47 protein-coding genes (2 of these 47 cut by a window edge) are annotated in these 57671 nt (G+C 39.7%); 14 read left to right on the top strand and 33 right to left on the bottom strand.

Annotation, left to right across the window (positions count from 1 at the left end; translation table 11 throughout):
- The 3 genes in view from WA338_RS07195 to WA338_RS07185 are tightly spaced (at most 46 nt apart) and all read left to right on the top strand, a layout consistent with a single transcriptional unit that may run on beyond the window.
- Window positions 1-420: the 3' end of a M28 family peptidase gene (locus WA338_RS07195; RefSeq protein WP_009780674.1), read on the top strand. The gene continues 930 nt to the left of window position 1, outside the view; 420 of the gene's 1350 nt are visible here — the last part of the coding sequence; its start codon lies beyond the left edge, outside the window; its stop codon occupies window positions 418-420.
- Between the two features lie 46 nt (window positions 421-466).
- Window positions 467-2092 carry a M1 family metallopeptidase gene (locus WA338_RS07190; protein ID WP_009780675.1) on the top strand — a complete coding sequence of 542 codons (1626 nt, stop codon included), beginning with the start codon at window positions 467-469 and terminating at the stop codon, window positions 2090-2092.
- A gap of 2 nt (window positions 2093-2094) precedes the next feature.
- Window positions 2095-2670 (top strand): YdeI/OmpD-associated family protein, encoded by a 576-nt coding sequence (locus tag WA338_RS07185; protein WP_336092783.1) that lies wholly within the window; start codon window positions 2095-2097, stop codon window positions 2668-2670.
- Window positions 2671-2736: 66 nt separating this feature from the next.
- Here WA338_RS07185 and WA338_RS07180 read toward each other — a convergent pair whose 3' ends face one another.
- The 14 genes from WA338_RS07180 to WA338_RS07115 all read right to left on the bottom strand — a co-directional run bounded on the left by WA338_RS07180 (window position 2737) and on the right by WA338_RS07115 (window position 27163).
- On the bottom strand, window positions 2737-3921 hold the full coding sequence (locus WA338_RS07180) for an aldose epimerase family protein (protein ID WP_336092782.1): 1185 nt from the start codon (window positions 3919-3921) through the stop codon (window positions 2737-2739).
- A 20-nt stretch (window positions 3922-3941) separates the two neighbouring features.
- The gene (gene araA / locus WA338_RS07175; protein ID WP_336092780.1) at window positions 3942-5453 is read right to left on the bottom strand and encodes an L-arabinose isomerase; all 1512 of its coding nucleotides are present in this window, start codon (window positions 5451-5453) and stop codon (window positions 3942-3944) included.
- Window positions 5454-5494: 41 nt separating this feature from the next.
- Window positions 5495-7144, bottom strand: coding sequence for a solute:sodium symporter family transporter (locus WA338_RS07170; protein WP_336092779.1), 1650 nt, complete (start codon window positions 7142-7144; stop codon window positions 5495-5497).
- Window positions 7145-7175: 31 nt separating this feature from the next.
- Entirely contained in the window at window positions 7176-7874 is a 699-nt protein-coding gene (locus tag WA338_RS07165) for an L-ribulose-5-phosphate 4-epimerase (RefSeq protein WP_009780680.1), read from the bottom strand.
- Complete coding sequence (locus tag WA338_RS07160; RefSeq protein WP_336092778.1) at window positions 7867-9564, bottom strand: ribulokinase; 1698 nt, start codon at window positions 9562-9564, stop codon at window positions 7867-7869. Before WA338_RS07160 ends, WA338_RS07165 begins: the two co-directional genes overlap by 8 nt.
- A 90-nt stretch (window positions 9565-9654) precedes the next feature.
- A complete protein-coding gene (locus WA338_RS07155) occupies window positions 9655-11649 on the bottom strand; it encodes an alpha-L-arabinofuranosidase C-terminal domain-containing protein (RefSeq protein WP_272985876.1) in 1995 nt (664 codons plus the stop codon).
- A 22-nt stretch (window positions 11650-11671) separates the two neighbouring features.
- A complete protein-coding gene (locus WA338_RS07150; RefSeq protein WP_272985878.1) occupies window positions 11672-14038 on the bottom strand; it encodes a glycoside hydrolase family 127 protein in 2367 nt (788 codons plus the stop codon).
- Between the two features lies 1 nt (window position 14039).
- Window positions 14040-15020 carry an arabinan endo-1,5-alpha-L-arabinosidase gene (locus WA338_RS07145; RefSeq protein WP_272985879.1) on the bottom strand — a complete coding sequence of 327 codons (981 nt, stop codon included), beginning with the start codon at window positions 15018-15020 and terminating at the stop codon, window positions 14040-14042.
- Window positions 15021-15023: 3 nt separating this feature from the next.
- On the bottom strand, window positions 15024-16037 hold the full coding sequence (locus WA338_RS07140) for a glycoside hydrolase family 43 protein (RefSeq protein ID WP_272985880.1): 1014 nt from the start codon (window positions 16035-16037) through the stop codon (window positions 15024-15026).
- A 1-nt stretch (window position 16038) separates the two neighbouring features.
- Window positions 16039-17580 (bottom strand): arabinan endo-1,5-alpha-L-arabinosidase, encoded by a 1542-nt coding sequence (locus WA338_RS07135; RefSeq protein ID WP_009780686.1) that lies wholly within the window; start codon window positions 17578-17580, stop codon window positions 16039-16041.
- A gap of 10 nt (window positions 17581-17590) precedes the next feature.
- On the bottom strand, window positions 17591-19141 hold the full coding sequence (locus WA338_RS07130; RefSeq protein ID WP_272985881.1) for an alpha-N-arabinofuranosidase: 1551 nt from the start codon (window positions 19139-19141) through the stop codon (window positions 17591-17593).
- A gap of 7 nt (window positions 19142-19148) precedes the next feature.
- Window positions 19149-22457, bottom strand: a complete 3309-nt coding sequence (locus WA338_RS07125) for a VCBS repeat-containing protein (RefSeq protein ID WP_272985882.1) — start codon at window positions 22455-22457, stop codon at window positions 19149-19151.
- Between the two features lie 11 nt (window positions 22458-22468).
- Window positions 22469-24019: a RagB/SusD family nutrient uptake outer membrane protein gene (locus WA338_RS07120; RefSeq protein WP_272985883.1), complete on the bottom strand. Its 1551-nt coding sequence runs from the start codon at window positions 24017-24019 to the stop codon at window positions 22469-22471.
- Window positions 24020-24031: 12 nt separating this feature from the next.
- Window positions 24032-27163, bottom strand: coding sequence for a SusC/RagA family TonB-linked outer membrane protein (locus tag WA338_RS07115; RefSeq protein WP_009780690.1), 3132 nt, complete (start codon window positions 27161-27163; stop codon window positions 24032-24034).
- A 222-nt stretch (window positions 27164-27385) separates the two neighbouring features.
- On the opposite strand from WA338_RS07115, the gene WA338_RS07110 reads away from it, so the two are divergent.
- The 6 genes from WA338_RS07110 to WA338_RS07085 all read left to right on the top strand — a co-directional run bounded on the left by WA338_RS07110 (window position 27386) and on the right by WA338_RS07085 (window position 32612).
- Window positions 27386-28084, top strand: coding sequence for an NUDIX hydrolase (locus WA338_RS07110; protein ID WP_009780692.1), 699 nt, complete (start codon window positions 27386-27388; stop codon window positions 28082-28084).
- Window positions 28085-28224: 140 nt separating this feature from the next.
- A complete protein-coding gene (locus WA338_RS07105; protein ID WP_009780693.1) occupies window positions 28225-29130 on the top strand; it encodes a MerR family transcriptional regulator in 906 nt (301 codons plus the stop codon).
- A 5-nt stretch (window positions 29131-29135) separates the two neighbouring features.
- Window positions 29136-30596, top strand: a complete 1461-nt coding sequence (locus tag WA338_RS07100) for a phytoene desaturase family protein (protein ID WP_009780694.1) — start codon at window positions 29136-29138, stop codon at window positions 30594-30596.
- A 9-nt stretch (window positions 30597-30605) separates the two neighbouring features.
- Window positions 30606-31445, top strand: coding sequence for a phytoene/squalene synthase family protein (locus tag WA338_RS07095; protein WP_009780695.1), 840 nt, complete (start codon window positions 30606-30608; stop codon window positions 31443-31445).
- Window position 31446: 1 nt separating this feature from the next.
- On the top strand, window positions 31447-31899 hold the full coding sequence (locus WA338_RS07090; RefSeq protein WP_009780696.1) for a sterol desaturase family protein: 453 nt from the start codon (window positions 31447-31449) through the stop codon (window positions 31897-31899).
- Window positions 31896-32612 (top strand): YqjF family protein, encoded by a 717-nt coding sequence (locus tag WA338_RS07085; RefSeq protein WP_009780697.1) that lies wholly within the window; start codon window positions 31896-31898, stop codon window positions 32610-32612. Before WA338_RS07090 ends, WA338_RS07085 begins: the two co-directional genes overlap by 4 nt.
- A gap of 2 nt (window positions 32613-32614) precedes the next feature.
- Here the strand turns inward: WA338_RS07085 and bshC are convergent, their stop codons facing one another.
- Complete coding sequence (gene bshC, locus WA338_RS07080) at window positions 32615-34219, bottom strand: bacillithiol biosynthesis cysteine-adding enzyme BshC (protein ID WP_009780698.1); 1605 nt, start codon at window positions 34217-34219, stop codon at window positions 32615-32617.
- A gap of 266 nt (window positions 34220-34485) precedes the next feature.
- On the opposite strand from bshC, the gene WA338_RS07075 reads away from it, so the two are divergent.
- The 4 genes from WA338_RS07075 (at window position 34486) to WA338_RS07060 (ending at window position 41476) form a co-directional block, all read left to right on the top strand.
- Window positions 34486-36957, top strand: a complete 2472-nt coding sequence (locus tag WA338_RS07075) for a M14 family metallopeptidase (protein ID WP_009780699.1) — start codon at window positions 34486-34488, stop codon at window positions 36955-36957.
- 1 nt (window position 36958) lies between these two features.
- Window positions 36959-37531, top strand: a complete 573-nt coding sequence (locus WA338_RS07070) for a mechanosensitive ion channel domain-containing protein (protein WP_009780700.1) — start codon at window positions 36959-36961, stop codon at window positions 37529-37531.
- Between the two features lie 3 nt (window positions 37532-37534).
- A complete protein-coding gene (locus tag WA338_RS07065) occupies window positions 37535-40396 on the top strand; it encodes a M16 family metallopeptidase (RefSeq protein WP_272985885.1) in 2862 nt (953 codons plus the stop codon).
- A 72-nt stretch (window positions 40397-40468) separates the two neighbouring features.
- A complete protein-coding gene (locus WA338_RS07060) occupies window positions 40469-41476 on the top strand; it encodes a carboxypeptidase-like regulatory domain-containing protein (protein ID WP_272985886.1) in 1008 nt (335 codons plus the stop codon).
- On the opposite strand, the gene WA338_RS07055 is transcribed toward WA338_RS07060, so the two are convergent.
- Together WA338_RS07055 and rimO are read right to left on the bottom strand one after the other, a co-directional pair.
- Entirely contained in the window at window positions 41439-41882 is a 444-nt protein-coding gene (locus WA338_RS07055; protein ID WP_272985887.1) for a hypothetical protein, read from the bottom strand. The two genes, WA338_RS07060 and WA338_RS07055, sit on opposite strands and share 38 nt — an antisense overlap.
- 33 nt (window positions 41883-41915) lie before the next feature.
- Window positions 41916-43223 carry a 30S ribosomal protein S12 methylthiotransferase RimO gene (rimO, locus tag WA338_RS07050; RefSeq protein ID WP_272985888.1) on the bottom strand — a complete coding sequence of 436 codons (1308 nt, stop codon included), beginning with the start codon at window positions 43221-43223 and terminating at the stop codon, window positions 41916-41918.
- Between the two features lie 83 nt (window positions 43224-43306).
- Between rimO and WA338_RS07045 the strand changes: the two genes are divergently transcribed.
- Complete coding sequence (locus tag WA338_RS07045) at window positions 43307-44383, top strand: serine hydrolase domain-containing protein (protein ID WP_272985889.1); 1077 nt, start codon at window positions 43307-43309, stop codon at window positions 44381-44383.
- On the opposite strand, the gene WA338_RS07040 is transcribed toward WA338_RS07045, so the two are convergent.
- The 16 genes from WA338_RS07040 to WA338_RS06965 form a co-directional block, all read right to left on the bottom strand.
- Window positions 44384-46027, bottom strand: a complete 1644-nt coding sequence (locus tag WA338_RS07040; RefSeq protein ID WP_272985890.1) for an amidase family protein — start codon at window positions 46025-46027, stop codon at window positions 44384-44386.
- 82 nt (window positions 46028-46109) lie between these two features.
- Window positions 46110-47063 (bottom strand): signal recognition particle-docking protein FtsY, encoded by a 954-nt coding sequence (gene ftsY / locus WA338_RS07035; RefSeq protein WP_009780707.1) that lies wholly within the window; start codon window positions 47061-47063, stop codon window positions 46110-46112.
- Window positions 47064-47196: 133 nt separating this feature from the next.
- Window positions 47197-47349, bottom strand: a complete 153-nt coding sequence (locus WA338_RS07030; protein WP_009780708.1) for a DUF4295 domain-containing protein — start codon at window positions 47347-47349, stop codon at window positions 47197-47199.
- A 3-nt stretch (window positions 47350-47352) separates the two neighbouring features.
- Complete coding sequence (gene rpmG, locus WA338_RS07025) at window positions 47353-47535, bottom strand: 50S ribosomal protein L33 (protein ID WP_009780709.1); 183 nt, start codon at window positions 47533-47535, stop codon at window positions 47353-47355.
- 23 nt (window positions 47536-47558) lie between these two features.
- Entirely contained in the window at window positions 47559-47798 is a 240-nt protein-coding gene (gene rpmB / locus WA338_RS07020) for a 50S ribosomal protein L28 (protein WP_009780710.1), read from the bottom strand.
- Between the two features lie 79 nt (window positions 47799-47877).
- The gene (locus tag WA338_RS07015; RefSeq protein ID WP_272985891.1) at window positions 47878-49125 is read right to left on the bottom strand and encodes a competence/damage-inducible protein A; all 1248 of its coding nucleotides are present in this window, start codon (window positions 49123-49125) and stop codon (window positions 47878-47880) included.
- Window positions 49125-49466, bottom strand: coding sequence for an Hpt domain-containing protein (locus WA338_RS07010; RefSeq protein WP_009780712.1), 342 nt, complete (start codon window positions 49464-49466; stop codon window positions 49125-49127). Before WA338_RS07010 ends, WA338_RS07015 begins: the two co-directional genes overlap by 1 nt.
- 21 nt (window positions 49467-49487) lie before the next feature.
- Window positions 49488-50102, bottom strand: coding sequence for a fumarylacetoacetate hydrolase family protein (locus WA338_RS07005; RefSeq protein ID WP_009780713.1), 615 nt, complete (start codon window positions 50100-50102; stop codon window positions 49488-49490).
- 3 nt (window positions 50103-50105) lie between these two features.
- Complete coding sequence (locus tag WA338_RS07000; protein ID WP_272985892.1) at window positions 50106-51050, bottom strand: carboxypeptidase-like regulatory domain-containing protein; 945 nt, start codon at window positions 51048-51050, stop codon at window positions 50106-50108.
- A gap of 6 nt (window positions 51051-51056) precedes the next feature.
- Window positions 51057-51830 (bottom strand): 3'-5' exonuclease, encoded by a 774-nt coding sequence (locus WA338_RS06995; protein WP_272985893.1) that lies wholly within the window; start codon window positions 51828-51830, stop codon window positions 51057-51059.
- A gap of 157 nt (window positions 51831-51987) precedes the next feature.
- Window positions 51988-53322: a dihydrolipoamide acetyltransferase family protein gene (locus WA338_RS06990; protein ID WP_272985894.1), complete on the bottom strand. Its 1335-nt coding sequence runs from the start codon at window positions 53320-53322 to the stop codon at window positions 51988-51990.
- 84 nt (window positions 53323-53406) lie between these two features.
- Complete coding sequence (locus WA338_RS06985) at window positions 53407-54525, bottom strand: glycosyltransferase family 2 protein (RefSeq protein WP_273016530.1); 1119 nt, start codon at window positions 54523-54525, stop codon at window positions 53407-53409.
- Window positions 54526-54528: 3 nt separating this feature from the next.
- On the bottom strand, window positions 54529-55146 hold the full coding sequence (gene recR, locus WA338_RS06980) for a recombination mediator RecR (protein WP_272985896.1): 618 nt from the start codon (window positions 55144-55146) through the stop codon (window positions 54529-54531).
- A gap of 65 nt (window positions 55147-55211) precedes the next feature.
- Complete coding sequence (gene wecB / locus WA338_RS06975; protein ID WP_273016529.1) at window positions 55212-56336, bottom strand: non-hydrolyzing UDP-N-acetylglucosamine 2-epimerase; 1125 nt, start codon at window positions 56334-56336, stop codon at window positions 55212-55214.
- Window positions 56323-57594 (bottom strand): nucleotide sugar dehydrogenase, encoded by a 1272-nt coding sequence (locus WA338_RS06970; protein WP_273016527.1) that lies wholly within the window; start codon window positions 57592-57594, stop codon window positions 56323-56325. Before WA338_RS06970 ends, wecB begins: the two co-directional genes overlap by 14 nt.
- Window positions 57594-57671 carry the 3' end of an SDR family oxidoreductase gene (locus tag WA338_RS06965; RefSeq protein WP_273016525.1) on the bottom strand. 927 nt of this gene lie beyond the right edge of the window, so the window shows 78 of its 1005 coding nt (coding positions 928-1005); its start codon lies beyond the right edge, outside the window; it ends in the stop codon at window positions 57594-57596. Before WA338_RS06965 ends, WA338_RS06970 begins: the two co-directional genes overlap by 1 nt.

Here is a 57671-nt window from a genome sequence, read left to right as displayed (position 1 = left end):
ATGGAAGCGCACGAAAATTACACCCAGCAGCACCAAGACATCCGTACTGAAGATGGTATCGCTTATGGAGATGTGGTAGAACACGTAAACTTCTCGTATGCAGCAAAACTTACAGCGGTAAACGCGATCAACCTTGCGAGCTTAGCTTGGGCTCCGCCGGCACCGGAGACGGTTAAAATTGGTGGAATTGTTGAAGCAGATGCTAAATTAGCTTGGTCAAAAGTAGACGGAGCATTTGGTTACAAAGTATACTGGAGAGACACCACTTCGCCTACCTGGGACCATAGCCGTTATGTGGGGGATGTTTCAGAAATTACTTTAGACGGAATTGTAATTGATAATTCATTCTTCGGAGTTTCAGCGGTTGGAGCTAACGGTCACGAGAGTCCGGTAGTTTTCCCTAATGCGATTATGCGTTAATCCATTTTTTGGAACGACATTTGAACTTCAGTCTTAAAACAAAAGCATGCATAAACTAATCACAGCGCTTTTAGGTATGATATGCCTAACTGCATTTGCTCAAGAAAAGCAATTTACACATCAGGATACACTCAAAGGCAGCATCACTCCTGAACGCGCTTGGTGGGATGTCACCCATTACGATCTGAAAGTTGACATAGATCCTGAGCAAGAATTCATTTCAGGAACTAACACGATCACCTACAAGGTGCTTGATCCGTATCAAACCCTGCAAGTAGATCTGCAAGAACCTATGAAACTCCTGAGCGCTACTCAGAATGGACAGAAACTAAAGATCAAAAAAGATGGCGCAGCCTATTTTATAGCACTTCAAGAGCAACAAGAAAAAGGTGCTGTAAACACAGTCGATGTAAAATTTGAAGGAAAACCTGTGGTTGGTGATCGCTTACCTTGGGACGGTGGCTGGACGTGGCAAGAAGACGCCAATGGTAACGTCTTCGCTGCAAACGCCAATCAAGGCATTGGTTCATCGATCTGGTGGCCAAACAAGGATATTCCTTACGACGAAGTAGAAAGCCTAGATTTCTTTATTACGGTTCCTAAAGGCTTGACAGCGGTAGGTAATGGGAAACTTATTAATTCAACTTCTACTCAGGACAAAACTACCTTTCATTGGGCTGTTGAGAATCCTATTAATAATTACGGAGTAAGCGCTGATATTGCAGATTACGCACATTTTTCTGATACTTTTAATGGTGAAAAAGGTGAACTCGACATAAACTTTTACGTGCTAAAAGAAAATCTTGAGAAAGCTAAAAAGCAGTTCAAGCAGGTGCCAAAAATGCTGGAAGCTTTTGAGCATTGGTTCGGCCCCTATCCATTTTATGAAGATGGCTATAAACTGGTTGAAGTCCCTTATCTGGGGATGGAGCACCAAAGCAACGTGACTTATGGCAATGCATACGGAAATGGCTATTTAGGTCGTGATCTTTCGGGAAGCGGCTGGGGAATGAAATTTGACTACATCATTATTCACGAAAGCGGTCACGAGTGGTTCGCCAATAATATCACCAATAAAGATGTGGCAGATATGTGGGTTCACGAGAGTTTCACCACCTATTCTGAAAATTTATTCATTGATTATTTCTACGGAAAAGAAGCGGCTTCAGACTATGTGGTCGGGATGCGCAGATCAATTCGTAATGATCGCCCGATCATCGGGACTTATGGTGTAGATCACGAAGGAAGCGGCGATATGTATTTTAAAGGAGCCAATATTCTACACACCGTACGCCAACTAGTTGAAGATGATGAAAAGTGGCGGCAAATTCTGCGCGGACTCAACAAAGAATTTTATCATCAAACAGTGACGACTGCTCAGGTTGAAAATTATATTAGCGAGCAAAGCGGAATTGACCTGACTCAATTTTGGGATCAATACCTGCGAACTACGATGATTCCGGAGTTGGAATACACGATTGATGGGAACACGTTAAAATTCCGATATACCGCTATTGTTGAAGGTTTTGATATGCCTATTCAGGTTCACGTAAATAATACAACTGAATGGATCTACCCTTCAGCAGCTTGGAAAACAAAGTCATTTGATGCGCCAATTACCGATTTTAAAGTTGATCGTAACTTCTATATTGAAGCGGAAGAAATCAAGTAAATATGACAAAAGGTAAGCGCCCACTACTCTATTTTAAAAATGCTGAAGAATGGCGCGCTTGGCTTCATGAAAATCATCATTTAGAGAGCGGTGTCGATCTAGTTTTTTACAAAGTAGCTGCCGAAGAACCTAGTATGCGTTGGGAAGAAGCCGTGCAAGTCGCCATTTGTTATGGTTGGATTGACAGCACTGTGAGAAAAATTGATGACGATAGACGCAAGCAATACTTCTGTAAGCGCAACGCAAAAAGCGTTTGGAGCGCAGTTAACAAAGCTTACATTGAACGATTAGAGAAGGAAGGCCTAATTCACGATAGTGGTTATAAATCCATTGAAATCGCAAAAGAAAACGGTTCGTGGAGTGCTTTAGACGATGTTGAAAACGGAATCATCCCGGAAGATCTACAAGCGGCGTTCAACAATAATCCTAAAGCTTTTGAGAACTATGAGAATTTTGCCCGAGGCTATCGCAAAAGTTATTTGTATTGGCTCAATCAAGCTAAAAGAGAAACAACGAGGCAGAAGCGTATTGAACAAATCGTCGCGCTCTGCGAACAAAATTTGAAGCAACGCTCGTAAACAACAAAAAGCCCAATGTAAATTACATTGGGCTTTTTCATCTAAACACAAATGCTCAACGCATTTTTATTTTACTGAAAATTTAAAACTTGTGGTTGTGCTATAGGTTTCTCCCGGTTTTAAAAGTGTCGACGGAAATTCAGACTGGTTAGGAGAATCTGGATAATGCTGTGTTTCTAAACAGAAACCGCTTCTTAAAGCATAAGTACCTTCTCCTCCTTTTTGAGGTAAAGTCCCGTCTAAGAAATTCCCGGTATAAAACTGAATCGCAGGCTCTGTAGTCATTACTTCTAAGAATCTTCCACTGCGTGGATCATAAGCTGTAGCGGCTAAATGCATCGCTCCGCTTTCATCATTTAAAACCCAGCAGTGATCATAACCCTGCCCTTTTTTAAGCTGATCGTTTTCAGCTTCAATTTCTGCTCCAATCGCTTTCGCTTCACGGAAATCAAAAGGAGTACCTTCAACAGCACGCAACTCCCCTGTTGGAATCAAGGTTTCATCAACCGGTAAATATTGATCTGCATTCAGCATTACTTCGGTATCTAAAATGGTGTTGTCAAAATCACCAGATAAATTGAAATACGAGTGCTGAGTAAGGTTTACAACCGTTGCCTTATCTGTGGTTGCCTCATAATCCACTTTAAGCGTATTATCTGCCTGAAGTGTATAAATCACTGTAGTTTCTAAATTACCGGGATAGCCTTGATCACCATCAGGACTAGTGTAAGTCAACTTTAAGCCTACGTTATCTCCGTCTTCAATTTCTTCAGCGGTCCAAACTACTTTATCAAAACCTTTTCCACCGTGCAGACTGTTTGGTCCATCGTTAGTTGGTAATTGATATTCTTCACCATCAATAGAAAATTTACCGTTAGCAATACGGTTTCCGTAACGCCCGATCAAAGCTCCAAAAAAAGTTGGATTTCCGGTCGTAGTATATTCCTCTAAGGTATCATAACCGAGTACCACATCTTGAAATGTGCTGTCTTGGCTAGGTGCTTTTAAGCTTGTAATAATACCACCATATGTGATGATATCCACTTCCATCCCATTTGCGTTAACAAGGCTGTATTTTTCAACAGCAATGCTATCTGGCGTCATTCCAAAGTCTGACTTGGTGATGGTTGCCTCAGGCATTTCTGCAACAACCGCAGTTTCTTCTTTCTTAGGCTCATTTTTACAATTTACCACTGAAAGGGCCATCCCTAGTACTACAGGAACAACTAAAAGATTTTTATTTAATTTCATAATTCTTCTGTTTTTAAAACTTACATACGGTGTTGAAAGATATGATAATAAGCTTCGTTAGCGTTTATCGTATCCTTAAAGTCACGCACTCGGGTTTGATCATCGATCACAAGTAATTCGATACCTGCGATGTCTGCAAAATCTTCCATAAATTCTGTAGTTACCGCTTGGCTATACACCGTATGGTGCGCTCCTCCAGCGTGAATCCAGCTTGTTGCTGCGATATCAAGATTTGGTTTACAATCCCAAAGTACACGCGCTACCGGTAAATGCGGAAGATCTGCTTCTGGCTTAACGGCTTCAACTTCGTTCACAATTAAACGGAAACGGTTACCCATATCTACTAAAGAAGCGTTGATCGCCGGACCTTCTGGTGAGTTGAACACCAAACGCGCCGGATCTTCTTTACCTCCAATTCCTAACGGATGTACTTCACATTTTGGTTTAGCATCTGCAATAGATGGACAAATCTCCAACATATGCGAACCTAATACGTAAGAACCTTGTGGTGTGAAGTGATAGGTGTAATCTTCCATAAATGAAGTTCCACCTTCAAGACCAATGGCCATCACTTTCATCGCACGTGTTAAAGCAGCTGTTTTCCAGTCTCCTTCTCCACCAAAACCGTAACCATCTGCCATTAGGCGCTGCGTTGCGATTCCCGGTAATTGTTTCAGTTCCCCAAGATTTTCAAACGTATCTGTAAACGCACCAAAACCACCTTCTTCTAAAAAGGCTCTCAAGCCTAATTCGATTTTTGCTGCATCAACTAAAGACTGACGCTTCTCCCCTCCTTCTTTTATAGAATCGTGCAGTTCGTACTCCGTCTCATACGTCTTCAATAACGCATCAAGATCCTCTTGCTTGATCTCATTGATTTTTGCCACAATATCTGAAGAATCAAAACCGTTTACGGTAAAACCAAAACGCATTTGCGCTTCTACCTTATCACCTTCAGTTACGGCAACCTCACGCATATTATCCCCAATACGCGCTACTTTTAAGTTTTGGAATTCATTCCATCCTAAAGCAACACGGGTAAACACGCCAAGTTTAGTCTGTACGCGAGCATCTTGCCAGTGTCCAACAACGACCTTGCGCTTTTTACGCATACGCGACATCATAAAACCAAATTCACGATCACCGTGGGCAGATTGATTTAGATTCATAAAATCCATATCAATCTCGCCCCATGGAATTTCTGCATTAAATTGTGTGTGTAAATGGCAGACCGGTTTTTGAAGAATATTCAATCCCTTAATCCACATTTTCGCCGGTGAAAATGTATGCATCCATAAAATTAAACCGATGCAATTTTTAGTACTGTTGGCCTCAAGACACAAGTCTGTGATCTCGTTAGGCGTTTTTACTAGATCTTTATAAACGATTTTTACAGGAATCGCTGCAGATGCATTAAGTCCTTTTGCAATCTCCTGAGAGTGTCCTGCTACTTGTTTTAGCGTTTCTTCCCCGTATAAATGCTGGGTTCCTGATACAAACCAAACCTCGTACTGGTCAATGTTATAATTCATAGCCTTGATTGTGCTTTTATTTTTGAATGATTAAGTGTTTTTTATGAAAAGTAGATGTAAATACTCACCACCGCGATGCAGATAACTACACCAGCAGGTTTTAAATATTTCCAAGGTGTAATGTCCACCTGACGTGTGTATTCTTCAAGATAATCTGTTTGACGTGGAAAGAATTTACTCACCGTAAACAAGATAATAAGAACCATTACAAATATGATTCCCATAATATGTAAGAAACTTGGGAACGCATCTTTTGCTACCATTGCAAGTTCTGAAGCATCGGTAACGCCAGAGAGCTCTGCTGCTGCAACTGCATTGTCTGCAATAATTGGTTTTACCACGTACAGGGTCACTAAATAGGTCACTACCGCAAAAACAATAGCGATGTTAGCTGCTTTTCCTGAAACGCGTTTTGAGAAATAACCTACTAAAATGATTGCCAAAATAGGCACACTAAAAGAACCGTTTAATTCCTGTAGGTAATTGAAAATACCACCTTCGACGCCGTAGAGCAATGGTGCAATTGCCATCGAAAAGATCGCTAAGAATATACCGAAAGTTTTACCTGCGCGTACTACTTGCTTTTCTGATGCATTTGCATTAAAATATTGTTTATATAAGTCAAGACCGAATAAGGTTACCGAACTGTTTAATGCCGAGTTGAACGAACTCAAAATCGCACCAAAAAGTACCGCTGCAAAGAATCCTACAAAAGCAGTTGGAAGAACAGCTTTTACAAGCATTGGGTATGCTTCATCAGCATTGTCAAGATTTCCGTTGAAATATTCAAAAGCAATAACTCCCGGAAGTACAACAATGATAGGACCTAAAATCTTAACGATCGCTGCCAGACATAGTCCCTTCTGTCCTTCGGCTAAGTTTTTTGCTCCCAGCGCACGCTGAATGATCGCTTGGTTGGTTCCCCAATAATAGAAATTCACGATAAGCATACCTGTGAATAAGGTCGTCCACGGCACCGAAGAATTAGGTCCACCTAGAATTTCAAATTTCTCAGGAAGATTGGTGGTGACTACATTCAATCCTTCAAAAACGCTTCCGTTACCTACAGCCATAAGACCGAAAACAGGAATTAGAAGACCTCCTACAATCAAACCAACAGCGTTGATCGAGTCAGAAACTGCTACTGCTTTAAGTCCACCAAAAATCGCATAAATAGAGCCAATGATTCCAATACCCCAAACGGTAACCCAAAGTGCAGATTCAGGATCAAGTCCCATACGCTCCGGGATATCAAACATCGTATTGATTGCCAAAGCTCCAGAATACAATACGGTTGGCAGCATCGAAATCGCGTAGGCCATTAAGAATAGGATTGACACAATCGTTTTCGTAAGTTTTCCGTAGCGTTTTTCCAAAAATTGAGGAATCGTCGATATTCCACCTTTCAGGTATTTTGGTAAAAGCACAAAAGCTGTAAAAACCATCGCTACAGCTGCAACGATTTCATACGCTGCAATTAGAATACCTTCACTAAAACCAACACCGTTAGTACCAATAATTTGTTCCGTAGAAAGGTTGGTTAACAAAAGGGAACCGGCGATTACCGGTCCTGTTAGACTACGCCCTCCTAAAAAGTAACCATCTGAAGTGGTCTCATCTGTTTTACGCGAAGCGAAATACGAAATCACCGCTACCAAAAGTGTAAATGCGGCAAATGTGATTAATCCCATAATTTGAAAATGTAATTGATTAGTTTATTGATTAGCAGCCCTGGCCGTAATAAGCATCTTTTCCGTGCTTACGCTCATAATGTTTTTTAATAAGCGAATCTTTAAGTCTTGGTGCATTTGGATTAATCTGAAGTGTCAATTGTGCCATGCGCGCTACTTCTTCTAAAACCTTACTGTTATAAACCGCTTTTGCAGCCGTTTCTCCCCAAGCAAAAGGACCGTGGTTACCCAAAAGTACCATATTTACTTCGTTATAATCCAAACCTTTGTCTTTAAAACAGTCAAGAATTTGGATTCCTGTATTGTGTTCATAATTTCCTGAGATCAAATCATCGTGCATAGGTGGCGCACAAGGAATATCTGCTGTGAGATGATCGGCGTGTGTCGTTCCAAAAATCGGAATATCCATCTGTGCCTGAGCCCAAGCTACAGAATATGTGGCATGCGTATGTGCAATACCGCCAACACCTTCCCAGTGTTTGTATAAATACGCATGTGTTTTTGTGTCTGACGATGGACGTTTATCTCCTTCTACAATGTTATTATCATAATCAACGATAACAATATCTTCAGGTTTCAAGGTCTCATAAGGCACACCGCTAGGTTTAATAGCAAATACGCCGTTTTTACGATCTACTGCGCTTACGTTACCAAAAGTATAAATAACCAGACCTAACGCGTCTAGTTCCATATTAGCTTCGTAGCATTCTTCCTTTAAAGACTTATACATGTTCTTTTATGTTCTTTTTCGGTTTGGTTATATTATTTTCTACAAAGTCACTCAAGACTTCATAGCGCTGCATCAAAGCTGCAAATTCTTCTAAATGCTCTTCCTGCGGAAGATATTCTGCCTCATAATCACTGCCTAAAGTTTTGCTCGCTTCAATCACATTAGGATACAATCCTGCAGCAACAGCAGCGTAAACTGCAGCTCCTAACGCTGGTGCCTGATCTGAGGCTGCAACTTTAATCGGTACGTTAAGTGTATTTGCCAGCGACTGCATAATAAATTTAGATTTACGCGCTACACCGCCAATACCCACAACCGACTTGATCTCGATGCCTTCATCTTCAAAACGATCTAAAATCTTTTTGGAACCAAAGCAAATCGCATTTACTAAGGCTTTAAAGATATGCGGAGCACGCGTTCCCATATTCAGGTTGGTGATCGCAGCCTCAAGCTCTTGATTTGCATCTGGAGTTCTTCTTCCATTGATCCAATCTAAAGCAACGGGAATCGCTTCACTATGTGGAATCGCTTCTGCAGCATCAGATAATTTTCTGATAAAATCAGCTTCTATTTCTTCTTTTAATTGCTCCTTTTGCTCTGCAGAAAGAATATCTGAAGTAAGCACAAGGTTATCAATGGGCCAACTCAATACATCTTTGAACCACGCCAATAAATCCCCAAAAGCAGATTGACCTGCCTCAAGACCTACAGCCCCGGGAATGACAGAACCATCTACCTGACCACAAATACCTCTTACGGTTTTATTTGCCACTACCTCTGGTGAAGAAACACTTATATCACACGTAGAAGTTCCCATTACGCGAACGAGCGTGTGCTCTTCTACTTTAGCGCCTACAGCCCCAGCGTGTGCATCAAAAGTTCCTACTGCGATTTTAGTTTCAGTGGTAAGTCCTAATTTTTCTGCCCAGGCAGCGCTAAGATTTCCGGCTACCTCATCAGACGTATACGTCTCAGAATATAATCGTGAACGCAATGCTGCTAAATATGGGTCTAATTTACCTAAGAATTCTTCTGGCGGTAATCCTCTCCAGCTCTCGTGCCACATCGCTTTATGACCTGCTGCACAACGACTGCGTTTAAACGTTTCTAACGAAGTATTTTCAAGCAAAAGATAAGTAATCCAGTCACAATGCTCCATCCAAGAGTATGCAGCTTGTTTTACTGCCTCATCTTCACGCACCACGTGTAAAATTTTTGCCCAAAACCATTCAGAAGAATAGATTCCTCCTTCATATTTTGTAAAATCTTCACCTCCCCAAGTGCGTGCAAGGTGATTGATCTCGTTAGCTTCTGCAATTGCGGTATGATCTTTCCACAAAACCATCATCGCATTAGGGTTTTCTTCAAAACCATCTGTTAGTGATAAAGGCACACCTTCCGCATTAACCGGAATAGGTGAAGAACCTGTAGTATCAATACAAATTCCTTTTACCGATTCTGCTGAAATTCCGCTTCGGGTAACAACAGCTTTTATGGTTGCTTCAAGACCTTCGATCAAATCTAAAGGATGCTGGCGAAAACGATTTTCTGATGCGTCGCAATATAGACGCTCTTTCCAACGTCTATAATAACTTACTTCTGCTTCTATCTCTGCTCCTGTAGCTGCATCTATCAAAACCGCTCTAACAGAATCTGAGCCGTAATCAAGCCCAATCACATAATCTTTCATATTCTAAAATCTTACTTGCTAACAAATCTACTATAATCTGTTTAAAAATGTAGATTCAACACTTAATATTTTTAGTTTTTTATTAAGAATTTATTTTAGTGGTATTCTAATGATATTCAACGAATAAGCCGAAACCTCATAGGTTGCAACATCTTTTTTAACTTTTAACTCCTCGGTTACAGGGGCAATTTCCTGCTGAGATTCAAATGAATTTTCTTTATTCAGGTCTGCCTCCTTCAATACGATTGCTTTCCCTTTTCCTTTTAATTTTTTCCCATCAAAATTTAAGGTCACCTCCTGTGCTTCGCTTGACGTATTCACCACTTTCACCACAACCTCTTTAGCTTCTGTATCTAGCGTCGCCGAAGCGTAGAGTTCGTCTTGACCAACCAAGTTTTCGCCATCCTGCGTTACCGAGATCAGATCGGTTCCTCTATTGGTAGCATATAGTTTCTGAACATAATAATTGGGTGTACCGTAAGATTCTAGGTTATTAAACCAGATCATATCTGGTGTCCACTGCCATCCATCTGCGTGTGCCATAAGCGGTGCATACGAAGTAAGTTGAACCACCTCAGCATTACGCTCTAAACCAGTCATAAATGCAGCTTCAGAAAGCGCAGCATCCCAACTATTCTTATTATCAGGGCTTGCAATAGCCACGGTTTGTGCTGCGTATTCTCCTGCGAAAATTTTTGGTCCGTTTCGATCGTAGCTGTCGTAACGGGTTGCATTTTCTCTAAACCACTCCGGACTTCTGTAATAATGCTCATCGATGATCTCTGCTCCTATTTTCTTGAGTTCTTTCATACCGTATTCAAAGTAGTCTCCGTCAGGAAATGGTCCGCTTCCTGAAACAATAATGATCTCAGGATATTTTTCTGCAATAGCTTCATTAAATACTTTGTATCGCTCGATATATTCCGGTCCCCATTGCTCATTACCTACTCCTATGTATTTCATATTGAAAGGCTCAGGATGTCCCATATCTGCGCGTACTTTTCCCCAAGGAGTATCTGTTGAACCATTTGCAAACTCGATTAAATCCAGCGCATCCTGCACATAAGGATCAAGTTCGTCCATTGGTACCAATTCGCCTGTGTTAAATTGACACGCGATACCGCAACTTAAGATAGGAAGTGGCTCTGCCCCTAGATCTTCAGACAACTGAAAATATTCAAAGAAACCTAAACCAAACGATTGATAATAATCTGGAGTCAAACGGTGATCAAATTCGGTATTCCAACGGTTAACTAAACTCGGACGCTCATCAACAGGACCCACGGTTTTTTTCCATTGGTAACGACGCGCCAGTGTGCGACCTTCTACAATACAACCTCCAGGAAATCTTAAAAACCCAGGATCAAGATCATATAACAATTGCACTAGATCTTTACGTAAACCATTCTCGCGACCATTCCACGTATCTGTTGGAAACAAAGAAACCATATCAAGACCTAATTCGCCGGTACCTTCAAAAGTTAACTTTAAAGAACCTTTCATCACGGTTTTATTCGGAACGATTTCAGCTTTATAATTTGCCCATTCTGAGCCAGAAACCGGGATTGAAGCTTCAGCAATCGTATTTCCTTCCTCATCCAAAAGTTCGGCCTTCACTGCGGAAACTGCACCTTCCATTTGCTTGGCATCAAAAGTAAAGCGATAGGTATCTCCTTCTTTGATCCCCATCCCTCGGAATCCTTCATTGTGCAATTCATAGCCTTCAGCATTCTTAACCTGAACACGTAAAAAGTTCAAATTACCTTCACCTTCAAAGTATTTTACCGGCATTGCAAAACCAGATTCGTTGTTGTACGAATGTCTGTCGCTGTTAGGCTGTGACCAACCCATCATTGGGATCGTAAATTCAAACGAACGGTTTTTGATCATCTCAGCATACAGACCACCATCGGCAGCAAAGTTGATATCTTCAAAGAAAATTCCATACATCGTAGGTTGAATGGGTGCGATGGTCTCGCTCATATCAACCGTTAATTCTTTTTGAGCAAAAAGCGTATTGCCTGCCAGAAAAGTACCGGCTAAAACGGCGGCTAATCCTGCCTTTTTAATTGTTTGTGTGATCATCTTATAAGTGAGTTATGTGTTTTTATTCTTGGGTTGCGGGTACGCTCAATAAGCGTACGCCATAAATTCCGGCTGTGGTTGAACCTTCTTCAGCTTCAAAGCGCACGGTTAATATTTCATTATTGGCTGCAAGTTCTTGCGGAATCGTATAATCAACTTCAAAAAATTCATTCCCACGGGTTCCTTTTAAATGCGGTTCAGCAATTACAGTTCCGTTTATCATAATCTTAAAGTTGCGACCAGCGTCTTTACCAAAATAGGTCACGCGCAACGTTTTAGCCTTAGCTTCTTTATTTCTAAGATCGTAGCTAAACCAACTTGTAGCATCGCGCCAGTGCTTATTTTGATTTAAGCCACTGTTTGAATTTTCTGATAAAATCCCGTGATCAGATTCCGGTTGTTGTTCTCCCGGAGCCACAAAATCTAATGTGATCTCACGCAAATAAGCTTCGGCTTTCTGCTTCTCTTCAAGCTTGCGTTGCACTTCAGCTAAGCCTTCAGGAGTTTGTTTTTTAAAGTATATCGAATAGCGCTTCTCGTGAATTTTATAGAACGGCTGAAGCACCAACTCTGAATACGTTTCAGGATAAAACAGCTTAGGCGCTGTAAAATGTAACGGCTTATCTTCAACCGGCTTGATCTCATTCAAAAGATTTTCACCGTCTTTAGAAAGAAACATCGGTGCTTCGGTTAAAGGTAAAAATGGACCATCTGCGATGTGACCTCCTCGACTATCATCTGCAAAAAGTCCGTCTTGATCTTCATCACCCGTCACAGCAGCCAAAACAATTGGACCATACTTTACAGAAACATAGCCTGAATCATCAGGCAATTCCTCCAGACTTAAATGCATTGGCAATTCCATTTTAATGCGATCGCCATTTTTCCATTTGCGCTCCAGAGAAACATAAGAACCCGGAGTCGTATCTATTTTCTGTAGTTTATCATTTATATAAACCTTCAGTTCACCAACTTTTACCCATTGTGGATAACGCAACATCAAAGTTGCCTTGGTTTTCTTTTTGCTATTCCAAATCAGTTCTGTTGATGCTTCTTCGGGAAAGTTTGTAATCTGCGTTAAAAATGCCTTCTTTTCATCCCAGCCTACTTCCGAAGGAATAAACAAATTCACATAAAGTTTATCCTCTTTTTTGGCATAAATGAGTTCGTTGTACTTGGTGTGATTTTCCATCCCCGAACCCACACAACACCAAAAACTGGTTTCCGGCTGCGAATACACGCGATAATGACCAGGTCGAATGGGCGTGAAATACACAAAACCGCCATCTGGATTTTGAGAAGACAGAATGTGATTGTACAAACCGCGCTCGTAAAAGTCGATGTAATGCTCCTCTGAAGTATCTTCAAACAAGAGCTTACTCAACTTGAGCATATTGTAGGTGTTACAACTTTCTGGTCCTTGCTCGCTGCTTACCACCGATGAAAAATCATCTACGGGATTAAAATGCTCGCGCACGCTGTTACCGCCAATGCTTATGGAACGCTGTGTGGTTACATTATCAAAGAAATTGGATGCTGCATCGTGGTAATTTTTAGCCTCTTCCAACTGACTGATACGCTCAAAACCAATAAACTTAGGGATTTGCGTATTGGCGTGCATTCCGGTTAAGATATCTTCATTTGCCGCTAGCGGTTTTAACAAAGCGTGCTGCGAAAAATCTTCAGCGAGTTTCAGGTATTTTTTATCGCCTGTAATCGCATAAACTTCAGCAAAAACTTCGTTGAGTCCGCCGTGTTCTGAACGCAGCATATCTTGAATTTGCGCCTCACTTAGATCGGCTGTAATATTCAGAAACCAATCAGTCAACTCAATGAGCATACGCTTTGCCTGCGGAAGTTCTGCATGAATCCACGCGTCTTTTAAACCATTAAAGGTTTTATGGATGTTATACAGCGGCACCCATTTATCGTTTAGACTGAAGCTTCCCGCGTTGATCTTTCCTGCTTTAATTTCTGCCCAAAGCGCATCGCTTTCGGGTACGCCACCAATGTAACCGTTCCCATTTGCTTTTTGAACGCGATCTAATTCGGCTAAGGCATATTCGAGCATTTCCTTTGCTTTTTTATCGCCGGTAGAAGCATAATACATCGACAGTGCCGAAATATAATGCCCAGCAGTATGGCCGTCGAGTCCGGTATTTTCCCAATTGGTATAGGAATCTGCTTTAGGCTCAAGACCGGCTTCGCGCAAAAATGGAGCGAGTAAGCGATCTGCATCAAGCGCTTGTATGTAATTAAAATCGGTTAATGCTGCTTCTTTAAAAACTCCGGATTCTATCGAAACCGCATTCAATGGAAAAAGCGAAACCTTCTCCTGAGCTTTGGCAAAAGCACTTAGTAGAAACAGACTAACAACAAAATATTTCATTTTAATCAAGAACATTATCTTTTAAAGTTGGCCAGCCTTCAGCATCCCACTGAAGTTCGGCAATTTTCAATTTTGGTGCGCCATTATCATTTGCATCATACGCGTGAAAAATGATGTAATCCTTTCCGTCGAACGTGTAAGTACTGTTGTGACCCGCACCATACCAATTATCATTTCCTTCAATGATCAAGGTTCCTCCGCCATTATTTAGAGCTTCCCCGTCTTTATCTACATAAGGACCAGTCACACTTTTAGATCGTCCAACCACTACTTTATAGGTGCTGTTTTCACCGCGACAGCATAAATCCCAGGACAAAAATTCATAATACCAATCTCCTTTTTTGAAGATGAATGGCGCTTCTAGCGCTGCATCTCCGGGATTGGCATCCGCTAGATCGAAGGAACGTTCCCGACGCGCGATCGTATGCCACTCTTGCGGCTGGGCGATAGCTTTCAAATCTTCTGAAAGCTTTACCATCTTTAGTCCTTCCCAAAAAGAACCAAATGCCAGATATGGGGTGTCATCCTTATCAAAAATCAAATTAGGGTCAATGGCATTCCATAAATCGCGATTAGGAACCGACTGGATCACGATACCCTGATCTTCCCATTTGTAATTAGGATCGTCTGCATCAAGGGTCGTATTGATGGTCAAACCGATAGCCGAAGTATTCTTCGCAAAAGCAGAAACCGAATAATACAGATAGTATTTGCCGTTATGAAACGTGATATCCGGAGCCCAAATATGATTATTGAAATCTGCCGCAACATCATCTGCCCAAACCGGTTCTTCAGTAAAAACCTGAGGTTCTTTTTCCCAGTTTTTTAAATCGGGCGAACTGAATACTGAAATTCCTCTTCCGGTACAAAAGAGATAATACATATCGCCCTGCTTGATCGCAACCGGATCGTGAACGCGGATGTCTTGTGCAAAAAGGCTGCTGAATACTAAAAGACTAAAAAGGGTGAAAAGCGTTTTCATAATTTAGTTTTCTGGTTGAATTCCTTCTGAAGTCATCACGATGCGTTTGATCGTCCCGTCTTCATTGTAGTATAAACGATCTACACAAACCGAACGGTGAAAACTGCTACCGTGTGTTGGAATGCTTCCGTTATGATAAACGAAATACCATTTGTCTTCAAATTCAATAATTGACTGATGGTTGGTGTTGCTGTTACCCGCAACTTCATTTAAAATCCCTTTATATTCCCACGGACCGGTAATTGATTTTGACATTGCATAGGCGGTTTTCTCAGGAAAATCATAAGCATAAGAAAGATAATACCAGTCGCCACGTTTATGAATGTATGGTGCTTCAGTAAATTTAGGAAGGTCAACTGTCTGGATAGGACCGTCCATCTCGATCATATTGTCTTTTAACTTTACGTATTTACACACTTGATTTCCCCAATATAAATACGGAGTGCCATCATCATCAATAAAAACTGTTGGATCAATATCATCCCAACTAATTTTTGTTTGTGTGGTCATATCGTTAGTGATCAAAGCTTTGCCTATAGCGTCTTTCCAAGGTCCCTCCGGACTGTCTGCCACGGCTACACCAATTGCTTTACCGTGTTTTGACTCATTATGTTGAACCGTTACAAACCAGTAAAACTTACCATCCTTCTCCACCACTTCCGCAGCCCAAGCTGAATGAATTGCCCAGTCAAAATCGGTAGGTTTTAGCGGCACGGGATGTTCTTTCCAGTTGACCATATCATCTGAAGAAAACAGCAACCACTCATTCATAATGTAACGTTCCTGATCGTCTGGCGCCTGATCGTGACCGGCATAAATATACACACGACCATCGTGAACCAAAGCAGCAGGATCTGCAGTGTATTTGTCTTTTATAATCGGATTGTTATAAGAAGCTTCAAGCTCTTCAAAAAGTGCCTGACCACGTTCTACACTTACTTCTTCTGTTTGTGCTGTGGTTTTACAGCTTGTGAAAAGTGCAGCTGCTGCACAAAGTGAATAAAAATATCCTTTCATTTTAGTTTATTTTTTTGCCCCAAATGGCAGTTCCTTCATTATTTAATCCTGAAAGTAAAATGGTAGATTCTACTTCATTTTCCCAATCACGGCCACGTTCAACATAGAGTTTATCTACAAAGGTTCCGTCACCAAAATTTAAAGTTAACCAAGGTGCATCATAACTCCACACATCATTGGCGTTAGAATTGATACTTCCGTCAGCATTTAACGTGAGATCTATCGAGTTTTGAAAATCAGGATAGCGCTGTTCATCAGCATATCCCGGCGTAACAGTGTAACCAAAAATGATCTGCTCATAGTTTCCGACTAGATCCTCTTTGTTTATCGCTGTCTGTGCTACATTGGCAAAACGCTCTGGTGAAACAAGAGGCCAACCATCTTCGGTCCAATGGATTTTACGCACGTGCAATACCATAAAGAAACTATTTTCACCTGGTCTTCCTTGATGCGCCATATAATATTGACCACTATCATCTTTAAAAACGCCGGGATGCGAAACTCCTTGCCAACCTGAGTGCTCATCAAAACGATAAGGCGCCAGAATCATGGGACCGTTATCTTCTTCAGTGTTAATATCTAAACCATTATAATCGTAAAATGGCCCGTCTGGAGAATCGCTTCGGCCTACGCGCACGTTGTACTTGGTTTGCAACCAGTCGTAGGCAATAAACATATAATACTTGTTCTGATCTTCATTATAGATCACCTCGGGCCCTTCGATATTTCCGTTTACGATACCGTTAGTAAAACCGCGTTGTGCGACTCTACTGCCTTTATCTCCGGGATTTGCAGCCAGACCGGTTTCTGGATTTAATTTCAATTTGTAGATTCCATCGTAAGCAGAACCGTAGTAGAACCAATGTTCGCCTTCTGGCGTCACCACAACAGAAGGATCTATCGCATTGGTTTGCACGGCACCTCCAGGTTCTGAAGAAACCACTAAATCTTTTTCTACCCAAGGTCCTTCAGGATTGTCTGAAGTAGCAAGTCCCATCGTACTCAATCTTCCGGTAGATGAGGATAACGAATAATATAAACGATACTCCTCACCAACTTTCATCACATACGGCGCCCAAAGCGCTTGAAAAGGTGTCCCGCCTTTGCTTCTGATGTAGGCAGCCCCTTTTGCCGGTAACCCGCTAAAAGCCCAACCGATCCATTCCCAGTTGATCAAATCTTCTGATTTACGAATCTGGATTCCGGGACGCACTTCTGAACCAAAAGACACGTCTGTATTATAACAATAATACGTATTACCCACTTTGATCACCGAAGGATCGTGCACGTTATAGGGACCCCAGTTTGCAATGTTCTCAACGCCGGCAACATCATAATACGTATCTGTAATATTGTCTACCGTATAGACTTTTGCCGCTACAGGCTCCTCGGGCTCTTCAGGTTCTTCAGGAGACGTTGGTTTTTCAGGCTCTTCACCCGTTTCTTCAACCGGTGAATCTGATGAGCAAGAAATTGCCAATGCACACCAAAAGACAAAAAGCCCCTTATACAGTATACTTGTAATTTCTTTATTCTTTTTCATAGCAATAGGTTTATTTTCCTTCTAAAACCACTACCGAAAATGCCGGTAACGTAACTTCTAGCACACCTTTTTTAAATTTAAAATCCTTAAATCCTTCAGGCATGATATGCTCAGGGTCTTCAAAAGAATTGTGGTCCTGTAGTTTATCTGAAGCTAAAATTTCAGCAGAAAAATCTTTGATATTCAATGCGCTAAGATCGATGCTCACGGTGTTTTCTTTATGTGCATCTATGTTTACCAGCGAAATGTGCGTTTTGCCTTCAGCATCTTTTGAAGCCGAAGCTGAAATTGCAGGAAGCGTATCGCCATTATACTCATAATCTGGCGTATCTAAATCTAGCGGAATAAGCTGTGCATCGTGATGTACTGTGTACATTTTTAAGATATGATACGTTGGCGTTAAGATCATTTGCTCACCTTTAGTCAAAGCAACTGCCTGAAGTACATTTACCGTTTGCGCAAGGTTTGCCATTTTAACACGATCACTGTGATTATTAAAAATGTTCAAAGTTGTACCAGCGATCATCGCATCACGCATCGTATTTTGTTGATACAAAAATCCGGGATTTGTACCTTCTTGCACTTCGTACCATCCACCCCACTCGTCAACAACAAGATCTACTTCTTTCTTCTTGTCATATTTATCCATAATCGCCACGTGCTTGGTGATCAATTGATCCATAAACAGGCTCGACTTCATTGTGGTGAAATAATGATCTTCGGTAAAATCAACATCCGGTCCTTTCTTATTCCAATCAATTACAGAATAGTGATGTAATGCAACACCATCTAACAAGCTTTTAGGGATGTTTTTCATCAACACCTCGGTCCAGTTGTAATCTGCGCTATTCGCTCCAGATGCGATTCGGTATAAACCGGCTTCATTATTCCAGCTGCCCATAAATGTTGCATACTGGCGGTATAAGTTTGCGTAGAACTCCGGCTCCATATTTCCGCCACAGCCCCACATTTCATTTCCTACACCCCAATAGGTAACGCCCCAGGATTTCTCGCGGCCATTTTGTTTACGCAAGTCGGCCATCGGGCTTGTACCGTCGTGATTTACATATTGAACCCAATCTGCCAATTCTTTAACAGTACCACTACCTACATTTCCTGCCAAGTACGGCTCAGTTTCCAGTACTTCACAAAGGTTCAAGAAGTCGTGGGTACCAAAACTGTTGTCTTCGGTCACGCCACCCCACCACGTATTTACGATTGTAGGGCGATCTTCTTGCGGCCCAATACCATCTTTCCAATGATACGTATCTGCAAAACAACCACCAGGCCAACGCAGGTTAGGAATTTTGATCTCTTTTAAAGCTTCAATCAAATCATTACGTACGCCGTCTGTATTTGGAATAGGACTATCTTTCCCAACAAAAAAGCCATCATAAATAGAACGTCCTAAGTGTTCTGCAAAATGCCCATAAATATGTTTACTAATCGTAGGTGCATCTTCTGAAGGTTTTACGGTGATGGTCGCATCCTGAGCATTAAGCAACGAAACGCTGCAAAATGCAATTACAAATGCACCAATAACTTGTAGTTTGTTCATCATAATTAAATTATTTGGTGTTTAAATTGTGTGTGTTTGTATTTTTAAATTTAAAGGTCGCTAAGGTTTCACCGTTGCGGCCAACAAGTATCAAGTTGCTGTCCTTTGTTGAAACTTTCACTATACTTTTTGAATCTCCTGCCACTGTAAAACCAGATTTTTCACGAGATACTTCTGTAAAATTTCCATCTTTGGTATTTATCAAAGTCGTACCGAATGAAGCATCATAGCGTCCTCCATTGACCTCGGCACTGTAATCATTACCCACGAGTAAAAGATCTGGAAATCCATCTTGGTTTAAGTCTTCGACTAGAATACTATTAACAGGTGCTAGCTGCACGGCATTTGGTAGTGGTAAAACTTCAAAACCCGTATCCTTTTGTTCTATAAAAATACTACGTAATTCTTTTGCTTCTAAGGTCTTGAAAGGAGTTTTTAAGAGCTGAAGCAACTCACTTGTGGTTGCTTGTGCAAATTTGTGATAATACAGGAAGTTCTTTTTCAATTGCGGCAACTGTTGGGTAAGTTGGTCTAACGTAGCTATTGGAAAATAAGCACCTTCCTCATACTTCGAGAAGATAGGATCTACATAGCCATTGTTATCAAAATCGGCATAATCAACCTTTAATGCTTTATTTTGACCAGAATTTAGCACGGTATTCAGCCCTATATTTCCTGCAACAAAATCTGTGTCTCCATCATTATCAAAGTCGGCTACTGCGATACTGTTCCATAAACCTGTTGTTTCACTGAGTCCGAGTGTTTCTGTTCTATTTTCAAAGGTGCTGCCTGTATTCTCCAGTACAGTTATTGGCATAAATTCGCCTGCAAGAATGAGATCGATATTTCCGTCCTTGTTGTAATCACTAAAAGCAGCGTCAGTTACCATTCCCGCATTTTGAAGCAACGGACAAACCTCAGCCGTCACATCTACAAAATTTCCACCCTTATTTTTCAGAATATAACTCTCTGGTGTCGTCGGAAATTTCCCGGGAACGACGCGTCCTCCCACAAAAAGATCTACAAACCCATCGTTATCAAAATCTGCAGCTGCTACAGCATATGTGCTCGTAAGCATCTCCGGCAGTGGCTGCGCTACAAAACCTGAAGCGGTATTGAAATACAAGCGATCTTGATAAGCCTTGTGACCGGCATAGCGCTCAGATCCACCGCTGGTGACATAAAGATCTAATTTACCGTCATTGTTTGCATCAAAAATAACAGCCTCCCCATCTTCAAAAAGTTCTGTTTCCGGGAGTTCTTGCTTTTTAAAAGTGTAATCCTTTTGTTGATATAAAATAGTAGAATTTTCACCGTAGCTTCCGCCGATGAATACATCTTCGAGACCATCTCCGTTTAAATCTCCTACTGCCAGACTTGGACCTTGCTCTGAGTATTTATGCATAAGCAAAGGTTGTGTAGCATAATCGTTATTGAAACGGTCTTTATGCTCATAATCAATGGCTTCAACACGCGTTAAAAAACTAGCTTGATCAGTTGTATCTTGAGGAATATAATTTGCCTCATCATAAGATACTGTCAAGAGCCCATTGACTTTAATATTGCGTTCAATAGACTTTTTACCATCTGGCCATTGCACGATCAAACTGTCTATAGTTCTATGATCTTTCAATCCGAAGTGTAAGGTAGTACTCACCGTACTTTGAAAACCGCGCACCGGATTATTGACTCTTATCCTTTCAGTACTGCCTGAATAAACACGTACAGTTGCGCCAATTCCTTTTAAATTATTTTTTGAACCTTGTAGATCCACTTTTAAATAGTTAGTCTGCAGTCCTAAACTATCATTGAGGGTATTTTTATAAACAAAAGCCGGAGCGTTAATATTGCTTGCCATAAGGTCAAGATCCCCATCATTATCAAAATCGGCATACACCGCACCACTTGAAATAGAAGCTTCTTCAAAACCCCAGGCTTCAATATTTTTAGTAAATGACTGCCCATCTACATTTTTAAATGCATAGTTGGCTACTTTAATTGCCGGGCGTGTGGTTAGACAATCTTTAACTGCTTTTTGCAATTCACCACCACTACCAAAAGACGAACTTTTGCTTTCTCTGAATTTCACAAAATCCATATCGGTAATGTCTTTGCCAAAACCGTTTGTTATGTAAAGATCATTAAACCCATCGTTGTCAAAATCTGCAAGCAGTGGAGCCCAACTCCAATCTGTTTTATCTATACCGGCAAACTGACCTATCTCGCTATAGGTCCCGTCACCGTTATTATGCTGAAGCATATTACGCATATACTGATGCCCGTAGCCATAGCGCAAGGCAATCTGAAATATGTCGTAAGAATTTGCTCCAGACATTAATTTTCTTCGTTTTAAATCTTCGGGCAACATATCTACGGTAATTACATCTGTAAAACCGTCGTTATCAATATCTGCTACATCATTCCCCATAGAAAAGTGACTCATATGCCCAAAATATGTCAAGCCCTCTTCGTTAAATGTTCCATTTTGTTGATTTACATAGAGTAAATCTCTTGATAAGTAATCATTAGAAATATAAAGGTCTGGCCAGTTGTCGTTATTGGCATCTAATACCGAAACGCCTAATCCAAAACCTTCAAAAGTGATTCCGGCTTCTGCCGAAACATTTGTAAAAACCGGATGTCCCAGTTTCTCATTGTAATCATTGCGATATAAACGATCTGTGTTTCTTGCAGTTCCATTGGTCTGCATAGCTCTAACGCTAATCGCTGAATTTTCAAATCCACCACCGGTTAATAAATACATATCCAGATCTCCGTCCAGATCATAATCAAAGAATACGGCTTGAATGGATTCTCCCTGATCTGCCAAGCCATATTCTGCTGCAGCTTCAGTAAAAGTTAAATCTCCGTTATTAATGTAAAGCAGATTGGGGAACTCGCTTTTGTTCCCCATTCCGCCCACACTTAAATAAACATCATCATAACCATCCTGATTCACATCAATAACACTTACCCCGGTTGTCCACTTTCCGGAAGTATTTATACCAGAAGCAGACGTGATATCTTCAAACTTTAAAGCTCCTTTATTGAGATAAAGTTTACCCGAAGTAAGATTGCCACTGAAGAAAACATCAGGCAGGTTATCCTTATTAAAATCACCAACTCCTACTCCGCCTCCATTATAGAGATACTCATAATTGAGTATGTTGATCGAGTCGTTTGTGGTTATTGTATTCTCAAAATCAATACCTGTATAAGAAGCACTGAGACGCTCAAAGAGCGTCTCAGATTTTTTATTATCTGCACAAGAACTTACCACAAGGGCAAATACTAAAACAAATAGATTATTGATTTTCAACAGAAAGGATTTTATTGATTAGCTGAATTTCCTATCAAATTAGGGTTTCTATCTAGCTCATTCTGAGGAATAGGTTGAAACTTTCTATTTGATGAATAGGTAGCAAAATCAGAATCATTGTCCTGAAGCTCACTCAATTTTGCAGGATCATCTAAATAACCCCATCTTTTTATATCATACCAACGTAAACCTTCAATCGATAATTCAGTGATTCGCTCGTGATCTAACTGCTCCATAAATTGAGAAAGGTTATAACCTGCAAATTCTGCTTCACGATCCGGAAGATTCACGCGGTCTCTTACACGCTGAACTTGAGACGCCGCAAGAGGAATATTGCCTGTATTCGCTAAACATTCAGCATACATTAGCAAGACATCTGCAAAACGTATGATATGATAATTTATACCACAGGTAAAAGGATCTCCTCCTGTATTAGCCAACGTATACTTGGCAATGTAATTTTCATTTTGATCTAAGAAGAACTCTCTCCCATAAGCTTGAGTCAAACCTTCTTCTGGAAGATAAGATAAGATTGTAGCAGGATATCTTGGATCTATTTCGTCATCAACGGTTCTTTCTTGTTTCATTTCATTCACTAAGAATTGAGTAGGAAAGAAGTCATAAAAATCTGCTCCAGAATACGTAGGTGCGATTGCAGAAAACTGTCTCCAGTTGACCGTAGGGTCTCCACCCCAGTTAAAGTCAACGTTTTGACTTTGTGTAAATTCTGCCCAAAATATTCTACCCGGGTTAGCATTTTCTAGAGCCGGATCTTGAGAAAATAAATCCCCATAATTAGGCGCTAGATCATACACATTTGAATTTACAACTCTTTCAAAATACGGCAACGCTCCTTCGTAATCACCTTGATACAATTTAAGCTTACCCATTAATGAATTGGCAGCTCCCAAAGTAGCACGCGCATCCTGACCAAAATCTGGCCAAGAAGGATCATCGTAATTTACCGGTAGTCGCTCAATTGCCATATTTAAATCTGCCTCAACCTGTGCATATATATCTGCCTGGGTTGTTTCTTGATTTGAAGGGAAAAAACTTTCAGCTCCAGATTGTACCTCTAATACCAGAGGGACATTATCAAAAATATTAGTAGCATTAAAATAGGTTAAAGCTCTTAAGAAATAAGCTTGTCCTATAAGACGTTCTCTAAGCTCCGGATCAATATCTTCGATACGGTCTATAGCCGCAAGCGCCTGATTGGCTCTATTGATTATAGTATAAAAACCTAAATACGCTATTTCTACAGCTCCATCTGTAGGTGGAATTGTAAAATTAGCAGTCCCGATCAAAAAAGCCCACGGACTTCTTGATCTTGTTTCATCTCCTCTGGCATCATTAATTGCCGGGATCATTCTCTGATAATTCCCGTCAATGATAAGCCCATTATAAATAGCATCTACTGTAGCCTGGGCTTCTGCTTCGGTCTGATAATATTCTTCCTCAGCAAGCCTGTTTGTGTTCTCGATGTCTAGTTGATCATCACAAGAAATAAATGCGGTGATACCAACTACAAGAAACAATGATTTTATAAAATTTGTTTTCATTTTTCTAAGCTTTTAAAATTTTAATTGAACCCCTAACATGGTTGTCATAGGTCTTGGATAGGTACCAAAATCAAAACCAGGATTTAAGACACCAGCTTGAAAATCTGGATTATATCCTTTGTATTTTGAAAGAACAGCAACATTCTGCAAAGTCACATAAAACCTTGCGCTAGACATTGAAATTTTACTGATAAAATCATTAGGAAGACTGTATCCTAAAGAAATCGTATTGATTCTAAAGTAATCTCCGTCTTGTAACCATCCCGGTCTGTTAGAGTTTCGGCCATTTTGGTTAGGATCTCCAAACACTACTCGTGGCACAGTGGTATTGGTATTATCTGGCGTCCAACGATTTAAAATATCCTCGTGCCAGTTAGTATATCCAGAAGTAGGCATTAGACCGCGATATAAGTTACTGTTGATCAAGTTACCTCCACTTCCTTGTCCGAAAATGGTAAAGTCAAAGTTTTTATATCTGGCCGTAATATTGATCCCGTAATAATAGGTTGGCAAGCCCTGACCTAAGAAGGTACGGTCTGCATCATTAATTACGCCATCAGGAGTTCCGTCAGGTCCGCTTATATCTCTAAATTTGATATCTCCAGGACGTGTACCAGGCTGTTGCGTTGGTGAATTTGCTATTTCATCATTTGTTTGAAATATACCGTCATACACCCAACCATAATGTTCACCTAAAGAACGACCAACGATATTTCTCGAGCCTGTACCGCTAATAAAATCTTGGTTACCTATATCTAGTATTTCATTCTTTACGGTATAGAAGTTTGGAGCGATTTCAAATGAGAAATCATCACCAATGAACTGTCTGTAAACCGCAGATAATTCTATACCTGAGTTTCTAATAGATCCTGCATTTGACAAAATCTCAGAGTTAAATGCACCCACAATATTTGTAAAAGGAACCGGAATATTTACCAAAACGTCTTCTGAAGTGTTTCTGTAGTATTCTGCTGTAAAATCTAGACCTCCATTAAACAACGAAGCATCAAGACCAATACTGCTAGTTCTTCTGGTTTCCCATCTGATGTCCTCATCAATAAGTTGGGTTACAGCAGAACCAATAACCGTTGGACCTCCAGAAAATTGATAAGGAATACCTCTGTTAACAGTTCTTTGGAATAGGTAGTTTCCAATTTCTTGGTTACCTACTTCACCCCAACCACCTCTTAATTTAAGGCTTGTAATAAAGTCTGGTAATTCAAATTCATTGTGAATTTTCCAAGCAGCAGAAACCGATGGGAAAAATTCATAACGCACATCAGGGTTGAATCTTGACGAACCATCATATCGTATGTTACCTGTAAAGAAATACTTGTCATCAAAAGAGTAATTCACCCTTCCTAAATAAGAATACAAAGCAGACTCCTGAATATTGTCAAAAACACTAAAGTCTGTAGCGTTTTCCAAGTTCTTGATATAAGGCGCTGTCAAACCTCCACCTACTGTTGTAATGGCTCTAAAATTATCTTTTTGATACGTTTGCCCTACTAATACAGATAGGTTGTGCTTGTCAAATTCCTTGTTGAAGTTAATCGTGTTTTCGATCAAAAATCGATCTATGTTAGTATTAACCACACGTAACTGCGCCAATGGATTTGGGAAAAAATACCCCAAGTCATATTCCGGAACAAATAATTGCCCTTCAATATTAGTTGTGTTATAAGATGCACTAGACTTTAGAGCTAAACCTTCGATTGGTTCAAATTGCAAATACAAATTGGCATTTAATCTATTTACCTTAGATTCATTCTCAACTAATGTATTTATACCTGGTACGTTAAGCGTGATAGACTGATGTACGGTTGCATCTGCACCTCCAAATCCTCCTAAACGATTTGGATCTCTTAATGGTATAGTTGGCGCTGCTTGTAATAAGTCGTTCACTAATGTTGGTCTACCTCCAGGTAAATTGATAGAAGCAGTGTTGAATAAAGGATTTTCGTCTGAACGCACAAAGAACATATTCTCACCAATAGTAAATTTACCAACTTCAGCTTCAGTATTTACTCTAAAAGAGTAGCGTGTATAATTTGGACCTTGTCCTACTAACGTTCCTTGGTTGTCTAAGTAATCGAGAGAGACAAAATAGGTTGTGTTCTCAGTACCACCGGCAGCATTAAGGTTATGATTCTGAATAAAACCTGAAGTATAACCTTCATCTTGCCAATCTGTATTAATATCATCTATAAAACTTGGCGAGTTAGGATCATTCCCTAAAGGAATTGGTGTTAATGCTGCACCAGCAGGAAGTTGTGCATTACCATTATTAATCAACTCTCTATTGATAGTCTGATATCCTTCTCTATCAAGAAGCGGAAGCTTCTGCGTGATGTTCTGAACACCATAGTAAGATGAAAGATTAAAGGTGAGTTTTTGTCCTTTTTTTCCACCCTTAGTGGTAATAATGATAACACCATTACCTGCTCTGTTACCATAAATAGCACCTGCAGATGCATCTTTCAATACCTGAATTGACTCGATATCGTTAGGGTTAACATCTCTAATCCCGTCTACAGGAACGCCATCAACAACATATAAAGGCTCTGCACTCGCGCCTATACCAAAAGTTGCCACACCTCTAATACGAACACTAGGAGCTGCACCTGGCTGACCATCACTGGTAATAGTTACACCAGCAACACGACCTTGCATCATTTGAGTCACATCATTTGAGGCTTGCTTGGTCATTTCCTCAGTATCTACAACGCTCACGGCACCGGTTAGATCTGACTTTCGCTGTGTACCATATCCAACTACAACGACTTCGTCAAGATTTGACAAAGCTTCTTCGAGGGTAACGGTAAGCGAGGTTTGATCCCCTACAGTAATGCGTTGTTCTTGAAATCCAAGGTAGGTAAACACTAATACATCGTTTGCGCTAGCTTGAATAGAAAAATTACCGTCAAAATCGGTAACAGCACCGGTAGTAGTCCCCTCTACAAGAACGTTTACTCCGGGAATAGGCATATTACCATTTGAAGACAGGACAGTACCTGTAATGGTCTTGCTTTCTTGTGCTTGAGCACTCACCAAAGGTGCTAAAACAACTGCGAGAAGAAATATCCCTTTCTTAAAGAGAAATTTAAAAACGCAAAGACAATCATAAAGTTTGTTTTGCTTCATGTTAATAAAAGTTTAAAGTTAATTATAAGTGTGTATTTTACATTTCCAAATGTAAGTAAAGATATCTCAATCAAACAAATTTATTTTAAGGAAATTTTAAACATTGTTTATATTTTTTCTGTTTTCGGTAATTCGATATCGATTTTTATTATTGTATTATTAACATTTATTTTATTTTTACCCTTAAATCATATCTTTACTTTTATTCTATAGCGTTCCAAAATGACTGATGTTCTTAATAATTACAATTCTGAAGACAAAGTACTTCTTGCCGTAGATTGTATCATTTTTGGATTTGACCAGGAAGACTTAAAAATCTTGTTGGTTAAGCGGGATTTTGAACCCGAAAAAGGCAAATGGTCTTTGATAGGTGGATTTCTAAAAAGAACAGAAACACTTGACGACGCTGCCAACCGCATTTTGCACCATCTTACAGGTATTGATAAAATCTACATGGAGCAGCTTTACAACTTTAGTAAGGTAGATCGTGATCCGGCTGAACGTACACTTTCTGTTGCTTATTATGCGCTTATCAATATAGAAGACCACGACAAAGATTTGATTGAACAATATTCTGCAAAATGGTTCAGTATAGACAAAGCTCCGTCGCTCATCTTTGACCATGATGCGATGGTAAACAAGGCGATCTTAAGATTACGCAGACGTGCAATTTCAAAACCTATCGGTTTTGAATTACTTCCAGAAAAATTTACGATGCGCCAGCTACAGAAACTTTATGAGTCCATTCTTAATGAAAAACTAGATAAGCGTAACTTTATCAATAAAGTTAATGGTCTCGATGTCCTCGTTAAGCTTGAAGAGAAAGACATGTCTTCTTCCAGAAAAGGCTCGTATCTCTATCAATTTGATAAAGAAAAATACGATCGTAATGTAGAAGACGGCATTACATTTAAAATTTAGTCTCCATTTATATTCAACTTTCCTCGCTGTTTTTTGACTTTCTTAAAGCAATGCTAAAGTTTTCGTTTTGTTGAAGTTTTTACAAATTCTATTAAACAAAACTGTACTTTTGATATTATAAGATTTAGTCAAAAGACATTATGAATACGGTAAAATCAACGTTTAGCATCAAAGACCTAGAAAGTTTTGGTGGCATAAAAGCCCATACGATTAGAATGTGGGAACGTCGATACAACCTTTTAGAACCGGAGCGAACTCCTACCAACATTCGCACCTATTCTCTCGAAGATCTTCAAAAATTGCTCAACGTGACCTTCTTACTGGATCACAATTTTAAAATTTCGAAGATTGCAAAAAACTCGAGTGATGAAATCGCTTCTTTAGTTGCAGAAATTGTTGAAGAGAAAGATCTGGGAACTAATCATCACGCAATCAATTCGTTTAACATCGCGATGATGAATTTCGATCAGCGCTTGTTTTCTCAGACCTATAATCAATTGCGAAAAACCCTTGATTTTAGGTCCGTATTTTTTGAGGTTTTCATTCCGCTTTTAGAAAAAATCGGGCTTTTATGGCAGGCCGGAGTTGTTAATCCTGCACACGAGCATTTCATTTCAAATCTTATTAAACAGAAGATTTTGATCAATCTTGATGCCTGTTCAGAAACAACTTCAAAAGAGACTGACAAGATATTTATTTTGTTTCTCCCTGAAAATGAAATTCACGATTTGGGATTGATGTTCCTCAATTATGAGCTTGAATCCAGAGGTTATAAGTGTGTTTATCTGGGACAGAATATGCACATTGAAAATCTGAAATACATCGTAAACACACAGCACAATCCACACTTCATTTCCTATCTTACGGTAAATCCTTGTGATACAAGCGTAAAACAGTTTGCTGAAGATTTTAACAAAACGATTGAAGAAGAAAATATCCCCTTATATCTAATGGGAAGAATTGTTCAGAAAGTTGATCAAAAAGAACTTCCTGCTAATGTTCAAATTTTAAAAACTATAGACGCTTTAACTGCGACGCTCAACTGATATTTATGCCAAAAAAAATCACCATACTAGGATCTGGATTTTCTTCACTTGCCGCTGCAAGTTATCTGGCGCAAGCCGGTCACGAGGTTCACGTCTATGAGAAAAACAGCAGTTTAGGAGGGAGAGCCAGACAATATAAACGAGACGGATTCACGTTTGATATGGGGCCGTCCTGGTATTGGATGCCTGATGTTTTTGATAGGTTTTTTGCAGATTTTAATAAGAAGACCTCGGATTTTTATGCGTTAGAAAAGCTCAATCCTGCATACCGCGTTTACTTCGGTGAGAACGATTCGATACTTATCGAAGATTCTCTAGAAAAAATCAAAAAGACTTTTGAAGCTATTGAGCCCGGAAGTGCACAAAAGCTTCAGGAATTTATAGATGATGCGGCAGATCATTATGAGGTTGCCATTAAAGACTTAGTATATCGTCCGGGCGTCTCTCCTCTAGAACTTGTTACTCCGGCAACGATCAAAAGAATTGGAAGCTTTTTTAGTACGATTAGCAAAGATGTGCGTAAAGCTTTCAAAAACCCCAAATTAATTGAAATACTAGAATTTCCGGTGCTCTTTTTAGGTGCTAAGCCTAGCGACACCCCTTCCTTTTACAGTTTTATGAACTTTGCCGATTTTGGCATAGGCACCTTTCATCCACAAAAAGGAATGCACGCCGTCATTGAAGGTATGGTACAACTTGCCAAAGAATTAGGTGTGCATTTGTACACAGACAGTCCTGTAGAACGCATTTTAACCGAAAATAAAAAAGCTATTGGAGTTCAGATCAATGGAGAAGAAATTCTTTCTGACATCGTATTGAGCGGCGCAGATTATCACCATACAGAAACCTTACTTCCAGAAGCACTGCGTCAATATTCTGAAAGTTATTGGGATTCAAAGACATTTGCTCCATCTTCATTATTATTTTACGTAGGCTTTGATAAAAAATTAGAACGTGTTAATCATCATACGCTCTTTTTTGATACCGACTTTGAAAAGCATGCAGTTGAAATATACGACAAACCAAAGTGGCCAGAAGCCCCACTTTTCTATGCTAATTTCCCTTCGATAACCGATGCCAGTATGGCTCCCGAAGGAAAAGAAGCGGGATTCTTTCTTATACCCTTAGCTCCGGGAATTGAAGATTCTGAAGCACTTAGAGCGCAATATTTTGAAATTATAATGAACAGGCTTGAAAAGCTTACCGGACAAACGGTCAAAAAAAACATTATATTTAAAGAGTCCTTTTGTGTCAAAGACTTTGTAGAACAGTACAATTCATACAAGGGTAACGCTTACGGATTAGCAAATACGTTATTACAGACTGCGTTTTTAAGACCAAAATTAAAAAGTAAAAAGGTAGACAACTTATACTTTACAGGTCAGTTAACGGTTCCCGGTCCGGGAGTGCCTCCTGCACTGATTTCCGGTAAACTTGTGGCCGGTCTAATAACAAAAAATGACTAAGAAAAAGAAATGAAACAAATTTTTGACAATGTATCGCAAGCCTGTTCGGAAACGGTAACACGATCCTACAGCACATCATTTTCAACAGCAACCCGAATGCTGGCTCCCAGCATCAGACAACACATACATAACATTTATGGCTTTGTACGTTTTGCTGATGAGATCGTAGACACGTTTCATGCATATGATAAAGAAACGCTCTTCAATCGTTTTGAGCAGGATCTTGAAAATGCTCTAAATGATAAGATCAGTCTTAATCCTATTCTCAATTCATTTCAGTATACTTTTCATAAGTTCAAAATAGAAAAACACTTGGTTGATGCTTTTATGCACAGTATGCGACTCGATCTTTCTAAAAGCAAATACCTTACTCAGGAAGAGTATAATAACTATATCTACGGTTCTGCTGATGTCGTTGGACTTATGTGTCTCACAGTTTTTGTGAAAGGTGATCGTCAAAAATATGAAGAGCTTAAAGAAAGTGCGATGAGTTTAGGCTCTGCTTTTCAAAAAGTTAATTTCCTTAGGGATCTAAAAGCAGATTTTGAGGAGTTGAGTAGAACCTATTTTCCTAATACCGATCTCAACGAATTAGACGAAGTTTCAAAACAAAAAATTATTGAAGAAATTGAGGCAGATTTTGCAAAAGGTCTTTCGGGGATTTGTAAATTGCCTGTAGAAGCTAAATTTGGCGTCTACACGGCATACCGTTACTACCGAAAATTACTGAGTAAATTAAAAAGTACGCCTTCTTTAGAAATCAAAAATGCGCGCATACGTGTTCCTAATTATGTTAAGGCTTCACTTTTAGCACGCAGCTATGTAAAATACAGACTAAACCTAATTTAAAATGCAAACCCTTCTTTGGATCGTAGTTTTCCTGCTTACCTTCACGATTATGGAATTTATGGCTTGGTTTACCCATAAGTACGTCATGCACGGTTTTTTATGGGTGTTGCACCGCGATCATCACCATAAAGATCACGGCTCGTGGTGGGAGCGCAATGATTTTTTCTTCATCTTTTATGCGCTTATAAGTATAGGATGTTTTCTCCTGTGGCAATACGAAAATGTTTGGATAGGCTTGCCAATTGGTCTTGGTATCTTTGCTTACGGCTTTACCTATTTTATGGTTCACGATATCTTTATTCATCAGCGCTTTAAACTTTTTAGAAATGCCAATAACTGGTACGCCAAAGGCATTCGTCGCGCACACAAAATACATCACAAGCATTTAGGTAAAGAGGATGGAGAGTGTTTTGGAATGTTGCTTCCTCCTACAAAATACTTCAAAACTAAATGAGTTTTCTCACAGCATCTTGGAAGAAACTCTGCTTTGTCAATTATGCTATTGATCCGGCTATTTTAGAGCCTTATGTACCTGCGCACACCGAGCTTGATTTTTTTGAAGGTAAGTGCTATGTAAGTCTCGTAGGTTTTTTGTTTGATGATGTAAAACTGAAAGGAATTACCATCCCTTTTCATAAACGTTTTGAAGAGATTAATTTGCGTTTTTACGTCAAGCATTTTGACGGCTCTCAATGGAAACGCGGCACGGTATTCATTTCAGAAATTGTTGAAAAACCCGCTATTGCTTGGGTTGCTAATACACTGTATAATGAGAAATACAGCGTGCATAAAATGCACTATAAACACGATTTGACCGAAGAGGAAAATTTTATCAGCTATGGTCTGGATCTAGAAGAGAACTGGCAGCTTATTCAAGTTGCGACAAGCCCGGAACCCGAACCCTATGAGCAAGGAAGCATCACCCAATTTATTACCGAACATTTCTGGGGTTACAGCTACAAAACACCTACAACAAGCTGGGAATATGAAGTACGACATCCGCTATGGAAATCTTATAAAATCCTTGATCACGAAATCGTTTTCGACTTTGCAAAACTCTATGGAGATGATTTTCAAGACTTAACCACTGCTCAACCTGACAGTATTCAATGTATGGATGGTTCTGCGATAAGTATTGAAGGTAAAAAGTTGATCAAAGGCAATTAGAACTATTTTGAGAGAATCGTAAATCTATAATCTAACGGATCTAGCGCCTCGAACAAATCTTCAAGTAAACGATCTCCATACTCCAGGTAAAATTCAGAAAAATTGGTCGTACGCTCCTGCAAATTCTCTTGCGGAAACAATTCATTTTGTATAGCTACAAACCGCTTTACGTGATCGCTCAATTTTTTCTTTTGAGCTTTTAAAAGCCGTTTTTCTAAGTGTTCTAAACCTTTTAACTGTTTTACTTCCTGAGCTTTTACAGCACCAATAAAGGAAGCATCGGTTTCTTCTGCTATGTTATAAAGCGCTTCAAACTGACGTACTAAATGTTGTTTTTGAGGAGAAAAATCAATATCGATATTAGAAATCTTTCTGATCTTTCGGTTCACCAAGTCATTTTGATCAAGAAATAGATCGGCGATAGACAGGTCGAGTTTCTCTAATTTTTGTTGCTGCTTATCTGTGATGAGTAAGGCTGAATTGCGCAGCATCAACATTGGAAACTGCACTTCAACCTCATCAAAAAAGGTCTTTAACTCCAGCCAATATGCCAACTCTCCTCCTCCTCCAATGTAAGCCAAATTGGGAAGTATGACTTCTTGATATAATGGTCGCATAATCACATTGGGACTAAAACGCTCAGGATGATTCTCCAACTCTAAGAGCAACTCTTCTTTTGAAAATTTAAGTTCTGTGTCGTTAACAAAGAAGCTTCCTTCCTTTTCAATAATTCGCTCACGTAAGCCATCAGCCAGGTAAAACAGGTTGATCTCTCTAGCATTTACTTGAACTCCATAACCTGCTTTTTGCAAAGCTTCAGCTTGTTTTTGAACGGTATCAAATGCTTTTTGTTCAAGTAACTCCTGCTTCAGGTAAGGCATAAATACACGCTTCAAATCGGCATCGTTTCCATCAACGATAATCAATCCGTATGCTGCGAATAAGCTATTGGCTAAAAACCGGGTAGCTTCGGTTAAATTATCGTGCTTGAGATAAGCTTCTTCAAAAAGGGTACACAAGGATGTGCCCATTTTGGTCGTTCCAAATTCAGAACAAATAAGTTGGTAAACCTCGCTTAATCCTTCAGTTGAAAGTTCGCCTACAGCACCTTTATCATTATCCTGAATATCTGCTCTGTTCCATTTGATTTTCTTTCCGCGGAAATTAAAATAATTGATTTCCTCAAAATCGTGATCTTCGGTAGCCATCCAATATACCGGCACAAAATCTTGTTCAGGATAAGTTCTGCTTAATTGTTTGGCTAAATTGATCGTACTTACAATCTTGTATAAAAAATACAATGGCCCTGTAAATAAGTTAAGTTGATGTCCCGTGGTTACAGTAAACGTGTTGGGTAGTGCTAGCCGGTTTAGCGCATTATCTACGGCATCATGTAAATCAATATTTTTGTACTGATTTCGTACTGCCTTTACTAAAACTTCGCGGTTTTCCTCTGCAAATTGCTTTTGCTCGATCTGCTCCTTAAAATTTTCAAGATTCGGAAAATTGCCATAAAAAGATTTTAATGCATCTTTTTGTTCCAGATAATCACAAATAAGTTTAGAATAATAACCGGTCTCTTGATACGGAATATGATGTATAGACATTAACGTTCTTATTTAGGGTAAATAGCCTTAAAAATATAAGGTTAAATGAAATAGTTCTTATTTGGATTTTCCCGAATTGGGAATTTAATAAATTTTCAACCCAAATATTCAACGCATTCTTAAAGAATACTCGTTTAATTTCTAAAAATTTAAAACAAGCAAAAATAAGAGTCCTAGCGCGATGTGAGGCCCAAATTTACGTTAATTCAACGACAACACTTAGGTTCAATTTTAGTAGATTTACTGTTTACTAACCCTATTATTGTATGCAGAAATTTACCTTTTTCGTCGCTTTTATTTTCAGCAGCTTGTGCTTTGCTCAAGATGTTAAATCTCCGGAAGAATTTTTAGGTTATACCGTTGGAACTCAATTTTCAAGACACGCCGATGTGGTGGCCTATTTTGAGCATGTAGCTCAAAATTCTGATTGGGTAACTTATAAAGAATATGGTCGCACCAATGAACGCCGACCGCTCACCTACGCAATTGTTACTAGTCCGCAGAATCAAGCGAATATTGAAAGCATTCGTACCGATCACTTAAAAAACACAGGGATTCAAGAAGGAACAGCCAACCCCGATAAAGCAATCGTATGGCTTAGTTATAACGTGCACGGAAACGAGGCGAGCAGTACCGAAGCTTCTATGCTCACTTTATATGAACTCATTACCGAAAAAAAAGATTGGCTAGAAAATACGGTGGTTATTATTGATCCGTGTATCAATCCTGATGGTCGTGATCGCTATGCCAACTGGTACAATAAAGTAAAAGCTACACCTTACGATACCAATCCTAATGCTGCTGAGCACAACGAACCTTGGCCTGGCGGGCGTGCTAATCATTATTTATTTGACTTAAACCGCGATTGGGCTTGGGCTACGCAAAAAGAAACACAACAACGCTTAAAAGTCTATAACCGTTGGATGCCCCACATTCATGTTGATTTTCACGAACAAGGAATCAACAGTCCGTATTATTTTGCTCCGGCAGCCAAGCCATATCACGAGATCATTACTCCTTTCCAGTTTGAATTTCAGCAAGAAATAGGAACCAATCACGCCAAGTATTTTGATCAAAACGGCTGGTTATTCTTCACCCGCGAAGTTTTTGACCTCCTCTACCCGAGTTATGGCGATACCTACCCTACTTACACAGGAACCATTGGAATGACCTATGAGCAAGCCGGCGGTGGCCGCGCAGGTCTAGGGATTAAAAAAGCAGATGGAACTGTTTTAACCTTAGTAGACCGGGTGGCACATCACTTTACTACAGGAATTTCTACCGTAGAAATGGCTACCAACAACGTTGATCGTCTCAACACAGAATTCAAAAAATACTACAGCAATCCTGATGTAACCTACAAAACCTTCACCCTAACCGGCGAACAAGATCATCTTAATGCTTTAGCAAGCTTACTCGATGTACACGAAATAGAATATCAGCTAAGCGGAAACGGTACCAGTTCAGGATATGCTTACGACACCCAAGAAAACGGAAGTTTATCTTATGAACAAGCGTTGAGTGTGAGTACAGACCAACCTAAAGGTAAATTGGTTCATGTACTTTTTGAACCCGAAGCAGCACTTTCTACTCCGCTTACATATGACATCACTGCCTGGAGTTTACCTTATGCTTATGGTCTTAATGCGGTCGCTAGTACTAAGGCGGTAAATACTCAAGAAGCAGTAACTAAAACTCCAAAGCGAAACACCATCTCAAAGACTGCTGCAGGATACATTTCAAAATGGAACAGTATGACAGATGCTCGCTTTTTGAGTGCATTGCTTCAAGCTAAGATTAAAGTACGCTTTTCTGAAAAACCGTTTACAAACTCAGGAGTTGCATATCCAAGCGGCTCCTTGATTGTTACACGCAGTGACAATCCAAATGCTGATTTTGATACAAAGCTTATTGAAATTGCCAATGAATTTGATCGAACGCTTACCGCTGTTCCTACAAGTTTTGCTTCAGCCGGACCTGATTTTGGTTCATCTTCGGTAAAACTTATCAATAAAGCTAAAATTGGTTTGTTAACGGGAGAACAAACTTCATCTTTGAGTTATGGTGCCACGTGGCATTTCTTTGAGCAGCAATTAGAATATCCTGTTACCTCGATCAACGTTGATGATCTGGGTCGTGTTAATTTTAGTGATTATGATGTTTTGGTTTTTCCTAGCGGAAGATACCGCATCGACAATAATGTACTTGATCAACTAAAGTCTTGGGTGCGCAGCGGCGGAAACATCATTGCACTTGACAACGCGCTCAATGTTTTTGCTGATAAAGAAGGCTTTCAGCTAAAACGCATTCCATCTGAACAAAATGAAGACAGTCTTGCAGATAAAATTATCCCTTACGCTGATCGTGAGCAACAAATTGCTAAAAATTTGATAAGTGGAAGCATTTTTAAAACCAATGTAGATGCAACACATCCATTAGCTTTTGGATATGACGACACCTATTACAGTTTAAAAATAGGAAGCGACGCCTATGCGCTGCTAGACCGCGGTTACAACGTAGCGTATCTTGACGAAACTCCGCAGCGTGTATCAGGCTTTGCCGGCGCTGATGCTTTAAAGCATTTGAGCAACAGTCTTGTGTTTGGAGTAGAACCTATGGGACGCGGGACTATCACGTATATGGTAGACGACCCGTTGTTTAGAGCGTTCTGGGAAAACGGAAAACTCTTCTTTGTAAATGCACTGTTTTTAAATAACCCAAATACCTACAGAGACTAATTTGAATCCCATTGAATTAAAAATAATCGAATCGCTTGTACTTCTTCTAGTACTCGTGGTCATTCGTTACGTGGTTTCAAAACTTATCATTAGCCGTTACAAACGTGCAAATTTTGACATCACACGTAAGCAACTTACGATCAAAGTGCTCAACATTCTGTTTTTTATGATTTTGGGCTTGTGTCTTATTGTGGTGTGGGGACTTACGGGACAACAAGTTATTGCCGGGATAGGTTCGGTGATCACCTTGCTGGGAGTTGCCTTTTTTGCACAATGGTCTTTATTGAGCAATATCACTTCAGGTTTGATCCTGTTTTTCAACCATCCGTTAAAAATTGGAGATTATGTTGAGATCGTAGATAAAGATTTCCCGATGGCCGGTCGCGTAGAAAATATCACCTTATTTTTTCTGCACCTGCGGAATAAAGACAACCACGTTTACACATTAGCCAATACGATCGTAGCTCAAAAAACCATGCGCATTATGGAGCCTGAAGAGTTTTTTGAAGCGATCGAAAACGAAACCATTGAAGAAAATAAAAACACCCCTAGCGATAACAACGCTCAAGATTAATCTATGAAAAAAACTAAAGTATATCTATTGCTGTCTTTTTTGGCTTTAGCAGCTTGTAAAGGCAATGACCACAATTCTGATCAAGAATCGCAGCAAACTGAAACTGACTTTTCAGTAGCTTTTGAAGAGTATAAACTCGATAACGGTCTAACGGTTATTCTACACAAAGACACTTCAGATCCCGTCGTTGGTGTTGCGCTTACAGCCCACGTAGGTTCTGCCAGAGAAAAAGAAGGACGCACAGGTTTTGCGCATCTTTTTGAACATTTGCTCTTTTTAGAGTCAGAAAATTTAGGAAAAGGAGGCTTAGATCAATTAAGCGCACGTGTAGGTGGAAGCGGTGCCAATGGTTCTACCAACCGCGACCGAACCAACTATTTTCAGACAGTTCCTAGCGATGCGCTAGAAAAAATGATTTGGGCAGAGGCAGACAAGCTGGGTTATTTCATCAATACGGTAACCGAACCTGTTTTAGCTAAAGAAAAACAAGTCGTAAAAAACGAAAAACGTCAAAGCTATGACAACCGCCCTTACGGCCACCAGCGTTATGTAACGCATAAAAATTTATATCCCGCAGATCATCCTTACAACTGGCAAGTCATTGGTTCATTAGAAGATTTACAAAATGCAACCTTGCAAGACGTCAAAGATTTTTACAACCGCTGGTATGTTCCTAACAACGTCACGTTGACCATCGCCGGTGATTTTGATACCGCGCAAACCAAAGAATGGATCGAGAAATACTTTGGTGAAATTCCACGAGGCGAGGATGTAGAGGACTTACCCGTTCGTATTCCGCAACTTGCTGAATCAAAAAGTTTGTATTATGAAGATAATTTTGCGCGCTTGCCGCAACTTACGATGACTTGGCCTGCTCCTCCTGAATATACAAAAGACTCGTATGCGCTAGAAGTGCTCGCCGATTATCTCTCAAACGGAAAAAAAGCACCCTTAAATAAAATCCTTACCGATGAAATGCAACTGGCTAACAACCCGAGTTTACGTTATGGCGGTTCTGAGCTTGCCGGTGAGTTTACGCTAAGCGTGAGAGCCAATCCCGGTGTTGATCTCGATTCTGTAAAAGCAGGTGTTTACAAAGCTTTTGACGATTTTGAAAATGCAGGTATGTCACAAGATGATCTTGACCGCATCAAAGCAAAACAAGAAACACGCTTTTACAACAGTTTGAGCAGTGTTTTAGGTAAAGGATTTCAGTTGGCGCAATACCAAATTTTTGCAGGAGATCCCGGCTATATCAATGAAGACATCAAACAAATTCAGAATGTCACGATAGAAGACGTAAACCGAGTTTATGAGCAATACGTTCAGAATAAAAACTTTGTTGCGACGAGTTTTGTTCCTAAAGGGGATAAAGATCTGGCGTTAAGTGATGCAACAGAAGCCGAAGTTGTAGAAGAACAAATCGTTAATGGTGCCGAAGAAAGCTTTGATCCTTCTCTCGCAGCAGATTATGAGCGCACACCTTCTTCTTTTGATCGAAGCATTGAACCGCCATATGGTGCCAGCCCGCAGCTTAAAGTGCCTGAAGTTTGGAGCGAAGCACTTGATAACGGATTACACATTTACGGCGACACCAGCGACGAGGTTCCTCTAGTGAACTTTAGTCTCAGCGTCAAAGGAGGCCAACTTATAGAACCCAAAGACCAAAGCGGTGTCGCATATCTTACGGCTAATTTACTCACGAAGGGAACTCAGGATAAGACTATTGCTGCGTTAGAAGAAGCTTTAGATTTATTGGGAGCTTCAGTTTATGCATACGCCGGTCAAGAAGCGCTAACGCTTAGCGGAAGTACGCTTGCGCGGAATTTTGATGAAACCATGCAAATTGTTGCTGAGATTTTACTTCAGCCTAGATGGGACAAAGCAGAGTTTGAACTTCAGAAAAAGGAATTACTTACGCGCCTTGAGCAGCAAAAAGCAGACCCGGGAAGTATTGCAAATCTTGCGTTCTCAAAAGCTATTTATGGTACCGATCATCAGTTGGCTAAAAACATTCTAGGAACTACAGAAAGTGTTGAAGCACTTACGCTCGAGGATGTAAAAGCCTTCTATAACAATCTTGTTCCCAACTTGAGTGATCTCGAATTGGTAGGTGCTGTTGATCTTGATCAGGTAAAAGACGCTATCGCACCGCTTGCAACCAACTGGAAAGCAAAAGATGTTGAAGTTACTATGCCTTCGGTAGAAGCTAATCTTGACCGTGGCAAAATCTATTTTATAGACATTCCTAACGCTAAGCAATCCCAATTGCGCTTTGGTTATGTTGCCCTAGCCGCGACAGATCCAGAATTTCTGCCTGCACAAATGATGAACTATCGCTTAGGTGGTGGTGGTTTTGCAAGTGAGCTTACTCAAATGCTGCGTGAGACTAAAGGATACACCTATGGTGTGCGTTCGAGATTTGAGGGCACACAACTCCCCGGCCCTTTTCTTGTAACAAGTGGCGTTAGAAGTAACGTTACTGCAGAAAGCACTAAGCTTGTACGTGATATTATGAGTTCGTACGCACAAGATCTAAGCGCAGAAGACCTGGAACTTACTAAAGGGTATTTTATCAAAAGTGGTGCTCGTAGTTTTGAAACTCCCAGAGCAAAACTCAATTACCTGAGCGAGATCGCTACCTTAAACTATGAGCCGGATTATATTTTGAAACAACAAGAAACGATAAAATCAATCGAACTTGACGAACTCAAATCACTTGCTAAAAAATATGCTGATCCTTCAAAACTCATATATGTAATTGTAGGTGATGCTAAAACACAACTCAAAAAAGTTCAGGATTTAGGTCTTGACGTTGAATTGGTTGATCAAAATTTAGAGCCTCAAAAACCTCTTAAGAAATAAAGGCGAAAGTATTCTAATTAGAAAAACTATTATTGTAGTTTTATAACTATAATAATAGTTTTTTTTTGTTTTATGCGGTTTTGCTTGTTGCTTTTTATTTCACTTCATTGCTTTACACTTTCAAGCCAGCGAAAGCTAAAGGGTTACGTTTACAGTGCCAAAGATTCTACTGCGCTTGAAGCTGTAAGTATCTATTTTGACGGTACCACCATTGGAACCATCACCAATCAAAACGGGCATTACAGTATTCCTGTTCAAGAAGGAATAAAAAGTCCGCTAGTGATTACTATGATGGGCTTTGCGCCGGTTTATATCAACAATTATCAAAATTCTGATGGTAAGATGCCGGCTGTTTATCTTCAGGAAACTGCAGAGGAGCTTGATCAGGTTTTTCTGGAAACCGATCCCTGGACCAGAAAACGTAAACTGCATATTTTTAAAATGCAATTTCTAGGAAATTCTCCTGAAGCTTTTCAATGCAAAATACTCAATGAAGATGCCATAAAACTGCATTACAGTCCGTCAAAACTGAAGCTTACCGCCTGGGCCAATGAACCTCTAATTATTGAAAATAAACATCTGGGATATACCGTAAGGTATACTTTAAATGATTTTTATGCCAAATATGAAAAAAATCTGAGTGGCTTAGAACTTTTAAACATGGTGTACTATGAAGGGTTTAGCTTCTTTCAGGAATTAAATAAACGCACGCGTAAAAAATACATTAAAAGCCGGGAAGATTCTTATGCCGGCTCTACACTGCACTTTATGCGTTCTCTTGCTCAAAAGCAATTACACGAAAACGGTTTTAGGATTTTCTACGACAAGTTTGAGGCGCCACCCTATTTACATTTTGAGTTCAGAAAAGTACTAAACAAAACGTATGTAAAGTTGCTGAAAGAAAAGCTTAGCATCTTGTACGACAATGAGGAGCAATCTTCTATCCAAACAAAAGGAACCTTTGTTATTGACGCTTTTGGAAATCACACCCCGCCGAGTGCTATTATTATGGGTGGTGCGATGTCATCGCGCCGTTTTGCCTTTATGCTTCCGCTAGACTATAAGCTTCAGGCTGAGTAGCCTCTTCTTCTACAAAGTTTCTTCTAAAAACCTCTAGATCTTTTGTTTTAAAATAATCGAGATCTATCATTTCTCCATCGCCTAATCCTGCGTTAATGGTAAGACTCTTTTCAGTAAGTTTTATCGATTTTATAGCACTTCGCTTAAACTGAATAAACTTTGATTCCGGACTCTTGAAAGCCAGGATCTGAGAGTTCCATTTAATTACAGAAACATAAGTACCTTGATAAGCTCTGTAACCTATAGTTGTAACCATAATCAAACCTATAGCGACATAACTCCAAGATAATAACGAGGAAGATTCTCCTGTAAATTGAGGAATTATCCCCGCTGCGAAATAGATAATACCGTAAATTAAGAGCGCGTTACGCTGCTTTTTGTGTATTTGAGAAGTTATTTTATTCATTTCAATACATATTAACTTCCCTAAATATAAATCTTAATTGCTAACCGGCTCTGCGTAAAGATCAAAATCTTCGGCATCTGTTATCTTGACCCAAGTATATTCACCTGTTTTTAAATAGTGTTGTGTCGCATCAATAAGCACCTCATTATCCACATCTGGAGAATCAAATTCAGTACGACCTACAAAGTAATTTCCTTCCTTACGGTCGATCACAATACGATATTCTTTGCCTATTTTTTCTTGATTCAACTCCCAACTGATCTGCGATTGCAAAGCCATAATCTCATTGGCCCGTTCCATTTTTACTTCCTCAGGCACATCGTCTTCCAGATTGTAGGCGTGTGTATTTTCTTCGTGTGAATAGGTAAAGCAACCTAAACGCTCAAAACGCATTTCTTTAACCCAGTCACGTAATAATTCAAAATCTTCTTGAGTCTCACCGGGATAACCTACGATTAACGTAGTTCTAATTGCCATTTGCGGTACCTTCTCTCTAAAGGTTTTCAACAGTGCATTGGTCTTTTCATAAGTGGTACCGCGGCGCATCGACTTTAATAATTTAGTCGAAATGTGCTGTAACGGGATGTCGATATAATTACAGACTTTGGGCTCCTCGTTCATCACATCAAGTACATCCATCGGGAAACCGGTTGGAAAGGCGTAGTGCAAACGAATCCACTCAATTCCTTCAACCTTTACCAACTCGCGTAACAACTTGGCTAACGCACGCTCTTTGTACAAATCAAGACCATAATACGTTAAATCCTGAGCGATAAGAATCAGTTCTTTTATTCCGCTAGCGGCTAACTTTTCAGCCTCTGTCACCAGATGTTCAATTGGCGTACTTTTATGACCACCACGCATAAGCGGGATCGCACAAAACGAACACGGGCGATCGCAACCTTCAGCAATTTTTAGATACGCATAATTTTTAGGAGTCGTAGTCAAACGCTCTCCTATCAATTCGTGCTTATAATCTGCTCCTAAAGCTTTTAAAAGTCCGGGAAGCTCAGTAGTACCAAAATATTGATCTACATTAGGAATTTCCTTCTGCAAATCGGGTTTGTAACGTTCAGAAAGACATCCGGTTACAAATACCTTATCTACAATACCATCTTCTTTCTTTTGAACATACTCCAGAATCGTGTTTACCGACTCCTCCTTCGCATTGGCGATAAAACCACAGGTGTTGATCACCACTACATTTCCTTCCTCTTCGTGAACCACTTCTTTTTGGTTCGCCTTAAGCTGCCCCATCAATACTTCACTGTCATAAACGTTTTTTGAGCAACCTAAAGTCACCACGTTTATTTTATTCTTCTTAAGGGTTTTAGTACGCATAATGCTGTTGATTTTGGGGCGCAAAGATACGGTATTTTAAGGCTTTTATGTCCTAAATTAGAGGATTCTTAAACAGACTGAATATGAGAGCCTTATTTTTAATACACGTTTTACTGCTGTTTGTAGGCTGTTCTTCAAGCGACGAACCTGTAATGGTCCTTACACCAGAAGAGACGCGCTATTTTCCTCCGCTTAGCGGAACAACTTGGGACACAGTCGATCCTACAGATCTGGGCTGGAATACCTCAAATATTGCCGATTTAGAAGACTTTTTGATCGACACAAATACTGAAGCTTTTTTGATTTTAGAAAATGGGAAAATTGCTTTTGAAGCCTATTATAATGGAAAATCAAGTACTGACTTTTTTCCGTGGAATTCTGCAGGAAAAACACTCACCGCGTTTACTGTAGGCCTGGCACAGCAAGAAGGTTTTCTTGACCTTGAGGATCAAACAACTCAATATTTGGGTCGTGGCTGGACTGCTATGACCACAGAACAAGAAGATGCGATTCGCATCAAAAATCAATTGACGATGACTTCCGGAGGGGATTTCACTAATGAAAATACTGCTTGCTATGACCCGGAATGCTTAACATTTAAAGCAGTTCCCGGAACAGAATGGTATTATTATAACGCCTACTACACCTTATTACAACCGGTACTCGAAGCCGCAACTCCCAATGGCTTTGAAGCCTTTTTTGAAAACGAATTAAAGACTAAAATAGGTTTAGACGGACGTTGGGTAAGCTTAGGCTATAACAACGTATATTTTAGTACCGCTCGCAGTATGGCGCGGTTTGGGTTACTCAACTTGAATAAAGGAAAGTGGAACGATACTCAATTGCTGAATACTACCTATTGGGAAGCAATGACCACTACATCGCAAGAACTCAATCCTTCTTATGGTTACCTATGGTGGCTTAACGGAAAATCAAGTTTTAAACTTCCGGGTGCTACACAGTCTTTTAACGGTAAATTAATTCCTAATGCTCCTGATGATCTCATTGCCGGCTTAGGCGCCAATGATAAAAAGCTTTACGTGGTTCCCAGTAAGAATTTGGTTATCGTAAGACTAGGACCTGCAGCCTACGCTGAGGATTTAGGCCCTACATCTTATGATAATGATTTATGGGGTGTATTGAATGAAGTGCTTAATTAATTACTCATCAAAATCTATCGGTGTCTTACGTTTTTTAGAAATTTGCTCATAGGCATAGGCCAATTCTAAAAGTTGCGTTTCAGATAAAGTAGGAGCAATAAATGTCAATCCCATTGGTCGATTATTATCTTGATATCCCATAGGCACGGTGATCGCCGGATATTTTGCAACCGCGGCATATCCTGCCATGTAATTGTTTATAGATAACACAGCGTCCAGATCATTTGCTTGCATAGGTTCATCAAAAAAGAGTCTTCCGTTGCCTTCTAAGGTATCCTTGATCGCAGTGAATTCTTCAGTAGAAGCTGAATCTGCTAAAACACCGTAAAGCAGCTTTTGCCCATACGGCATACGCACAAGTGAATCTTTTTTGTTGTATGCCGTGATGTCGTTTAAGTCTTTTACTGAAAGTGATTTCGCTCCATACTTCGCGATATAATCAGGCAGATCCTTTTTCATATCCAAATTCAATACGCGTACAAATTGAGGTAAGTTTATCTCAGGACGCTCCAGTTCAACTAAAGTTGCTCCCGCTTCCTTTAAGGCTTGTACGGCTTGAATATACAAGGTGTCCTCATAACCTTTATAATATCCCAAACGCTTTTCGCTTAAGAAAGTTTCAGCATCTAAAGATTTTAAAGCTGAAATATAGTCTTGATTTTCCGCTTGAAGCGACACTGCTTTTGCATCATCAGCGTCCAGACCAATCATTGCCTGAAGCAAGATCGCATTATCAACAACCGTGCGCGTCATAGGTCCCGGTGTATCAAGCGTACTCGAAATAGGAACAATTCCTCCTCGAGACAGCAAACCGATTGTAGGTTTTAACCCCACAACTGAATTAGAACTCGAAGGAGAAAGAATAGAACCACTAGTTTCTGATCCTACCGCTGCAACCGCAAAATTAGCTGCCATAGAAACACCACTACCAGAACTTGAGCCACCCGTATCGTGTATTTTTCTTCCATAAGGATTTAAGGTTTGGCCTCCAACCGCAGAATAGCCACTTGGGCAGTCACCACAAAAGAAATACGCCCATTCACTTAAATTGGCTTTACCTAAAATAAGAGCGCCATTTTCTTTAAGCTTTTGGGTGATAAACGCATCTCCTGCATTATTATCCTCAAAAACCACGGCTCCGGCTGTCGTTGGCATATCAGATGCGTTGATATTATCTTTCAACAGAATAGGCATCCCATAAATGGAATAAGGATCTAAATCCTGCGGGCGTTTCTCATCCAACTCCCGAGCCTGATCTAAAATTTTAGGATTTAACGCGATAATCGAATTTAATGACAACTCATTTTCACGGTCGTATTTTTTAATTCGTGTTAAATAGAATAAAACCAACTCTTCATAGGTAAGCTTGCCTTGGGCAACAGCTTCCTGAATTTCGGGAATATTCTTTTCAAAAATTAAAGGCTTCAGTTTACTGTATTTTGTTTCAGTAAACATTTTGGTATCAAACTCAAAGGGTTTCCAGAGTGCTTCTGTATCCAGAACTTTGGAGTCTAAAACGGCATATTCCCGCTCTTCGGTTAATGCATTTGAATCTTGTGCAACGCTTTCGGCGTTTTCCTGTGTTGCTTCTTCTTTACAGGAAAAGAAGACAACAAATAAAGCTAAAAGTAAAAATTGTTTCATAGGGTTTATTTAAACTAAACCCCTAAAATACAAAAGGCATCACATAATTGTGATGCCTCGTGAACGCTTTATTTTAAGCTTCTTATTTTCTAAAAAAGGAATCGACAAATTCGATTTTATTAAATACCTGTAAATCATCTATTCCCTCTCCTACTCCAATGTATTTCACAGGAATTTGAAACTGGTCACTAATTCCTATAACCACTCCGCCTTTTGCTGTACCATCCAATTTGGTAACGGCAAGTGAAGTCACTTCTGTGGCTGCTGTAAACTGCTTAGCTTGTTCGAAGGCATTTTGACCGGTAGAACCATCCAAAACCAACAAAACTTCATCTGGAGCATCTGGAACTACTTTTTGCATCACGCGTTTAACCTTGGTCAATTCTTTCATCAAATTCACCTTATTATGTAAACGTCCTGCAGTATCAATAATAACAACATCGGCATCTAGCTTCACTGCGCTTTGCACCGTATCAAATGCTACAGATGCAGGATCGCTTCCCATTTGTTGCTTGATAATAGGAACATCAACACGATCTGCCCAAATTTGTAATTGATCAATAGCTGCGGCTCTAAACGTATCTGCAGCTCCTAAAACAACCTTCAAACCTTTACTTTTAAACTGATGTGCAAGTTTACCGATGGTGGTAGTTTTACCCACTCCATTAACGCCAACAACCATAATCACATATGGCTTTTTTGAAGGAATGCTAAAGTCGGTCGCTTCACCACTATTGGTCTCGCTCATCAACCCGGCAATTTCATCTCGGAGAATCGCATTCAATTCATCGGTGCCCAAATACTTATCGCGTGCAACGCGTGCTTCGATACGCTCGATGATCTTAATAGTCGTCGCCACACCTACGTCACTAGAAACCAATACTTCTTCTAGATCATCAAGTACTTCATCGTCAACCTTACTTTTACCAGCAACGGCCTTTCCTAATTTATTTAGAAAATTAGTATTTGATTTTTCCAACCCCTTATCAAGGGTTTCCTTTTTCTCTTTGGAAAATATTTTCTTAAAAAAACTCATCGTATTCGGGATACATAAATTAAAGGCGCAAAGGTATTCTCTTTTAACAGTACAAAAAAGCGACTTAAAACGAAAAAATACAAAAAGCCGTTACACAAAAGTGTAACGGCTACGTATAAACATTTAGAATGTCTTATTTTTTGTCTAAAAACTCTCCTACAGCTTCTGGTGGCATAACAGCTTCTACGAAAGTGTATGCTCCAGTTTTTGGAGATTTTACCATTTTAATGGCTTTGGTCAAACGTTTTGAACCGGTCTGTAATGTTGCTACTGATTTCTTTGCCATGTCTTATTTAATTTCTTTATGAACAGTCATTTTATTCAAAATCGGGTTGAATTTTTTCAACTCAATTCTGTCTGGAGTGTTCTTTTTATTCTTAGTGGTAATATAACGAGAAGTTCCTGGTTTCCCAGAAGCTTTATGCTCTGTGCACTCTAAAATTACCTGTACTCTATTGCCTTTCTTTGCCATAATTCCTAATCGTTATACCGTTATTATTTAGTAAGAAAGCCTTTAGCACGCGCTTCTTTAAGCACAGCAGTAATACCTTTCTTATTTATATTTTTAAGAGCGGCTGTAGAAATCTTTAATGTAATCCACTTGTCTTCTTCAGGAATATAGAAACGTTTTTTGATTAAATTGGCATCAAATTTACGCTTGGTCTTATTCATCGCGTGAGAAACATTGTTTCCTACCATTGCTTTTTTGCCCGTAAGCTCACAAACTCTTGACATGATTCTAAACTTTATAATGTGTTACTGAAAAACAGGGTGCAAATTTACACAACTAAATCAAGTTGACCAACTTAAATTGCTAGTTTTTTAAAATTTCTTTTTGCAAGAGTTCAAACGCCTTATTCACGCTTTTTGAAATCACGCGCTCACGCTGACTTCCCATCTTAAATTCTTGCGAAAAAACTCCTGTTGGGGTAGCAATTCCGATGAAAACGGTTCCTACCTCAGCATCAGAATCTCCCTTTGAAGGTCCTGCATTACCTGTAGTAGAAATGGCATAATCTGATTGATACCAATTTTTAACCGCTGCGGCCATCGCTTCAGCAACTTGTGCACTCACCACCGAATGCTCGTCGATCACCGCTTGATCAATTTTAAGAAGTTCCACTTTAGAATGCGTGGCATAGGTTACCATTCCGCCTTTAAAGTATGAAGAAGCTCCGGGAATAGCTGTTATTGCCGCAGCTATTTGACCTCCGGTACAACTTTCGGCTACCGCCAGGGTTTTATTGTTATTCGTCAATAAACTTCCTACAACTTTTTCTATAAGCTCATCATCATCGTAACCCACAATAATATCTCCTATCAAGGCTTTGAGCGATGTGATTTGCTCTTCAAGACGACGTTCTAAAAGCGCTTTATCTGGGCCTTTGGTAGAAAGTCGCAAACGTACTTTTCCTAAAGCAGGTAGATATGCTAGCTTAATATCTGACGGAAGGTTGTCTTCCCAATCTTCTATGGTATTGGCTATTTCACTCTCACCGCGACCATAAGTCTGCAAGGTTTTGTGTAAAATAAACGGCCTACTGAAGGTTTGCTGCACTCGCGGGATGACCTCATCGGTCATTAATGCTTTCATCTCAAACGGAACACCCGGCATCGACACAAATACCGTTTTACCAGATTGCATCCACATTCCCGGAGCCGTACCGTTTTTATTCATCAAAACGGTTGCCTTGCTGGGCACTAAGGCCTGCGATCTGTTAGCGGGCAGCATAGGTCGATTTACGTGGTGTTTAAAAATGCGTTCTATATTTTGCAATACCGCTGGATCTTCAACCAGGGTATCTTGAAAATACTCACAAAACGTATGTTTAGTTACATCGTCTTTCGTAGGCCCCAAACCGCCGGTAATAAGCACCAACTCTGAAGTTTCCTGAGCTTCTGCTAAGCTTTGTAAAATATGCTGTTTATTATCTGAAATGGAAGATATCTGGTGCACTTCGATACCTACTTTATCCAGCTCTTTTGCGATAAAGGCCGAATTGGTATCTACAATTTGACCGATAAGTATCTCATCTCCAATTGTAATTATATGCGCTCGCATTACATCTTCCAGTCTTTGCGCATTTCTTCAATCGCATTATTGATTAGCGTGATGATGGTATCTAATTGCGGGCGTATTGCAGAAGTAGGTTTATTGCTGTCTGCCCAGCGCTCCATCGCCGAAATTTCTCGAATAAGATCAATACCGAACATTTCTAAATTCGGTTTCATTTTATGTGCAAATTGATAAGCCATCTTATGATTATCATTATCAATCGCCATTTGCATACTTTGAAGATCTGGTGGGATTTCGGTTAAAAAAGCTTCAACAACAGTCTGCATAAACTCCTTGTCACCGCCAGACATATCTTCGAGCTGGTATAAATCATAATGTGTAGGCATGGGTTCTCTTTAATTTTGGGGTTATTTTATATTCACAGTAAATATGGGTTCGTCTTCTAAGTATCCTTTAAGCCTATCATCAATAGCAACCGGGCCAACACCCGCCGGAGTACCTGTAAACAGGATATCGCCAATTTTTAAGGTCATAAATTGAGATACATGTGCGATCAAGGTATCAATATCATAAATCATATCACGCGTATTCCCTGACTGCACAATTTTATCATTTTTTTCTAAACGGAAATTAATATCGTTTAAATCTTTAAATTTTTCTTTGGACACCCAATGGTCTCCGAGTACTGCAGACCCGTCAAAACCTTTGGCCTTTTCCCAAGGATGTCCTTTTTCTTTACACGCTCGTTGTAAGTCTCGTGCCGTGAAATCGATTCCAAGACCGATCTCATCATAATACTTATGTGCAAATTTAGGCTGAATATATTTTCCTAAGCGATTAATTCGTACCAATAATTCAACCTCATAGTGCACCTCGTTACTAAACTCAGGAATAACAAACGGATGCTTTTTTAATAAAACAGCAGAATCTGGCTTTAAAAAGAACATAGGTTCGCTCGAAGGTTTACTATTGAGCTCTTTAATATGATCGCTATAATTCTGACCGATGCAAATAATTTTCATAATCTAATCTGTAAATAATACTTTAAAAGCCGGTGCCGGAGCACTCCCTGCCAAGATACTGTTTGCAGTGTTAAGCTGCGCTACAGCTTTCCAGCCTTCTAAACTTTTATAATAACTGCGGCTATCGCTTTTCTGATCTACTTCAACACCTTTAAAAATTGGAGCATAACGTGCGACTTCATACGTTTTAAAGTTGCCCGTTTCAGCATCTTTGATACTAAGGCGCTCAAGAAAGCGATTTTCTGGGATAAAAATATGCTCAACCACAATAAAAAGTCCCTTTTGCGGAACAGCAATTTTATAGGGTAACAAGTCTATTTTGATAATTCTCGCGTTAGCTTCCTTCTTTAAGATCAAATCCTCAACGAGCAAATCTGAACCAGGTTTACCATCCTCACTAACCCTAAGCACTCGCAAACGAAACTTTGCTGCAGGACTCGGTTTGCCTATCACCCTGTAAAAATCAATCTCCACTTCCTTAATAAAACAGCCCTGATCAAACTTCTCAGGACGTTCATAATGACGCGCTAATGCTGAAGGATAAGCTCCGCCACTAAAATTACCTAAGCCTACAATTCTCGCTCCAATGAAGGGATTTATGCGTTTGTGCTTTCTATCTTTTATATCATAGATGCGAACTTCGCCCAAATCATCAATCTTGGGATCTAGCGTGATCTGCCCGGTAAGCTCTTTAACTTTTATCCTTCGATCAACATAACCTACACTGGAGATCTTTACGAATTCTTCAGCTTCATTAGTTTCAAAAGTTAAGATAAAATTGCCTTCTTCGTCTGTAGAAGTTCCTTTTTTGAGCTTCGTTATAATTAGATGTCCAAACGGAATTCCCTCCTGAGTTTCCTTATTAACCACCTTTCCCTGAACAGAAGTTGTTTGCCCGTGAATGGAAAAACAAACAAAACTTAAAAACAGGAATAGTTTGTTAATCATTTTGAGTTAAAACTTGGTATTGAGCTTTCTAAGTTTAATTGCGGTAAGCACCTTTTTAGTATACAAAGGAAAATCTGCATTTTGAATCCAACCAAAATAGCCGGGTTCATTTTCAAGTACATCTTCAACCTTTTTACCTTTATGTTTCCCAAAAGAAAAGACTTCTTCCCCGTCTTTATTGAAGGCGATAAATCCTGCGAAATCTGCAAACTTTTTACGCGCACTGAATTCTGCGAGGCTTTTCATATTATTCTCTAGATCCTCATAGCGATCCAGTTGTGATTTTAAAACCTCATAGGTCGCGAACGTATCTGCTTCTGCACTGTGGGCATCCTCTAAAGTTTGATCGCAATAAAACTTATAAGCGGCGCTCAAGGTACGCTGCTCCATCTTATGAAAAATCGTCTGCACATCAATTGCGTTTCGGTTTTTCATATCAAAATCTACTTCTGCACGTAACATTTCTTCAGCTAAAAGCGGAATATCAAAGCGGTTAGAATTGAAGCCTGCCAAATCTGAATCTTTGATCAAATTATGAATCTCATTAGCCAATTCTTTGAACGTAGGTTTATCTGCCACATCCTCATCTTTGATACCGTGTACCGCTGTAGTTTCGGGCGGTATTGGGATGGTAGGATTTACCAGCCAAGTATGCTTTTCTTCTTTTCCGTTAGGTAAGACTTTCAATACTGAAATTTCTACGATACGGTCTTTAGCTACGTTGATTCCTGTGGTTTCCAGATCAAAAAAACAAATAGGTCTGGTTAAGTTTAAGTTCATAGGTTGCTTTAATTTCTACAAAAGTACAATTACCTATTCCAAATGATAAACATTTTGAAAAGCTATAATCGTATTTCGCTTAATTTTCAGAAAAGTGCATAAAAAATCCTCTCTGTATGGAGAGGATCTTTAAAATTTTTAAATCTTAGTTTAACTTTTAAACCACTCGGTTGGCGTCCCAGGCTTCTAAGTATTGTGCAACACGCTGTACAAATTGTCCTCCAAGAGCACCGTTTACCACACGGTGATCATACGAATGCGACAAGAACATTTTGTGGCGAATACCTATAAAATCACCTTCTGGTGTTTCAATTACCGCTGGCACCTTTCTAATAGCTCCGAGGGCTAAAATCCCCACTTGCGGCTGATTGATAATTGGCGTCCCCATTACACTACCAAAGGTCCCTACATTAGTCACGGTGTAGGTTCCTCCTTGTGTATCGTCTGGCTTTAATTTACCGGCACGTGCTCGTGAAGCAAGATCATTAACAGCTTTCGCCATTCCCACAAGATTGAGTTGGTCTGCCTTCTTGATTACCGGAACGATCAAATTACCGTCCGGTAAAGCTGCTGCCATTCCTAAATTAATATCTTTTTTCTTGACGATCTTATCGCCATCCACTGAAATGTTGATCAATGGAAAATCCCGGATTGCCTTAGCAACGGCTTCCATAAAAATTGGAGTAAACGTAAGCTTCTCACCTTCTCGCTTTTCAAATTCAGCTTTTACTTTATTTCTCCAGTTCCAGATCGTAGTTACATCAACTTCAATAAATGATTGTACGTGTGCAGATGTTTGCACTGATGCCATCATATGCTTTGAAATCATTTTCCCCATACGAGTCATTTCGATGATCTCATCACCTCCATTTACACTTACCGGTGTTTGTACTGCTGCTGATGTAGTTTCTTTTGGTGTGGCATTCGGCGTATTGGTTTCCGAAGTGGTAGTCTTCTTTCCACGATGCTCCACATACTTAAGAATATCATCTTTAGTCACACGGCCTTCGAGTCCGGTACCCGGTACTTTATCAAGTTCTTCTTGCGCTATACCTTCTTCCTGAGCAATATTTTTTACAAGTGGCGAATAAAAGCGGGCACCGTCATTTGTAATAGCAGGAGCCGCAGCCGTCTCTTGTCCCTGATCGAGCATTTGCGCTGCCTGTGCTACAGCCTCATCTTCTGGTTCTTCTTCAGCTACGTTTTCTTCTGAAACACGTTCTTCAGTGCTTACTTCTTCAGCGCCTTCACCTTCTATTTCTATTATGGCAATGGTTTGACCAACCTCTACAACATCGTCAACATCAAATAGTTTTTCTACCAATACGCCCTCAACTTCACTAGGAACCTCGCTATCAACCTTATCTGTGGCAATCTCAACTACCGGTTCATCCATCTCAATGGAGTCGCCTACCTCTTTGAGCCAGTTTGTCACTGTAGCTTCAGCAACGCTTTCTCCCATTTTCGGTAATTTCAGTTCAAATTTTGCCATATTATCAAAATAAATATTAGTAGACTATAATTTTTTGCGAATTTACTAAAATAAAGCTTATGAAAACGATTTTTTAATTACCGCTCACCATTTTAATAGTTCGCCACGACTTGTAGAGGTGTCGCTTCCAAGGATAAAATTACAATTTGAAGGTCGTATGCGAAACCTATTTTTGTTGTTTTTTAACAACTGAAAGGCATCAATCACTTCGGAAAACTTCAAGAAATTCAAATCAAAAATCAGTTTGCTATTGAATTTCTGGAGCTCCTTTTCCTTTTCAAAATTTATCACCTGGTTTATCTGAAAAGGTATATTTTTTAATTCTTCTTGCTCCAGATTTCCTTTGTAAACCCAAAATATTGCTGTCTTTTCTTTCTGATCTTCTTCTTTTGAGGCAACTTTAGATTTACTGAAGGCTAAACATTTAAGACCATAAGCCAAAGCTTTGTCTATAAAAAATCCCTGGGAGAAATGTTTCTGCTGAAATAACTGCATCGCACCATAGAATCTCAAATTATATTTACGGTCTTTTACAGTACTTTCACCCTTAAAATGAATAACAGAAACTTGCCCAAAATAATAATTCTTAAATCCGTTTTGAGTAAGTCTGTAACTCAAATCGATATCTTCCCCATACATAAAATAGCGCTCATCAAAACCTTTGATCTTCAAATATGCTTGCTTCTTTACCAACATAAAGGCACCAACAAGAACAGGAACTTCCCCTATTTCATCCTGAGCAAGTTGATTGGCATAATATCTAGAAGTATCGCCGGTCATCTTTTTAAATGCGACCTTAAAATCAGGGACATTGCGTTTACTTTCTGGCAAATAATGCCCGGTGCCATCAATCAATCGTGGTCCTAAAGCTCCAAAATTAGGTTGCTTTTCGGCAAATGGAATAAGAGTTTTAAAGCAGTTTTCTGGCAAAACCGTATCTGGATTCAAAATGCATACATACTTGCCCTTTGCAGTATGAACCGCTTGGTTGTAGGCTTTAGCAAATCCTAGATTCTCACTATTCTGCTGAAAAATAACACGCTCAAAATTGGTCGTAATTAATTCTTCTGTTTCATCCTGAGAATTGTTATCTACAACAATAATTTCGGCATCAATACTTGCTATTGAACGCTCAACGCTTTGCACACAGAGAAGTAAGTGATAGGGAACTTTATACGTTAAAACAATTACCGAAAGCAGCATCGCTTAGTGCTTTAGGGAGTTTTCAAAAGGAATACGATTAAGGATACTTCTTCCCAAAGTAACCTCATCTGCAAACTCAAGTTCGTCTCCCACCGCAATACCACGTGCAATAGTAGATGTTTTAACATTAAGGCCTTCAAGCTGACGATAGATGTAAAAATTGGTCGTATCCCCTTCCATAGTAGAACTTAATGCAAAAATGATCTCTTCGATGGCTCCTGATTTTACTTTTTCGATTAAAGAATAAATCGTCAAATCTTGCGGACCAATACCATCCAACGGAGAAATCTTTCCGCCTAGAACATGATAATGCCCGCGATACTGACTCGTATTTTCAATAGCCATCACATCCCGAACATCTTCGACCACACAAACAATTGCCGATTCTCTATTGGGGTTTGCACAAATCTCGCACAATTCGGTATCTGAAATATTATGGCAGTTTTTACAGAATTTAATACCGGTGCGTAATCCTGTTAAAGCTTCAGTCAATTGCTCGGTCTGTGCTTCAGGTTGGCGCAGTAAATGTAAAACCAAACGCAAGGCTGTACGCTTACCAATACCCGGTAGCTGAGACATCTCATAAACAGCTTGCTCTAATAACTTTGAAGAAAATTCCATACGCGGTAAAGTTAGGAAAGATTATAGGTTAAACCACCGCTTACCACATTTGTTAACACCTTAGACTAAAGTCTATCTTTTACAAAATTAACGATGCGCTGCGCTGCCTTACCATCGCCATAAGGATTGTGTGCTGAACTCATTTTCTTATAGGCTTCAACATTATCGATAAGCTCCAGGACTTCGGTCTTGAGTTGTTCTGCATTGGTTCCCACTAGTTTTACGGTACCTGCGTTTACTGCTTCGGGTCGTTCTGTAGTATCCCGCGTGACGATTACCGGCTTACCTAAACTTGGTGCCTCCTCTTGAACTCCGCCACTATCTGTAATAATAAAATAGGACTCATTTAAAAGCCAAACAAAATCAGGATACTCTAAAGGCGCGATCAAAGAAATATTTGACACTCCTCCTAACGTCTTTTCCACAACTGTTTGTACGTTGGGATTAAGATGAACAGGATAAACGAAATGAACTTCTTCACGAGCCAAAGCGATTTCCTTCAAAACATTACAAACCCGCTGCATTCCATCTCCAAAATTCTCTCTGCGGTGTCCCGTAACCAAAATGATTTTCTTCGACTCAAAAGGAATACCGGCTGCAAATGACGGTTTTAACTTTTTTATTTTAAGTACCGTCTCTTGCAGTGCATCGATCACCGTATTCCCCGTAATCACAATTCCTTCTTCTATAATGTTTTCCGCAACTAGGTTGGCTTGTGCCTGTTGGGTAGGCGCAAAATGGAAATCGGCTATCTTACTTGTAAACTGTCTGTTGAGCTCTTCTGGAAACGGTGATTGCAAATTAAAGGTGCGTAAACCTGCTTCAACGTGTCCCACTTTAATTCCTGCATAAAATGCAGCTAGACTTGCGGTCATCGTGGTGGTGGTATCCCCGTGAACCAAAACAAGGTCAGGTTTAAAATCTTCAAACGGAACTTTTAATGCAACCAAGGCTCTTGAAGTCAACGTTGTTAAATCCTGGTTTTTTTGCATTAAATCAAGATCGTAGTCCGGTTGAAGTTCAAAAAAGTGCAATACCTGATCTAACATTTCCCGATGTTGAGCGGTGATGCAGATTCTAGTTTCAAAACAAGATTCCTTTTGAAAGGATTTAATCACCGGCGCCATCTTTATAGCTTCGGGCCGCGTACCAAAAATAAAAAGTATCTTTTTTGATTTAAAGTCTTCCATCTACACCTTCGGTTAAAAAGCCTTTAACATCATAAACCACAGCAGTATTGGCTTTAAGCTTTTCAAGATCAATTTGCTCAAATTCACGATGCGCTACGGCAAGAACTATAGCGTCAAAAAGCTTGTCTTCCAAATGCTGTAGGAGTTCAATATCATATTCAAGTTTTACTAATTCTGCATCTGCCTGCGGATCATAAACCGAAACCTGAGCACCGTATTCTTTTAAATCCTGTATAATATCTATTACGCGGGTATTGCGTACATCGGGACAATTTTCTTTAAACGTAATTCCTAATACAAGAACGCGGCTGTTTTTAAGCTTAATGTCTTTTTTCGCCATCAATTTCACCACCTGCGAGGCTACATAAGGGCCCATACTATCGTTGAGTTTTCTTCCTGCCAATATTATTTCAGGATGATACCCTACTTGCTTTGCCTTTTGAGCCAAATAATATGGATCAACACCTATGCAATGCCCACCAACCAAACCTGGTTTAAATGGAAGAAAATTCCATTTTGTACCTGCTGCTTCTAAAACAGCCTGCGTATCAATATTAAGCAGATTAAAAATCTTTGCCAACTCGTTAACGAAAGCAATATTTATATCGCGTTGTGAATTTTCTATCACCTTGGCAGCTTCGGCAACTTTAATTGATGCTGCTTTAAAAGTTCCTGCCGTAATTACTGAAGCGTATAGTTGATCAACGTGTTGTGCGATCTCAGGATTAGATCCCGAGGTCACTTTTTTTATTTTATCAACAGTATGCGTTTTATCACCCGGATTAATACGTTCTGGAGAATATCCCGCATAAAAATCTGTATTGAAAATTAAACCTGAGGCTTTCTCCAAGATGGGAATGCAAAACTCTTCGGTAACACCAGGATACACCGTAGATTCAAAGACTACAATGTCTCCCTTCTTTAAAAAACCTCCTACCAACTTGCTTGCCTTTTCTAAAGGAGTCAAGTCTGGGTTGTTATTCTTATCTATGGGTGTTGGGACAGTGATGATATAGGTATCACTTTGCTGAAGATCTTCGGGATTTGAAGTACAAAACAAACCTTTTGAAGCAGAAGTCTCATTTATAAGAACAGCCTTTAAATGCTCTGAATCAAGTTCGCCGGTCTTATCAAAACCGCTTTGCAATTGGGTTATTCTCTCTTTGTTAATGTCAAAACCTATCGTAAGATATTTTGTAGCAAATAAACGTGCTAAAGGTAGTCCTACATAACCTAACCCAATAATTGCAATGCTCATTAATTATCTTTATCTGTTTCTAAATTTTGCTTGTACCAGTCAATTGCCTTATTGATTCCTGCCTCCAAATCATATTC

The sequence above is a fragment of the Leeuwenhoekiella sp. CH_XMU1409-2 genome (assembly GCF_037029365.1).
In the GTDB taxonomy this organism is placed as follows: Bacteria; Bacteroidota; Bacteroidia; order Flavobacteriales; family Flavobacteriaceae; genus Leeuwenhoekiella; species Leeuwenhoekiella blandensis.
Note: the sequence above shows the minus strand (reverse complement) of the source record. Positions and strands in the feature narration are given on the sequence as shown.

What these genes read in the sequence shown, in the direction of transcription:
- WA338_RS07190 (WP_009780675.1), top strand. Translation starts at nt 467, where the DNA reads ATGCATAAACTAATCACAGCGCTTTTAGGTATGATATGCCTAACTGCA.
- WA338_RS07185 (WP_336092783.1), top strand. Translation starts at nt 2,095, where the DNA reads ATGACAAAAGGTAAGCGCCCACTACTCTATTTTAAAAATGCTGAAGAA.
- WA338_RS07180 (WP_336092782.1), bottom strand. Translation starts at nt 3,921, where the DNA reads ATGAAATTAAATAAAAATCTTTTAGTTGTTCCTGTAGTACTAGGGATG.
- araA (WP_336092780.1), bottom strand. Translation starts at nt 5,453, where the DNA reads ATGAATTATAACATTGACCAGTACGAGGTTTGGTTTGTATCAGGAACC.
- WA338_RS07170 (WP_336092779.1), bottom strand. Translation starts at nt 7,144, where the DNA reads ATGGGATTAATCACATTTGCCGCATTTACACTTTTGGTAGCGGTGATT.
- WA338_RS07165 (WP_009780680.1), bottom strand. Translation starts at nt 7,874, where the DNA reads ATGTATAAGTCTTTAAAGGAAGAATGCTACGAAGCTAATATGGAACTA.
- WA338_RS07160 (WP_336092778.1), bottom strand. Translation starts at nt 9,564, where the DNA reads ATGAAAGATTATGTGATTGGGCTTGATTACGGCTCAGATTCTGTTAGA.
- WA338_RS07155 (WP_272985876.1), bottom strand. Translation starts at nt 11,649, where the DNA reads ATGATCACACAAACAATTAAAAAGGCAGGATTAGCCGCCGTTTTAGCC.
- WA338_RS07150 (WP_272985878.1), bottom strand. Translation starts at nt 14,038, where the DNA reads ATGAAATATTTTGTTGTTAGTCTGTTTCTACTAAGTGCTTTTGCCAAA.
- WA338_RS07145 (WP_272985879.1), bottom strand. Translation starts at nt 15,020, where the DNA reads ATGAAAACGCTTTTCACCCTTTTTAGTCTTTTAGTATTCAGCAGCCTT.
- WA338_RS07140 (WP_272985880.1), bottom strand. Translation starts at nt 16,037, where the DNA reads ATGAAAGGATATTTTTATTCACTTTGTGCAGCAGCTGCACTTTTCACA.
- WA338_RS07135 (WP_009780686.1), bottom strand. Translation starts at nt 17,580, where the DNA reads ATGAAAAAGAATAAAGAAATTACAAGTATACTGTATAAGGGGCTTTTT.
- WA338_RS07130 (WP_272985881.1), bottom strand. Translation starts at nt 19,141, where the DNA reads ATGATGAACAAACTACAAGTTATTGGTGCATTTGTAATTGCATTTTGC.
- WA338_RS07120 (WP_272985883.1), bottom strand. Translation starts at nt 24,019, where the DNA reads ATGAAAACAAATTTTATAAAATCATTGTTTCTTGTAGTTGGTATCACC.
- WA338_RS07115 (WP_009780690.1), bottom strand. Translation starts at nt 27,163, where the DNA reads ATGAAGCAAAACAAACTTTATGATTGTCTTTGCGTTTTTAAATTTCTC.
- WA338_RS07110 (WP_009780692.1), top strand. Translation starts at nt 27,386, where the DNA reads ATGACTGATGTTCTTAATAATTACAATTCTGAAGACAAAGTACTTCTT.
- WA338_RS07105 (WP_009780693.1), top strand. Translation starts at nt 28,225, where the DNA reads ATGAATACGGTAAAATCAACGTTTAGCATCAAAGACCTAGAAAGTTTT.
- WA338_RS07100 (WP_009780694.1), top strand. Translation starts at nt 29,136, where the DNA reads ATGCCAAAAAAAATCACCATACTAGGATCTGGATTTTCTTCACTTGCC.
- WA338_RS07095 (WP_009780695.1), top strand. Translation starts at nt 30,606, where the DNA reads ATGAAACAAATTTTTGACAATGTATCGCAAGCCTGTTCGGAAACGGTA.
- WA338_RS07090 (WP_009780696.1), top strand. Translation starts at nt 31,447, where the DNA reads ATGCAAACCCTTCTTTGGATCGTAGTTTTCCTGCTTACCTTCACGATT.
- WA338_RS07085 (WP_009780697.1), top strand. Translation starts at nt 31,896, where the DNA reads ATGAGTTTTCTCACAGCATCTTGGAAGAAACTCTGCTTTGTCAATTAT.
- bshC (WP_009780698.1), bottom strand. Translation starts at nt 34,219, where the DNA reads ATGTCTATACATCATATTCCGTATCAAGAGACCGGTTATTATTCTAAA.
- WA338_RS07075 (WP_009780699.1), top strand. Translation starts at nt 34,486, where the DNA reads ATGCAGAAATTTACCTTTTTCGTCGCTTTTATTTTCAGCAGCTTGTGC.
- WA338_RS07065 (WP_272985885.1), top strand. Translation starts at nt 37,535, where the DNA reads ATGAAAAAAACTAAAGTATATCTATTGCTGTCTTTTTTGGCTTTAGCA.
- WA338_RS07060 (WP_272985886.1), top strand. Translation starts at nt 40,469, where the DNA reads ATGCGGTTTTGCTTGTTGCTTTTTATTTCACTTCATTGCTTTACACTT.
- WA338_RS07055 (WP_272985887.1), bottom strand. Translation starts at nt 41,882, where the DNA reads ATGAATAAAATAACTTCTCAAATACACAAAAAGCAGCGTAACGCGCTC.
- rimO (WP_272985888.1), bottom strand. Translation starts at nt 43,223, where the DNA reads ATGCGTACTAAAACCCTTAAGAAGAATAAAATAAACGTGGTGACTTTA.
- WA338_RS07045 (WP_272985889.1), top strand. Translation starts at nt 43,307, where the DNA reads ATGAGAGCCTTATTTTTAATACACGTTTTACTGCTGTTTGTAGGCTGT.
- WA338_RS07040 (WP_272985890.1), bottom strand. Translation starts at nt 46,027, where the DNA reads ATGAAACAATTTTTACTTTTAGCTTTATTTGTTGTCTTCTTTTCCTGT.
- ftsY (WP_009780707.1), bottom strand. Translation starts at nt 47,063, where the DNA reads ATGAGTTTTTTTAAGAAAATATTTTCCAAAGAGAAAAAGGAAACCCTT.
- WA338_RS07030 (WP_009780708.1), bottom strand. Translation starts at nt 47,349, where the DNA reads ATGGCAAAGAAATCAGTAGCAACATTACAGACCGGTTCAAAACGTTTG.
- rpmG (WP_009780709.1), bottom strand. Translation starts at nt 47,535, where the DNA reads ATGGCAAAGAAAGGCAATAGAGTACAGGTAATTTTAGAGTGCACAGAG.
- rpmB (WP_009780710.1), bottom strand. Translation starts at nt 47,798, where the DNA reads ATGTCAAGAGTTTGTGAGCTTACGGGCAAAAAAGCAATGGTAGGAAAC.
- WA338_RS07015 (WP_272985891.1), bottom strand. Translation starts at nt 49,125, where the DNA reads ATGCGAGCGCATATAATTACAATTGGAGATGAGATACTTATCGGTCAA.
- WA338_RS07010 (WP_009780712.1), bottom strand. Translation starts at nt 49,466, where the DNA reads ATGCCTACACATTATGATTTATACCAGCTCGAAGATATGTCTGGCGGT.
- WA338_RS07005 (WP_009780713.1), bottom strand. Translation starts at nt 50,102, where the DNA reads ATGAAAATTATTTGCATCGGTCAGAATTATAGCGATCATATTAAAGAG.
- WA338_RS07000 (WP_272985892.1), bottom strand. Translation starts at nt 51,050, where the DNA reads ATGATTAACAAACTATTCCTGTTTTTAAGTTTTGTTTGTTTTTCCATT.
- WA338_RS06995 (WP_272985893.1), bottom strand. Translation starts at nt 51,830, where the DNA reads ATGAACTTAAACTTAACCAGACCTATTTGTTTTTTTGATCTGGAAACC.
- WA338_RS06990 (WP_272985894.1), bottom strand. Translation starts at nt 53,322, where the DNA reads ATGGCAAAATTTGAACTGAAATTACCGAAAATGGGAGAAAGCGTTGCT.
- WA338_RS06985 (WP_273016530.1), bottom strand. Translation starts at nt 54,525, where the DNA reads ATGCTGCTTTCGGTAATTGTTTTAACGTATAAAGTTCCCTATCACTTA.
- recR (WP_272985896.1), bottom strand. Translation starts at nt 55,146, where the DNA reads ATGGAATTTTCTTCAAAGTTATTAGAGCAAGCTGTTTATGAGATGTCT.
- wecB (WP_273016529.1), bottom strand. Translation starts at nt 56,336, where the DNA reads ATGGAAGACTTTAAATCAAAAAAGATACTTTTTATTTTTGGTACGCGG.
- WA338_RS06970 (WP_273016527.1), bottom strand. Translation starts at nt 57,594, where the DNA reads ATGAGCATTGCAATTATTGGGTTAGGTTATGTAGGACTACCTTTAGCA.